Origin of the sequence: Nitrosospira sp. Nsp14 (assembly GCF_900113575.1) — a bacterium.
GTDB lineage: Bacteria > Pseudomonadota > Gammaproteobacteria > Burkholderiales > Nitrosomonadaceae > Nitrosospira.
Genome location: NZ_FOPV01000008.1, coordinates 1 through 57,671, shown reverse-complemented (window position 1 = coordinate 57,671; position 57,671 = coordinate 1). Strand labels below are relative to the sequence as shown.

The window sequence follows — 57,671 nt, the reverse complement described above, 5'->3', positions numbered from 1 at the left end:
GTTAAGACCCATAGGGGTTAGGGTTCAACGAGCGCTTCGATGGAGGATAGATCGTGGGTAGATAAGCGGAATTTCTATTTTCTTATCTTTAAAACAGAGACATAAAATAATATATTGGCGGAGAGAGAGGGATTCGAACCCTCGGTACGGTTTGAGCCGTACGCACGCTTTCCAGGCGTGTACCTTAAACCACTCGGCCATCTCTCCTGTCGGGAATTCCCCAAGGGTACCAGCAGGGGCGCAAAGAATAAACCAGAACGCCGTTTCCGGCAACTTTTCCGGTAGTATAGCGGAAAAGCCCAGCTCATCCGCAGCCCCGCGGCATCGCCGCCGCTAAGTAAGGTTACCGCATTTGAAACATAACCTGGACTGTCATGCAAATTAAATCACGCATTCGCACCGTCGCGCACTATCCTCATGAAGGCATCATGTTTCGCGACATCACGACGTTGCTGAAAGACCCGGTGGGGTTGCGGGCAACGATTCAGGAGATTGCCAAGCGTCATAAGGAAATAAAGATTGATAAAGTCGCGGGGATCGAGTCGCGCGGTTTCATTATCGGTGCGCCGGTTGCTTACGAACTAGGCGTGGGCTTCGTTCCGATACGGAAAAAGGGAAAGCTGCCGGCCGAGACCCGCGGGCGTGACTATCAATTGGAATATGGCAGCGATCGCATCGAGGTTCACGTGGACGCGATTCAGAAGGGTGATCGCGTGCTTCTGGTGGACGACCTCATCGCGACCGGGGGAACGGCGGAGGCCGCCGCTGCGCTAATACAAGACATGGGCGGAGAAGTGGTGGAATGCTGCTTCGTCATCGACCTGCCGGATATCGGCGGCAGGTCGAGGCTGGAGCAACAGGGGCTTAAGGTGTTCTCGCTATGCAAATTCGAAGGTGATTAGAACCGGAAATTGTACTGCACATAAAACAGATCCGGGGAAACGCGCGGCGCTGTGGCTTTCAAAAAGTCACCGGCGAACAGCTTGGAGTAGCCAACAAGCACATTGTGGTGCCGGTCGACGTTTATATTGAAACGGAAGTCGATTTCATCGCCAACATAGCTTCCGGCCTGTCCGGTGGGGTCACGCAAGGTAGCAAGTCCTGCGGCGTTGTACAGAAAGTCTTGCTTGTTCGCCAGATAGAAGCGGTGGTATTGCGCGGTGAAATTTGCCCACGGGGCCGGGTGCAGGTTGAGTTGGGCGTTAAAGTCGTGGATATTCTGGCGGCCTACGCGATCGATCCAGCCCAGGTAGTAATTACCGAAGGGGAAGAGCTGGTTAAACGTGGTGCGGTCCCCGTCGGTCAAGTTATTGTCGCCGGAAGCGAAATCGTAGCGCAGCCAGAACTGGGGGTTCAGCGGAGCGCCCTTGAAGTGGTATCCGGCACCGGAGGCGACTGCAAAAGCCGAGAGATCCTGGTTGGAGTATTGCCCGAACTGGTACATGCCCTCCAGTTCATACAGAAACTGGTTGTAATCGCCAGCGATACGGCTGCCGATAGTATTCGTGATTGAATTACCGCTGATGTTGTTGCTGCCGATTGCTCTATTACGATTGTCGTCGAGACTCAGGAAATAGAAGTCGGCCAGCTGGCCCTTCATGGGGCGGTATGTTCCCCACAAGCCGAAGAATTCCTGTTTTTCGTCCCAATTGTCGAAGCTGTCTTTTTGGGTCACCATTGGCCGCACCCAGAAAGCATCCAGATCGAAGGTGGGCGTGCGCCAGAAACCCTTCACGCCCTGGAAGGTGCGGCGCGTATTCACCCAGTCCAGGGTTGAGATCAGCCGTTGCGACCCATATAAGAGTTCCTGGCGGCCGAAGCGAATATAAACTGGCGCATCCTTGACCGTGGCCACTTTTACATCGGCGAAAAGGTTCAGCATGTCAGTGTAATTGACGTCGGTCGGCTGGGGTGACAGCGCCTGCCCAAAAGTACGGGCATCGATGAATTCCGCGAACAACCGGACCTTGTCCTGATACCAGAAGTCGGCATGGAACCGGCTTCGTATCATGTGGTAGTTGTCGTTTGTGGTAGTGAGACGCGCATCCGACTCCCGCATGTAGCGGTACCAGAAGCTGCCGCCAAACGACAGGAGAAAATCATCACCTAAATGAATGCGTTTAATGGGATCGAAAAGATCGGGCTCATACCCCGGTTTTTCCATATAGCGGAAATCAAGATCGAAGGCGGGTGTCGTCATGAGCGCATACGGGGCAAATGGCGAAACCGGCGGAGCGTCGCGTTTTTTTCCGGTAACCTGATCCTTTAAGGTGTAATAGTTTGGTCCCGACGGCGGCATCGTGAACATGCCTGGCCGGGGCGGCGCTGTCACTGGCGGAACCTTGGACCAATCTACCTTCGCCCCTGGGGGTGGCGTCTCTGCGCCCGGAGGGGGCGCGGTGGTGGGAGCGACTGCCGTGCTTCCCGCCGGCGCCGGAGGCGGGTCGGCCGCAAAAACCTGGAAGGCGAGACTTAGCGCGCCTATGCCGGTACAAAGTTTCGATAATGACCAGAGGGAGGGAATTTCTGACGTGCTAGGGAAGGTTTTTGCGTGGGATCGATCAATGGCTGATGAGGCCGGACAACTGGGAAGGTTCATGGTAGGGTCCCTGAGATTTTATATGTTCTTGGCAAAAAAGTTGCCGGGAACTATAGCAGAATCAGGACGCTTTTTGAACAAGCCAGCCATTGATGGGCGTCAGTTTTCCGGCCATCTACAACCTTTTCCGCACTCTGCCCCTCGCTGGGTACAGGCATAAGATCGCTTGATGAGCTACCTGATGCTGGCTAGCGGTGGAATTTTCCCGCTCGTTCAGGTTGATAGATAATCTCAACTATCCGTACCTTGATTGTCCCACCACCCGGCCGTGGCCACTCGATTTCATCGCCGGTGGAGAGACCGAGGAGCGCGCTGCCGACCGGGGCCAGGATAGAAATCGTATTCCCGCTGCCATCCACATCTTTCGGATAGACCAAGGTCAGGCAGAAATCCTCTCCCGAAGAATCGATGCTGAAGCGCACGGTCGAATTCATGGTCACGACGGTCGGCGGTATTTGCTCGGGCTCGACAACATCCGCACGGTCAAGCTCGGCGCGAAGTTCGTTCTTGCCTGGAAAAGCATTGGCGGGGAGCGACTCAAGCAAAGCTTCAAGCCGTTCCAGGTCCTGGGATGTCAGGACAATGCGGGGTTTGCGATTCATTTCAACCTCGTTCAAGTTCCGTGCGATTGGGGCAATGCGAACAACGGCATTGCCTGAACGGCACGGATGACAGTCTAGCCTGGGGTTCGCTTCGGGCTTCATTGTAGCCCGGGAGTTGCCGTTCGCTGCACTCATAGACCCTTAAGGGGCGATAGTGAAGGCGAATGCAGCATAGCGAGAAGGAAGACCTGTATTCTACATGAAAGGGCCTACGTCGGCCATCCCCGGACCCACCGTGGCGCCCGATGGAAAAGCTGCGATACGGATGGCATATCCGATTTTTTCATCAATGGGTTGGGAGTGAATGTCTTTGGTCTCAGGAGGAGCGGGTGGAAGACTGGGTCGCGAAGGGTATCTACAACGCGACCGCAACCCATATATTTCGTGAGCTATACTGAAAACCGTTATCAACTTTGGCCGCGTTTGTCCTTCATGGCTATTGGCGCCGGGAAACAGTCGGCGCTTTGCCTATTTTCGTATTTTTCCCGAGGAGGAGCAGCTCATGACCAATATGCAATCTCCAACTATTTATAATCCAGCCGTATTAGTCCCGGTCAATCCGGCTATCGAGAAATATATGCGCAGTCTGGCAAACCGGACCGATCATCCAGTGCTGGCCGAAATGGAAGCTGTGGCCGAAAAAAACAATTTTCCCATCGTTGGACGATTAGTGGGTGTTTTTCTCCAAACACTGGCAAAGACAGTCAGTGCGGAAAACATTTTTGAGTTCGGCAGCGGCTATGGCTACTCCGCCTACTGGTTTGCAAAAGCAGTGCCGGGGAGCGGTAAGGTGATTTGCACGGACGGCGATCCGCTCAACAAGGGGAAGGCCGAACAATATCTCGGCGCTGCCGGTCTATTAGGCAAAGTTGATTTCCGGGTTGGCATCGCCCAGGAGATATTTCCGCAAACCGAAGGGTTGTTTGATATCTGTTATAACGACGCGGATAAGGGTGACTACCCCGAGATCTGGCGGATGGCGAAAGAGCGGATTCGCCCCGGCGGTCTTTATATCGCCGATAATGTGCTTTGGCATGGACGGGTGGCGGTTGAACGTTATGTTGATATTGTGCCCGGCTGGACAGAAGCCATACTCGAGCATAACCGTCTCATTTTCGACGATCCCGAATTTGACGCATTCATCAACCCCACTCGCGATGGGGTGGTCGTGGCGCGCAAAAAAATTCCGGAATGACCTGATCGGCAACATCTTGCCTTTCTGAGCAAGGCGTGCAAAAATAACTACCAGTAATACCTGACTGTACTTCAAGTTTGACGCTTCCACCAGGAAGTGCAGTTGATGTAAAGCGAAACTAGGGTTCCGGCCTGCTCATCAGCAGAGGAGGCGTCTGGTCCGAGAGTTTCCGGCTTCGTCGTGACGAGGCTCCACGGAGGGATAAAAGCCCGGGAGATGATGTAGCACATACATTGACTCTTGGGTTTGACCGCCGATTTACAAGGAGACCTTGTTCATGCACCTCTCTACTGCACCTTTTCTGCTCTTAAGCAGGCTGGGTTCCAGCTCTGTTCCATCTTTCTCCGGGGGGTTATCTTTACCCAACCGGATGGAACCGCCTTCTCGCTATCGCCTAAATTTGAGTGTGCCCGCGGTATTGCTTCGGATGGGCCCGCCATGTCGATAAAGCCTTCCTCGGATAATATTCCCACGGGCATTCCCGCCAAGACGCCTGGAGCCGCTGATAAGCTTCACCGCAGCATGAGCGTCTGGAACAGCTTCACGCTCGGTTTCGCGGTTGTTTCGCCCGTGGTCGGCCTTTACGCCATTATCAGCGTGCAAACCGTGGTCACGGGGGGCGGCTGGTTTGCGGCGCTGGCCACATGTCTGGTAATGCAATTACTGGTCGCGACCGTGTACGCCGAACTATCGTCACAGTTCCCAATCGCGGGAGGCGCATACAAGTGGACGCGTCAGCTGGCCGGTGTGACCGCAGGGCAATTCGCGGGCGTCATTTATGTCAGCTCGACTATTGCCATGCTCACCACAACCGCTTATACCGGGGGCGTCTGGTTATCAATGTTTTTCGGCTCGCCTGGTGAAACAGGCCATGCTTTAGTGATGTGGGGAGCGGTCTTTCTGCTGCTTTGCACGTTGATCAACGTGGTTAACGTCAATATTTTCAAGCTGGTCATCACGCTCGGCGTTTATGCCGAAGTGGTGGGTTCACTGGGCGTGGCGCTCCTGCTGTTTCTTTTCTTCAGGCAGCATTCTTTCACGGAATTGTTCCAGCATCTTGGCACCGGAACCGCTCCCGGCGAAACCGCGGCTTTCCTCGCAGCGCTTGCGATCGCAGGCTGGGCATTCATCGGTTTTGATGCCTGTTCGACCATTGCGGAAGAAACCAATGACCCCAAGCGCATGGTGCCGCGCGCGGTATTTTTATCCTTGTGTGTGGTGGGATCAGTCGTGCTTTTCAATTCCGCTGCCCTGACTCTGGCGTTTGACCGGGATACGCTTCGAACTGCAAGCAACACATCTGATCCGATCACCCCTGTTATCGTCAGCAGTTTTGGCGCTTGGGCGGAGAAGCCCTTTCTGGGGATTGTGATGGTTGCGTTCCTGGCATGCGGCGCGTCGGTAGTGAAATATACCTCGCGCATTGTTTATTCAATGGCGCGGGAAGGGAATATGCCTGCTGTGCTAAGCGAGCTGGCACCCGACAAAACGCCCCGCAAGGCGGTATTGTGTACCGTCTCGCTGGCTGGACTCGGATTGCTGTTCGGACTGAACGACGGCGCGGTGGCGACGGTAATAGCGTTTGGTACCGGAGGACTCTATGCCATGTTTTCGATGACCACCGGGGTGGGGTTGTATACCAGGCTAACCGGACGCTGGAATCCTGCACTGGGGGAGCTCAAGCTCGGGGTGTGGGGTTTGGCGATCAACACGGTTGCTTTCCTCTGGTCTGTATTCGAACTCATCAATATTGCCTGGCCGCGCCCTTATGCGGTGTCGCCCACCGCTCCATGGTGGCAGCTCTGGGCGGTTCCTCTGGTGCTGGGCAGCATTCTCATCGTGACGGCATTGTACGTTCTGGTTAATAGAATCAGAAAAAAACCCGCGGTACAAAGTACCGCGCCGCACTAGCTATATATATAAACAGGTGAACCCCGGATCGAGTTACCAGCGCCTATAGCAGCTTTGCAGGGTCCAGTTGGACCCGTCCCTGATGGGCAAAATTTTGTGAATCATAAGAAAGAAAGGAGATAAATATGAACCAGCCCCATGCACTTCTTTGGGACCAGTACATTCCTGGGGGATGTCACTGGTCAGGCACCTTGCGCCGAGGCTTGACGCTGCGTTTGACGGACGTAACCGGGGGCGCGAATGCCGCAATACTGTTTTTTAATTCCGAAGAAAAACTGGAACGGTACAACATGGCGGATACGCTCAAGTCGCAGCACACTTTCCGTCTGACGAAAGGGCACGCCTGCCATTCAGACATGGGGCGCATATTCTGCTGTATTACCGAGGATACCGCCGGATGGCACGATACGGCGTGTGGAGTGAGCGATACGGCATTGATACGTGAGAACTACGGGATGACGCGCTTTCAGGAGCAGCGGAACGAAATGTTCCGCAGCGGACTGGACGGCATGCTGATAGAGCTGGGCAAATGGGGTTTGGGCATGCGCGATCTGGTCACCAATATCAATTTCTTCAGCAAGGTGACGGCTGATGCATCGGGCGCGCTTACTTTTCACTCTGGCAACAGCAAGGCCGGGGATTATGTGGACTTAAGCTTCGAAATGGACACGCTGATGATTCTTTCGGCCGCACCGCACCCACTCGACCCGGCCAAGAGCTATCGTCCCGGCGCCGTAAGCCTGGCGGCATTTACCTCGCCACCCTCGGCAGTTTCGGCATGTGCGCGCATTATCGAGAATATGCGCGCCCTGCAAAATACTAAACGTCTATATGGCGGTGATGGAGGTGCGGCATGAGCGCAACGCAACTTATCGAAAGTCAACTTGATCCCGAGACCGCGGTGGTGGATGAAATATGCGCCGCGGGGGAGCCGTGGGTCAAGCTGGTGATGCAGGGACAGGTATTTCGGATCGTCGACCTGGGCGGAAACCAGGCGGTGGACACGCTGTTCTACAGCGCATCGAGGGCGACGGAGCGATATAGCGCAACCAACACCATTCGCCGCCAGCAGATGCTGTATCTCACCACAGGCAGCATGCTGTACTCCAACTGCGGCAATGTCATGCTTACCATCGTCTCCGATACATGCGGACGGCATGATACGCTGGGCGGGGCATGCGCCGCCGAAAGCAACACGGTGCGCTATGGGCTGGATAAATTCCCGATGCACAGTTGCCGGGACAACTTTCTGCATGCGCTGGCGCACGACCCGGCATGCGAGCATCTGGGCATGAGCAAGCGCGATCTACCCAGCAATATCAATTTCTTCATGAATGTGCCTGTTACAACCGAGGGCGGCCTGGAGTTCTTGGACGGGTTGTCCGCGCCGGGCAAGTATGTGGAGATGAAAGCCGAGATGGATGTGGTGGTGTTGATCTCGAACTGTCCGCAACTGAACAACCCCTGCAACGCTTACAACCCGACGCCAATCCGTCTGCTGGTCTGGGACGACCCCACCGTATGACGACCTCATCGCGCGGGGCGGTTCGCGGTGGGTGGAAAACTCAGGAATAATATATGTTCGAGAAAGTTTTGATTGCCAATCGTGGCGCTATTGCTTGCCGTATCATGCGCACGCTGCGGCGCATGGGAGTAAAGGGTGTGGCGGTGTATACAGATGCCGACGCGCTGTCGCGGCACGCGTTGGAAGCCGACGAAGCATATTGCATCGGTAGCGGAGTCGCTGCGGAAAGCTATCTGCGGACCGATAAGATACTCGAGATTGCCCAGCGCGCGCGGGTGCAAGCAATACATCCGGGTTACGGTTTCCTGAGCGAGAAGGCGGATTTTGCCGAACAGTGCGTTGCGCACGGTATCTGTTTTATTGGCCCTACCCCGAAACAGATGCGTGATTTCGGGCTGAAGCATACGGCGCGCGAGCTGGCTCTGCAGAATGGCTTGCCGCTACTGCCGGGCACCGGGCTGCTTGCGGATGTGGAGGAGGCGGTCCGACAGGCAGCGCATATTGGTTATCCAGTGATGCTGAAAAGCACCGCCGGCGGCGGCGGTATCGGCATGCGGCTGTGCTGGAACAGGGATGACTTGAATGGTGCTTACGAATCGGTGAAATATCTTGCCCGGAACAATTTCAGCGACGCGGGTTTGTTCCTGGAAAAATATATCGCCAATGCCCGTCATATCGAAGTACAGATTTTTGGTGACGGTAAGGGCGGGGTAATTGCGCTGGGGGAGCGCGACTGCTCCATGCAGCGGCGCAATCAGAAGGTCATCGAAGAAACGCCAGCGCCGAACTTGCCGTCGCGCGTGCGCCAGGCGCTGCTGGATGCCGCGACGCGTTTGGGTCAGTCGGTGAACTATCAATCCGCCGGCACGGTGGAATTCATTCTTGACGTATCCACGAGTGATTTCTACTTTCTGGAGGTGAATACGCGCCTGCAGGTCGAACACGGTGTTACCGAAGAAGTGACCGGGATCGATCTGGTGGAATGGATGGTCCTGCAAGCCGCAGGAGACTTGCCCTCCTTGGATTCATTCAAGGTCGAACCCCGGGGTGCCTCGATACAGGCGCGTGTTTATGCGGAAAACCCAGCCAGGGAATTTCAGCCTTCCTGTGGCGCACTTACGGGAGCTTCATTTCCAAGCCCAGCCGAAGCGCGTATCGAGACCTGGGTGGAACGAGGGGTCGAGGTTTCCCCTTTTTACGATCCAATGCTGGCGAAAATCATCGTACATGCGCCAGATCGGGAGGAAGCGATGGTCCGGCTGTATGCCGCGCTGGATGAAACCGTGCTTGATGGCGTCGAAACCAATCTGGATTATCTCAAGCAGATCCTTCGCAGCTCGGCATTCCGCGACGGACGCCACACTACGAGCTTCCTGAACGGCTTTCATTACCGCGCCAATACTATCGATGTGCTCAGCCCCGGCGTGCAAACCACCATACAGGATTACCCGGGGCGGACCGGCTACTGGAGCATAGGGGTGCCGCCATCCGGGCCCATGGATGGCTTCGCATTCCGTCTGGCGAATCGACTGGTCGATAATGACGAAGTCAAGGCTGGACTCGAGATCACCCTTGTCGGGCCGACCTTGCGCTTCAATTGCGACAGCATCATTGCGATATGCGGCGCGCCCTTCGATGCGCGTCTGGATGGCGAGCCCCTCGCGCAATGGCGAGCCCACGTCGTCAAGGCTGGCGCGGTGGTTCAGCTTGGAAAAATCGCAAATCACGGTTGTCGCTCTTACCTGGCGGTGCAAGGCGGTTTCAAAGTTCCAGATTATCTCGGCAGCAAGTCCACTTTCACCCTTGGTCAGTTTGGGGGGCATGGGGGGCGAGCGCTTCTGACTGGGGACGTGCTGCATATTGTCGAAGCGGAGTCGCTTCCCGTTGCGCATGCTCCGCTTGCGCTGCCGCATGAACTCATTCCCCATTACAGCGGCAGGTGGGAGATCGACGTGCTGTATGGTCCACATGGGGCCCCTGATTTTTTTACCCATGAAGATATACAAACTTTTTTCACTGTCGACTGGCAAGTGCATTACAACTCCAGCCGCAGCGGCGTGCGCCTGATCGGTCCGAAACCGCAGTGGTCACGGAGCGACGGCGGCGAGGCGGGGTTGCATCCGTCGAATATACATGACAATGCATATGCTATTGGCACTGTGGATTTCACCGGCGACATGCCGGTGATTCTCGGGCCGGATGGCCCCAGCCTCGGCGGTTTCGTTTGCCCGGTTACGATCATTCAAGCGGAGCTATGGAAGATGGGGCAGCTCAAGCCGGGCGATAGCGTTCGATTCCGCCCGGTATCGGTAGAGCAGGCGCTCGTCGAGGAGAAACGGCAGGAGAGGATGATCCGGGATCTTAAATCAGCGGATGCTGCAGCGCCTGCGCCCAAGTCAGCGTTAGCCGCCTCCGGCACGCCGGTCCTGCACTTTACTCCGCAAAGCAGGGGGCAGGTACAGGTGATATACCGGCAGGCGGGCGACAAGAATCTGCTGGTCGAGTATGGGCCGCTGGAGCTCGACCTGAATTTGCGCTTTCGCGCGCACGCGCTGATGCAATCGCTGCAACATTTGGTGAACACCGAAACACTCAGCGGTATCCTGGACCTGACGCCGGGCATCCGCTCGCTGCAAATCCACTTTGACTCAAGCCTGCTACCCCGCAACCAGCTGCTGGATATCTTATTGGCGGCGGAAAAGGAATTGCCGGATGTGGAACACATCGAAGTCCCGTCGCGTATCGTGCATCTCCCGTTGTCCTGGGATGATGGGGCGACCCGTTTGGCGATCGAGAAATATATGCAATCGGTACGCAACGATGCGCCGTGGTGCCCGAGCAATATCGAGTTCATCCGCCGGATAAACGGGTTGGGCAGTATCGAAGAGGTGCAGCACATCGTCTTCGAGGCAAGTTACCTGGTCCTGGGACTGGGCGACGTCTACCTTGGTGCGCCCGTGGCAACGCCGGTGGACCCGCGCCATCGCCTCGTGACCACCAAGTACAACCCGGCGCGGACATGGACGCCGGAGAACGCGGTGGGCATAGGCGGGGCTTATCTCTGCGTCTACGGCATGGAAGGCCCCGGCGGTTATCAATTCGTTGGACGTACCGTGCAGATGTGGAATAGGTATCGCCAGACCGCCGATTTCGTCGATGGGAAGCCCTGGTTACTGCGTTTCTTCGATCAGATCCGTTTCTATCCGGTGAGCGAGAGCGAACTGCTCAAGCTGCGCAGAGACTTTATTACTGGCAGCTTCAAGCTTCGCGTCGAAGATACCACCTTCAGTTTGAAACAATATAATGCGTTCCTCGAACAGAACGCGCCCTCTATCAGCGCCTTTAAATCGACTCAGCAAGCTGCGTTCGAAGCCGAACGCGAACGTTGGAAAGCCGAAGGGAAGGCGGAATACGTCAGCGAAATCACGGTGGAGGAAGCAGATACACAAAGCGAACTGGATCTCCCCCACGGCGCGCATGCCGTTACCGCGCATGTGACCGGCACAATATGGAAACTCCTGGTGCAGAAAGGGGACCGCGTGAAAGCCGGCGATACGATGCTGGTGGTCGAGTCCATGAAGATGGAATTCGCGGTGGACGCTCCCGTCGGCGGTACGGTAGATCAATTGTTCTGCAAGGAAGGCGCACACGTCTCGGCCGGACAGATGCTCCTTATCGTTGAGGAAGAATGAGCATGGATGAGCTTTTCCCGTTGGTTTGTCCGGGCGATATCGAGACCCTCTTGCGGCGCTATGCGAGCGGCGAACTGACACCCAGCCAGGTGGTGGAGAGGGTGCACACGCTCGTCAGCAACGATGACAGTAACGCCTGGATATACGTACGGCCACTGGAGGTGTTGCGCGAGTATGCGCGGGAGGTGGAGGCGAGGGTAGCCGACATGGCCGCGCTGCCGTTGTACGGCATTCCCTTCGCGATCAAGGATAATATTGATCTGGCAGGCGTCCCGACCACAGCTGCGTGCCCCGCTTACGCCTACACGCCTTGCAAGACCGCGGTGGTGGTACAGAGATTGATCGATGCCGGGGCAATTCCCATTGGAAAGACCAATCTCGATCAATTCGCCACTGGCCTGAATGGTACAAGGTCGCCGTACGGCGCTTGCCACAATGCGCTGAACCCGGATTATATTTCCGGCGGTTCGAGCTCCGGCTCGGCAGTGGCGCTGGCAAAAGGAACGGTATGCTTCAGTCTCGGAACCGATACCGCTGGTTCTGGCAGAGTCCCTGCGGCGTTCAATAATCTGGTCGGGTATAAGCCGACCAAGGGTTGGCTATCCACCAGAGGTGTGGTGCCGGCTTGCCGTTCGCTCGATTGTGTTTCCATCTTCGCCTTCACCGCCACCGATGCGAAGCGCATACTTGAAGTGGCGGCCGGGTATGATGAAGAGGATATTTATTCTCGGCGGAGAGAGGAGCATGTTGTCGATTTCAGCGTCAGTGGCGGCGATGGCCGCTTCCGCTTTGGGGTGCCTCGCCGACATCAGCTGCAATTCTTTGGCAATCAGGATACTGCACGGCTGTTCGACCGGGCGGTGGCAAGCATGGAGGCGTTGGGCGGCACGCCTGCCGAGATAGACTTCGCCCCGTTTCTCGAAACTGCGCGCCTGCTGTATGAAGGCCCGCGGGTAGCCGAACGGTACGCGGCAATCAAGGATTTTTTTGAGCTGCACAGCGACCAGGTGATCACACCTGTGCGTGAGATCATCGAAGGCGCCAGGGGTTATTCCGCCGCGGATGCCTACAAGGGTGCATACGAGCTGCGCAGGCTCAAGCGCGAAACTGACCGGGTATGGACGCAAGTCGATTGTCTGCTGACGCCCACTGCGGGAACGATTTATACCATCCAGGCCATGCAGCGGGATCCCGTGCGCCTCAATTCGAATCTGGGCTACTACACTAATTTTGTCAACCTTCTCGATTATGCTGCAGTGGCGGTGCCGGCTGGATTTCAAAACGATGGGCTGCCCTTTGGCACAACATTGGTGGCGCAAGCCCACCGCGACACGCTGCTGTTACATCTTGCAGAACGCTTGCAGCAAACTTATGCGCTTCCTCTTGGAGCCACCGCAATGCCCCTGATAACAGGCGTTTTGCCGGAACGGTATCTAACAGGCATTTCATCTTCGGCATCGGGGGAGAGCCGGCAACCGGGCTGGATAAAGGTAGTTGTTTGCGGGGCGCATATGTCCGGCCTGCCGTTGAATGGCGAATTGACGGGCCATGGTGGACGATGGGTAGCCACAACCACCACCTCTTCTGACTACAAACTCTACGCCCTACCTGGCGGGCCGCCCCATCGCCCCGGGTTGGTGCATGTGGAAACCAGTGAGCAAGGGACTGCAATCGATGTCGAAGTGTGGGAGATGCCGGAAAACGAGTTCGGGAGCCTCGTAGCCCGCATTCCGGTCCCGCTCGGTATCGGTACCATCACGCTGGGAAGCGGGGAAAATGTGCAGGGATTCCTGTGCGAGCATTACGCAATTGCCCAGGCGGAAGATATCAGCCGGTATGGTGGCTGGCGAGGTTATTTGCGCCGAGAGGCGCATTTGGAAATGGAAGCCCTTTCCGACGACTAAGCGTAAGAGGTGCCTGCCGGGGCGCTATAGCGTGAGGTGGTGATTCACCCTCACTACCATGCTCGATCCGAGCCGTTCGCTGATGCGCAATGGGTGGGTCTAACCCATGCGAGTCTCAGCAGTTCGACCAAAGGGCGCTCACATTGACATGCCATTCGGCTGGCAAAAGCAGCTTCTTTAAATCCTAACTCAATTCCCTTTGTCGTTTTTTAACGACAAAGGGCGACTCCCTCCCCCGCGACGCCACCCCCCCAGAATAGGCAACTAGTCATTCCTGGTGTCGCTCTGCGGCGACACTCAAGGTTTTATTTTAATTTCAACGGCTTGGTGCCAAACGGTCTCTTGCTCAACAGCTTTGTTGTCGTGCTTGCTGACGACGGCGATATCCAGCTGGGGCCATCGGGTAACGAATGCCTAAAAATAACCTTAAGTAAATATAACGACATAGGGCAATTGGCATGGTAACTGCTAACCCACTAACACGCAGCGTGCAAAGGAAAACGGAATGTTTCTAGGTTGATCGAGAGGGAGCAATCTAATTCCGAACAATAAATACTAGTGTGCCTGCGATTAGGTTCTAGCCGAACCTAATATTCGCTAACAGTTACTAACCACATCTTTATTTAAACTCACTCTCAGGAGAGATTCATATGACTATTACTTTAGATGCCGGAGCAGTGCTCGGTCGCAAGAACGACGATCATAAGGACGATCATAAGGACGAATACAAGAAAGACGACAAGAACGCCAAGAAGGAAGAACATAAAGACGATAAGAAGGACAACAAACACGACGACAAGGACAACAAGCACGACGACAAGAAGGACGACAAGCACGCCAAGAAGGACGATGACGACAAGAAGAAGGATGATCATCGGAAAGACGACGACGACAAGAAGCACGACGACAAGAAGGACGACAAGCACGCCAAGAAGGACGATGACGACAAGAAGAAGGATGATCATCGGAAAGACGACGACGACAAGAAGCACGACGACAAGAAGGACGACAAGCACGCCAAGAAGGACGATGACGACAAGAAGAAGGATGATCATCGGAAAGACGACGACGACAAGAAGCACGACGACAAGAAGGACGACAAGCACGCCAAGAAGGACGATGACCACAAGAAGGACGATGACCACAAGAAGGACGACGACGACAAGAAGCACGACAAGCACGCCAAGAAGGACGATGACCACAAGAAGGACGACGACCACAAGAAGGACGACGACGACAAGAAGGATCATTACAAGGACCAGAACGGGAAGGATTATGGCGAACGGGAAGACCATGACAGCTATGCCGATCACAACCAGAGTCACTATGGCAAGTACATAGTTGGCACCAAAGGCAACGACACGCTCATTGGTGGCAAGGGCAACGACTATCTCGACGGCCGCAAGGGTAACGACAAGCTCTTCGGCAACGATGGGGACGACACGCTTTATGGCGGCAAGGGCGACGATTTGCTGGTAGGCGGCCGTGGTAACGACAAGATCGACGGCGGCAAAGGCGAGGACGCTATCGTGTTCAGCGGTGTATCCAAATGGTCCAACGGCTTCGACAAGATCCTTGGCTTCGAATCGGGCGAGGACACGCTCGTATTCAGCCTCAGAGACGTCAACGAAGCCATCAAGGGTTACAAGAACGATCTAGAAAAGGGCGAGCTTGATGACGACAATTTTGCCAGCAACAAGTGGGGCAAAGCCGAGGACAAAGACGATTACTTCGTCTACAACGAAACAACAGGCGTGCTGTCGTTCGATGCCAACGGAAGCAAGGGCTACCACGATTCCACTCCCCTCGCGCAATTGGTAGGAGCTCCTGAGCTCGATGCGGGCGATATTTTCCTGGCCTAATACTCAGGCTTGGATGTCCATCTGAACCGTACTCATACTATTGGGTAGGGAGTATCAAAGGGTGATATAGCCACTAAAATGCCCCGCGGAGTAATCCGCGGGCATTTTTTTGCCACGATAACAGAGGGTCCCGATCCGTCCCTACATCGGCCAACGTCATGCTGCAGCTGGCATTCCGCTCATCTATCTGCCGAATCCGGAATCCACTTTTAGAACAACGTAAAAACAACTCCGAGGAAAACCAAAGATGCATAATAAGAATTTTGTCAAACCGGCGCTTGGGCTCGTTCTGTTTGCAGTGCTCGCAATGCCCGCATTTGCGGATAGTAATAGTAATCAGGGGAACTTGCGGAACATGCTCAAATCAGTCAATAGCCACGGAATAGACGCGAGCTTTAATACTGCAGGTGCAATCGATCTTGATAATGCATTTTTCAAAAGTCTGGGGAGCAACGGCCGTACTTGCAGTACGTGCCATGAGCCTTCCGAGGGATGGACGATTACGCCAAAAGGGGTACAAGCACGCTTTGAGAAGAGTCAGGGCCAGCACCCGCTCTTTCGCTTGAATGATGGCGCCAATTCTCCTAATGCAAGCGTATCCACCGTCGAGGAGCGGCGCACCGCCTACAGCATGTTGCTGCGCAAGGCGAACTTGCGCGTTGGGATAGGCGTACCCGCTGGTGCGGAATTTAAACTGATTGAAGTGGATGACCCCTACGGTCATGCAAGCGCAACCGAGTTGTCATTGTTTCGTCGTCCATTGCCTTCAACCAACCTGAAATTTCTAAGCAGCGTGATGTGGGACGGACGCGAGACAACACTCATGCCGGGTTCCGGTTATTGTATTTTCGGGACTTCGACTTGCTATGCTTCAGTGTCATTTGATCTGGCGACCCAGGCAAATAACGCAACCAGGGGTCATGCTGAAGCATTGGAAACGCTTACGGCGGAGCAGCGCAACGAGATCATGACATTTGAATCCGGCTTGTTTACGGCCCAGATTCACAGCACGGAGGCCGGTAACCTGATAACGCATGGGGGTCGTGGCGGTCCCATGCAGCTCAGTAAACAGGGCTATTACTTTGGTATCAATGATACCGTCGCCGGGGATTATCGTACTCGTGCGAGTTTTAATCCCAAGGTGATGTCGCTCTATGATGCGTGGAATCGTTTCAACTCCGCCGTGTCGAGCCAGGCGGATGAGTTGGAGAACTCAGCCGGGAGCGACAGCGCCCGGGGGGCAGTCGCGCGGGGTCAAGCTCTGTTCAATTCCAAGCCTATCCGGATCTCAAATGTGAAAGGCTTGAATGATGAACTGAACATGAGCACCATAGCGGGTACATGCACCACCTGTCATAACACCCCCAATTCCGGCAATCACTCAGTGCCCATGGCGTTGGATATTGGCATTTCCGATGAGGCACGTCGTACACCGGATATGCCTTTGTATACCCTTCAGAACAACATGACGGGCGAAACCATTAAAACCACTGATCCCGGCCGCGCCTTGATTACTGGTAAATGGAAAGATGTCGGGCGTTTCAAGGGGCCGGTTCTTCGCTCTGTCGCATCCAGACCACCTTATTTTCATGATGGCTCCGCCCCCGATCTTAATGCTGTGGTTGATTTCTATAACGATCGCTTTGGGATAGGGCTAACAGAGCTTGAGAAGGCGGACTTGGTCGCCTTTTTGGCGGCCTTGTAACGTCTAGAGCCCACAGCTGACGAGAGAACGCGCTCGTACCCGGGCTGGTCTGCCGATATTCCTCAGAAAGATTTCTTATCCCAAGGGGGGCGAACAGCGCGTGAATCGCGCTCATTTGGAGGCCGAAAATCTCTTCGGGTCTATGCCGCACGATATCGCAATCATGAACTCGGGGCCTGATTAGCGGTAGACAAAAGCCGCCGCGAACGGTTGCCCAGGGGTGGGGTGGGCTTCTTTAGGCTGGTTTGCTTGGGTTGCGCTTGCGATAAAGAGGGGACTTCCGCTTAATTCCGTCTGTTGCAAAATACAAGTCATCAAATTACATTATAATTCCTGGCAGGAGGCGTTTTTGCGTTTTTCCAGTAGGAGCCAAGCATGCTTAGCAAGCCCCAAACATCAGTCACGCAAGCCACCACGGGCGCTCAAACGTCGCGTGAAGAAAGGTTGGTGCGCTCTGTTTGTCCCATTAGTAATGGTCTGGATATTTTTGGTGACAAGTGGACGCTGCTGATCATCCGCGACTTGATGCTGGGCAAATGCCGTTACCAGGATTTGTTATCCTCGCCGGAACGTGTTGCTTCAAACATACTTGCGGATCGACTAAAGAAAATGGAAGGCGAGGGACTGGTGATCCGGCGGGCTTACCAACAGAAGCCTGTTCGCTACGAATATTTTCTTACGGAGAAGGGCAAGGACCTCGCGCCGGTACTGGACGCCGTTGTTCAATGGGGTAAAAGGCACTATCCCGGGACAATGATGTTTTCCAAGTTTGAGCGGCAGGAACAGGGGAGGCGTTCCTGAGTCAGAGCGCAAAAAGGCTTTTGGGTAGAGCGGAACGCGCTGCAATTCCATGTTCCCCCGCAGTTAAATCTTTCATCGAGATGGCAGCATTACGGCTACCCGAAGCAGGCGGTCGGGGTTAATGGGGCAAGTCTTCACAAGTGCGCGGTTTTCGCGTGCGCGCATTGAAGAGGTCAAGAGATATCGGCCCGGTTAAGCTGAATTCATTCCAGACTGGTATCGCGTATTCCCAGCGTCATCATTAATACGGCGATCCGAACACATGAACCTGTTAAAACTATCGTTACGCATGCTCCGCCGCGATTGGCGTGCAGGGGAATTGAGGGTGCTGGCATTTGCACTGGTCATTGCCGTCGGTGGCATGACCACGGTCGGTTTTTTTGCTGATCGAGTGCAGCTGGCCCTTTCTCGCCAAGGCAATCAGTTGCTGGGCGCAGACCTGATTATTTTCTCAGACCATCCGCTTCCGCCGCATTATGCCGCCGAGGCGAAACGGCGCGGGTTGAGCATTTCGACTGCGCTTAAGTTTCCAAGCATGGTCGCCAAGGGCGACAATAGTCTCCTGACCGAGATCAAGGCGGTGACTGACGGGTACCCGCTGCGGGGCGATCTTCATATTACTGAGCATTTTGGCGGCGCCTCGGTCCAAACCGCCGGGGCGGCGAACGCGATTCCGTCAACCGGTGCGGCATGGGTGGATGAGAAGCTCATGGTGCGCCTCGAGTTGAAACGGGGAGACAAGATTGAAGTGGGCGCGGCGAGCCTCACAGTTGCCGCGCTGATAACGCAGGAGCCCGATTATTCCATTGGCTTCATCAACCTTCGTCCAAGGCTCCTGATAAACGCCGCCGATCTGCCCGCGACCGGACTGGTGCAGCAGGGCAGCCGGATTGGCTATCGTCTGCTGGTTGCCGGCGACTCGGGTGTCGTGGAAAGATTCCGCAGCTGGGCACAATCCCGTCTGACGCTAGGAGAGCGCATTGAAGGCATACGCGACGCGCGCCCGGAAATCAAAGCGGCATTGGAGCGGGCGGAAAAATTTCTGAGTCTGGCTGCCCTTGCGAGCGTTGTATTGGCGGCAGCTGCGGCAGCGCTTGCTGTGCGCCGTTTCACGCAACGCCATCTGGACGGTTGTGCCGTTATGCGGTGTCTGGGCGCGAGTCAGTCGGCGATGTTGCGGCTGTACCTTTACCATTTCCTTACGCTGGGATTAATCGCGAGCGGGTTGGGCTGCCTGCTCGGCTTCGTCGCCCAGCAGGTGCTGGCATTCTGGCTTTCAGGATGGGTGGAAGCGGAACTGCCATGGCCCAGTGTTTGGCCAGCCATACACGGTCTGCTGAGCGGTATGGTGCTATTGCTTGGTTTTGCGCTTCCGCCCTTGCTCAATTTGCGCAGCGTGCCCGCGTTGCGGGTCCTGCGCCGGGATATTGGCTTGCCCAACGGCTATAGCGTAACGGGTTATGTGCTGGGACTGGCTGCATTATCTGCGCTCTTTCTGTGGAAAGCGGGTGATATGCGTTTAGGTGCGTCGGTCATCGGGGGCTTCATTGCAGCGATAGCAGTTTTTGGATTGATCGGGTTCCTATTCGTTAACGCGCTTACCCACATGCGCGGCCGCACCGGCGGACCGTGGCGCTATGGCCTGGCAAGCATCAGGCGCCGAGCCACGGCCAGCGTGGTACAGGCAGTTGCGTTGGGATTGGGGCTGATGGCGCTACTCGCGTTGACGCTCATTCGGGATGATCTTCTGCAAAACTGGCGCACCAGCATCCCGCCGGACGCACCCAACCATTTCCTGGTCAATATCCAACAGGACCAGCTCCAGCCACTGGCGGAATTTTTCGAGCGTCACAAAATGGCGCAGCCGCCCGTTTTCCCGATGGTGCGCGGGCGGCTGACGGCGATCAACGACAAATCCATCGCGTCTCAGGATTTCGTGGATATTCGTGCAAAACGGTTGGTGGAGCGCGAATTCAATTTGTCATGGGCGGATGAAATGCAGAGTGACAACCAGATCGTCAAAGGCCGGTGGTGGAAAGAAGGGGATAGGGGGAAACCGGTGCTGTCAATGGAGGAGGATATCGCAAAAACGGTTGGAATCAAGATAGGCGACGTCCTGACTTACGACGTTGCTGGCAGTACGTTCTCTGCCGAAGTCATCAGCTTGCGTAAGGTGAATTGGGACTCGTTTCGTGTCAACTTTTTCGTCGTAACGCCATCCGGCGTGTTGGAAAACTACCCCGCGAGCTACATTACCAGTTTCCATCTCCCGCCGGGACAGCTGGATCTGTCCAATCAGTTGATCAAAGCCTTTCCCAATCTTCTCGTCATCGACGTGGCGTCCATTATCAGCCAGGTCCAGAAGATGATCGAGCAGGTTACCCAAGCCGTGGAATTCGTATTTCTGTTCACTTTGCTTGCAGGGGTGGCCGTGCTGTATGCGGCGATTGTTTCCACTCAGGACGAGCGCATTCACGAAGCGGCGATATTTCGCACCTTGGGGGCCAAGCGCACGCAGCTCGCGCGCACCTGGGCAGCCGAGTTCGCCATACTGGGCGGCTTGGCGGGGCTTTTCGCCGCGGCGGGCGCCACAGCCCTCGGCTATGTTGTCGGCGAATATGCCTTGAACCTTCCTTACACCTTCAATCCCTGGATATGGGTGACTGGTTTTGCTGGCGGGGTGGCGGGTGTGACAATCGCGGGCCTGATGGGGACGCGGTCAGCGCTTTCAACCCCACCGTTGCTGACATTGCGCAACATTTGACCAGTATTTACAGACTCGTCCCGCTTTTCTGCCGCCATGGATTCGAAGTCGCCCCGGCGCGTTGCTCACCTCGATATGGACGCGTTTTACGCGTCGGTCGAGTTGCTTCGCTATCCCGAGTTACGCGGGCAGCCGGTCGTGGTTGGAGGGCGGAGCGACAAACAGCCGATGCCTCTGGAAGATGGTACGTCCGGTTTTTCGCGGCTGAGAAGTTACGCCGGGCGGGGAGTCGTGACGACGGCAACCTACGAAGCCCGCGTATTCGGAATTTCATCAGGCATGGGACTGATGAAGGCTGCGCGATTGGCTCCGGATGCAATTCTGCTTCCAGCCGATTTCGGCGCTTACCGTTATTATTCTCAACTGTTTAAAACGGCTGTCGCGCGTATTTCACCCCTGATCGAAGATCATGGCATCGATGAAATTTACATCGATCTGAGCAGTTTAACGGAGGATTCCAACACGCTTGCACAGCGTATCAAGCAGGCGGTAGGGGAGAGCACGGGACTTTCCTGTTCTATCGGCATCGCCCCTAACAAATTGCTCGCCAAAATCTGCTCGGATCTTAATAAGCCCAATGGCCTCACCGTCCTCGGCTTTTCGGATATTCCTGACCGAATCTGGGCTTTACCTGTCAGCAAAATTAACGGCATCGGCCCCAAGGCAAACCAGAAGCTCGCTACGCTGGGCATCACGACAATTTCCGAATTGGCGCTGGCCGACCCCGGTTTCCTTCAGGCTCAGTTCGGGCGCAGCTATGGCGGCTGGTTGCATGAGGTCGCACACGGGATCGACGAGCGGCCGGTAATTATCAATGCCGAGCCCAAGTCGATCAGTCGCGAGACAACATTCGAGCGCGACCTTCACGCGCGTTATGATCGCCACATCTTGTCGGAGGTTTTCACCTCACTTTGCGCTGGTGTTGCGCAAGACCTTCAAGGCAAAGGTTACGTCAGTCGAACCATCAGCATCAAGTTGCGCTATGAGGACTTCCAAACGGTAACCAGGGATATTACGTTGCCTTTACCTACAGCAGATGCGGCCGCCATTCGGCGCGCGGCTGCGAAGTGCCTGCGGCGCGTGCCGCTAAAGCGGAGGCTGCGACTCCTGGGTGTCCGCGCCAGCTCATTGTCTTCGGGCTGGGTTGCGGAAAGTAAGCGCATCCCGCAGCAGGAAGAGCTTCCGTTAGCTATACGGACCGTCGATTAGTTTTCGCGCCGTTTGCTTCTGGATGATTTAGCGAGGGTGCGAGCGTCCGGGCCCACCCAAGTGATGACGGGATCCGATCTTTCAACTGGCGATACTTGCCCGCGCAGGGCTAAGCCACAGGTGGCTGTTTATTTCTTCGCAGCCAACGGAAGAAGAAGACGTAAATAAAGGCTGGGATAAACGGAAGAATCCAGGGGAACATCTGTGAAAACCAGGCGGCATAAAAACTGTCCATGTAGCGGGCCTTGGCCGAAACGCATGCATCGGCACCGGGAATACGGCAGGTAAGCTCGATCTCCAGCGAAACTTGGGCATGGGCGCGCCATAGCCAGTATGACATCGAGGCCGCAAAAACAATCAGCAGCAGCGCAAACAGGGTTACGCGGCCTTCTTGCCGCGGTAGGGGTTGCGATAGGGGTTGCATCGTTTGGGTCGGCCCCGTAATTGTGGACAGGCAAATTCCGGTGGGCTGAAGCCAGGAAACCGCGTGTACTGAAATAATCGTTTTACTTTTTCCAGCCGCTGGCTTCGGGCGAATGATGTCCCCCGGTTGAAATGTTGTCAAGCGTAATGGGCCCACTGGGCGGGTTCAGGCGTTGCGGAAGCGGGTGTGTCTCAGGATCAGGATGGCTAGCAGCGGCAGCGCAAACCCGATTATGGTCACCAAAATCAGCAACAAGCCGAGCTCGCTGTAATCCGCGGGAACAGTGATCTGACCTGTTTCCGGGTCCTTCACTTCCCGGGTCACGATGAAGATTTGATTCATGTACTTGGTTGCAAGCTGCGACGCAGACAAAGCAAGGTTGGTGAAGGAGGCCATTACCGCGAAAAAAGTGGCTTTTAGACGGTCTGGTGCCGAGTTGGCGATCCAGGCCAGCATGGGAATCATCGCGATCTGCCCCAGAGGGGATTCCAGCGCGGTATCGATCACGGCAATAAATCTCGCATCCACCACGCCGCCGGTCAGTGCAGCGGTCCATTCATGCAGACCGAAATACATCCCAATGGTTGGTAGCGATAACAGTGTCCCCACCACGGTTAAAAAACCGACGATGTATGCAATCGAGCGTTCGGCCATAAAGCGACGGAAAACAAACATTCCGAAAAGCGTCAGAACCGCGCCAATCAGCGATAAGGCCGCAAGGAACTCCTGATCGAAACCGAGGCTGTCAATCATCCACCATGTTGAGCCGGCACCCGGTCCCGGTATGGCGCGGAACACGAAAATAAGAACGGCGGTGCCCACCAGCACGTTGCGCGCTTCGGGTTCCAGTTCCCCCGTCAATCGCCACATCAGGAATAATACGATGCTCATGGAAACAGCGAAGATAATTTCCTCTCCCCCGGCAACACGGCTGAGCCCGATGCTCAGTGATACCGCAGTGAAGGCCAGCCCCCCACCCAGAATCCACCAGTTTACCGGCGGCGGAACGATGTCTGCGCCGAGTAGTACCGCACTTTCTGCACGGCTGTGACCTTGCGCCATTAGCCTCCCAAGGTCACGCCGCCGTAACCAGGCAGCAAATATAACCCCGCATACCGAAACAAGCGGAATGATCAAGGCGAGTTCGTAGACATATAAATAGGCAGCCGCTTTCTCCAACTCGGGTAGTTCGCCGACGCCGCGCAAGACGAAAACGTTAACGATGGAAACCAGGATGCCGCCGGTGATGATGGCAACGCGGCCCAGGGTCTGCATGGTGACGTGCATGGACTTCCGGTATTCAAGCAACAGCGGATGGCCATGCTCATCCACGCGCGGCACCGCTTCCACCGTCATCGCATCGGCCACCACATCCTGAAGCACGTAGCCCACCGGGGCGAGCATGGAGGCGGTGACGTACCACGCTTCCACGGTCGCAACCGCCCGCATGGCCTCCAGATGCCCAAGAAGTCCGATCATGATCAGCAGGCTCAGCGTGATCAGACCCGCGCCCATATACACGAGCAGGCTCTTCCAGCGCCACATCAGGTCAACCAGATGGCCGAGCGGCATCTTCAGCGCCCATGGCAGCATCATCCAGAACCCGAGCGCGGCCAGAAACTCGGCGGAAAGGCCCAGCCGCTCCTTGACGTAAAACGTGCCGACGATGCTTGTGAGACCTGATATGCCAGCCGCGGCATAGACCATCAAAGGGGGCAGATACGACAAACGCATCTCCCGTCCAAGGGCGAGAATATTGGCGTCGAGCCAGCGGCCCACTGCCGAAACAAATCCGGTGGTGGGTGTTACGGTTGACATGAGGTCGGGTGTTGCATTGCCGTTTTACCGGTAGGGAGAGTGTCAGGCAGGTTTTGTGACATTGCCAGGAGTGACTTCTACTTCACTTAATCGCTTGTGTATGGCGTTTGCTCGCAATAATAGCGGATCCTGGATCCGGCTGCTGCTCAGCCAATCTGATCCCTGACATGGTTCCAGTAAGAGGTCGCGACAAACGCATTGGCACAGGTTAAAGTTGTTATCGCCATCACACGATATACGACGTTGCGGGGAACCTTGACATTGACCGCCGGATTCAATAAATCCTCGGCCATGGCGACGCGTTTCAAGGTCTCTCCGGCCAATATTATGGGCCAAATGCAAGCCAAGCGTTGGCGGATCTCTGAAACCGGGATCGACATGGTATACACCCAGCCTTCGTCGAGGTGTTCCGCGGCGCAAGTGATGAGCTGACCCAGAACCGGCCTGAATCTGGGCAGATTAGCCTCGATCAGTAAATCCGCTGGTTTCAACCCTGCTTCCGTTAGCAGCGATTCCGGCACATAACATCGCCCATTTCGCAGATCCCGGGCGATATCCTTGACGATATTGGTAAGTTGCAGTCCTTTGCCGAACCTGACGCCGATGGCGGACATCTCATCGACATCCCACCGCTCCATTCCCGGCCGGTGCGCGCAGACCATTCTGGTCCAGAATTCGCCAACACATCCCGCAACATAGTAAGTGTATTGGTCCAACTCATCCAGTGTGGAAAAAGCAGCGAGCTGTCCGCTCGATTCGGCGTGAAAGTGGGTCAAATCCATCTCCATGCCCTGCGGCAGCACTGCCATCAACCACTGAATGCGCTGGCGGTCGTCGCTGGAGAATCTTTCATACACTTTGAAACAATCTTCCAGCCGTTGCAGCAGAATGCTTTCCCCCGAATCCTTCTGATGAGGAACGAGAGCCGCTTGAATCTCTTGCACAGCCTGCCAGTCAATCGCGTCCGTTGTAAATTGATTCCGGAACTGGTCCAGGTATTTCAGGCGCTGGCCCCGGTCGATCAGGTCCGTGTCGGCAATGGTATCGGCCGCACGCGCAAATAGGTATGACAAGCCCATCTGATCGCGCACGCCATCCGGCAGCACATTGAGCGTGAGATAAAACGAACGGGAAACCTGCTTCAGTATGCCGTGCAGGAGTTCATGTGAGGCGGGGTGCGTACTCAAGGTTAGGAATTCCAAAGCGACCGGTTCATCAATGCAGTGGCGAACAATACAGGTTGCCGAAGCTGAAGGTCAAGAGCCGGCAGCGGCAATAGCGAGTACGGGATGGGCAACAGAGGCCGCGGGTAACGGGCGTGATTTTAGGGGCGCTTCGACGAGGCTATCGTTCCAATACGATGTGATGATCTAACGGATTGAAATATCCCCGAATTCTATGGCTTGTCCCCGGAGGGTATGGCCATGGGGTAGACAGGCAGCTGCGTCATCCTGATGCCGTCCAGGCTTAACGTGAGTATAGACGAGTATCTTGACACCCGCGCCGTGACGGGCAAACCTGGGCTGTCACGGCGGGGAACACTTTGCCCTCAGCGTAATGAGGCGGGAAGCTGTGGAAACTACAACTGCATTCCCTACGCCGCTGGATACCCTCGACGCCGCGCCCATACTGAGATCAGGGCCATGCCCGCCAGCATCATGGCCCAGGCCCCCGGTTCGGGTATGGCGGTGATCATTCCTACTTTTCCGCCATCGAAGCTCACCAGATAGATATTGCCGAATCCATCTTCGCCAAATGACGTAATCGAATTTGGCGATCCCGAAATACCGGTGGGGGACGTGAGTTCTGCAGTGCGATCGATAACTTCAGTGACGCCACCGCCATCGGTAAAACGGAACGAGGTGATCTTACCCGTGGCAAAGTCAGCAAAGAAATACGTGCCCTGCAGTTCGTCTATTGCTGCGCCACGATATACGTAGCCGCCGACGACGCTTGCTCTTTCGCCATTATGGTCATATTCAAAGATAGGCGGGGTGTGATTTGCGAGGGCAGGGTCATTCGGGAAATTTAGGTCTGTTCCCTCGAACTTGCGCCAACCATAGTTTGCACCGGCCGAGCCGATATTGATTTCCTCGCGCTGATTCTGTCCAACATCCGCGATATAAAAAGTGCCGGTCTCCCGGTCGAAGCTGTCACGATAGGGGTTACGTAACCCATATGCGTAGATTTCCGGGTTGCCGCCTGTAACGTTGCCGGTCGGGATACCATAGCCATAGCGAGTGGGGTCGGCAGGAAGATGATCAGCCGATACATCCACCCGTAAAATTTTGCCGAGATTGTCATTGAGATTTTGTGCGCGATTCTGAGGATCATTAGCAGACCCTCCGTCCCCGGTTCCGATATAAAGATTGGCATTTTCTCCCGGACGAAAACCGATCCATCCGGCCTTGTGATTGCCGAACTCAGGCTGCGCGACGGTCAAAACGGTCTGTGCGGTAGAAGGGTCGGCGATGTTGGGCTGCGATGCACTTGCCTGATAAGTGGCGACCACGGTATTGAGGGTGGTCTTGTCAATGTAATCTACATAAAAGCGCCGGTTGGTCGCGAAGCCGGGGTCGAACGCCAAGCCTAGGAGGCCGCGCTCACTTGTCGGGCTAGCTTCTACTGAGGCGGACAAATCAAGGAACGGTGTCGGCAGCACTGTTCCATTTTGCAGAACCTTGATCACTCCGCCTCTCTCTACTACAAATAAGCGCGGATCTCCGTTGGGCGCGGTCGCGAACACGGGCGCCTCAAAGCCGCTGGCGACGATCTGAGTCGTCAGCGGCGGAACCGCGGCGAATGCAAGATTGGCAGTACCGCCGACGAATAAGGCAAGCAGTGTTTTTTTCATGACAGACCCCTTGTTCGAATTTTGTGAGTAACGTCGTTTCTACGATATTAAGGGTAGCGCGCCCTTGTTGCCTGAATCGCGCTGTTAGGCTATTGGACAGGGACGGTACAGGTCAACGCCGCCCGCGCCCCCAAGGACTGACGGCTTGGTTATACTGCGAAAATAAACAGAGCTCTGTTCGGTGGCGCACATAGACGTAGTGGCTTACGGGCTAGTTGATAGCTCAATGCAGCAGTGCTCTTTATCCTCAGGTAAGAAGATGGCTATTCTATGGGTAAGGCAAGCGTTTACGGCCCAGGTTTCGTGAGATGGGCACAACAGCGCGCAACTGGCGTGATTCACCGAGTATCGAAGAGCCGGGAGGAGGCGTTACCAAGATCACTGCGCTTTTGCTATGGGCCTCAGATACAGTATCTGCTCAGGCGGGCCTGGGAGAAACGGGGTCTTTTCGCCATTAACCCAGCTTGCGTGGCCACTGCCGTAATAGGGGGAGAGGGGATGGCCGCTCTGACCGCCGGGCATTTCAAAATAGCCGTCCTCTTCACGGCCCGGTGACACCGCGAAGCGGTTGGAAGCGCCGAAGTCGGCCGATTGCACCCTTGGCATCTTGCTGTCCCCAGGCAACTCAACCTTTGGCATATCCAGCCAGTTAGCGATCGGCGGGGGTAGCGCTTGGCTGATGGGGTGGCGGATGTTTGCCGTATTGTGTTCTCCCCAATGCCGCGCAGCGATGCCACCCGGCTGCTGTTGCATACGCCGCGCCACATTTTTGGCGGATGCGCCGAGCAACGCTTCCCAGTCAGTATAGAGTGACGGTAACAGGTGGGGTGGACGGCGCTCGATCAACATCCAGACGGGATGTTCAGCTTGGTTCAAGATCGGCATCGCAAAGGAGGGATCGCGCTGCCGCACCGCTGCTTCAAAGCCCTCGAGCGCGCGCTGGATCACTTCCTGCCGGAAGGCGCGCACGAGCCGGTATGAAACAGAAGCCGTCGAGGCGCGTCCATCCCAGTCGCGCAGCCCGTGCTGCATCTTGGTGCGCCAAGGCGCTGCTTCAGCGCGGTTCAGGGTCTGGTCCAGAAGTTCTCGCCATCGGTTCAGGAATAGCGCGCGATCATCAAGCTGAATTTCCAGCATGGCAGCCGGTGTAAAACGCTCATGTTCGTACAAACTGTCGCGAATCTGCCTTGCTCGCGCCCCGAGATCATAACCGCCGTCGCCGAGGCGGTCGAGCATAAGGCCATCAACGGCGCGGGCGTTGGCGCTCCACAAGCGCTGCGTGGAAGAATCCAGGATGAGAGGGTATTGCGCTGGCATGAGCCAGCCCTGCCATCCTGTGTCGGGACGGCTCCAGTCAGCGGGCAGTGTTGCGTCGTATACGCCTGCCCGCGCGGGAATGCGGCCTGCAATGGTCCAGGCAATCTTGCCTTGGCGGTCGCCAACGATGAAATTTTGTGCCGGAATGCCGGCGCGCTGTGCGATCTCAACCGCCTCAGCCACGGTTTCGGCGAGCTCCAGGTTAGTAAGCTCCATGTTCACCGCGCCTGCCCGGTGCGCTGTCCAGGCTTGCGCAAGGGGCGTTCCGTCGTGGTCGGTCGATAGAATCGGTCCCCACTCGGTCTCGTAAACATCGAGCGTTTCATCCGGTGCGCCGTGGACATGCAAAACCTCGTTGTAAACAGTGACCGTTTTCCATCCAGTTGGGCTGCGGTAGCGCAAGGGGTCCTCCGGATGAAGCAGGACGCGAACCCAATCGATGGAATCACCGTAAGCGTTGGTAAAGCTCCAGGTAATCTTGCGGTTGGAGCCCACAGTGATCGCGGGTGTGCCAGGAAGGCTGACACCGGTGATGTCATTCATCAGTCCCGGCCCGCGCGCATCCGGGTACATCACGCGGGTGCGAAACCAGATGTTGGGTACCCTCAACTTGAGATGCATGTCATTTGCAATGAGCGCAGCACCGTCGGTGAGTTGGCCCGCTACGGCAAAACTATTACTACCCGGAAGCTGATCAACGGACTCATCAAGGGGTGGGCCGTTTTTTGGTGACATGACTCCGGGATCGAGTTTGCGAAGGTCGAGTTGGCTCGCAGGCGGGGGCTGGGGCCAATCAAGCGCCTCTCCGATGAGCGGTGCATCCCATTCGCCGCCGCTGGCGGTCAGGAAACGGTAGGCGCTTTCAGGCAGTGCTGCGCGCATGGTAGAGAAGGCGATTTCGCGCGAGTCGTTGACGTCGTTCAAGGTAAAGTACATCGACTTGACGACCAGAATGCTGTCTTCGCTGCGCCATGCGGCGGGTCGGGTGCGCGTCAGGAGATACGGAAAGGGGCGCGTGGCGAGCGCATCCAGACCATGATTCACGCCGTCGCGATAGATGTCCACCAGTTTTCGCTGTTCAGCCGGCAACTGTTCCAATGCCGCAACCGCCCGCGAGCGCATGCGATGTTTCCGCGTTTCCCGGTCCGCCGGCAGGGCAACTGACCCGAACAGCTCGGCGAGTTCGCCAGCTGCCCGGCGTCGCATCAGATCCATCTCGAAGAACCGCTCCTGTGCATGGACATAGCCCAGCGCCCAGATCATTTCGTGGCGATCTTGGGCTCGTATGGTTACGCTGCCCAGACTGTCTCGTTCGACAATTACCGGCTTCGCCAGGCTGTTCACACTCACGGTACCACTGTATTTTGGCAGGCTGCCATGCAATAGCAGCCAGACAGAGCCGGCCGCCAATAGCGCCAATATAAAAAATGCAAGCAGTAGCCGGGATATCAGGCGGAGCACAACAGTCATATCGGATGAGCGGAGATCGAGGCGGAATCACCTCGCCGGTCTATACGGGACCACGATAGTGGAATACAAATGTCATCCCACGGCGAGGCTTTCACGGAGGAGTCGGTCAGGGGTTTAGCAGTTCTTGCCGAATGAATTCAATACGTTTGCGGTTTACGCCGAGATCCGAACTTCCCAAGCGGGAGGCAGAACGCATGTGAATGACCCCTGCAACCGGATCAAACCAGAACTCGGCATCATCAACGTATTTCATTAAGCGGGTGGTAAACTGCACATACAGGTAACCGGGTTCCCTCGCTACTATTTTTGCGCCTTCCATGCCGTCCACAATGCTGGCTATCCGATTCAACGTAGCGTCGGGGCCGCCGCTAACGGGGAATGGGGCGATGTCGGCGTAATCGCGCTGTGGGTGATCAGGATAGAGTGATGCCTGGCTGGACACGCTGTTAGGTGTTTTCGACGGGGGTTTGAGCTTTCCGTCATGCACACCCAGATCAGTAGGCGGAGTGCCTTTTAGCAATCCAAGCTGGCCGGCTAGCAATCCGGCAATAATCACGAGGGCGATGATAATCACCGCCCACTTGACTATCACCACGCCGGGATATGCCGCACGGATACGTGATGGAGAATGAGGCCGGCTCGCATCTTGGTTGAGGTGGTCATACTGATTGATCCGTCAGTCGCTAACGAAGGCAGGGACGTGGACGGTGTGCACGACCGCAGCCGCTTAGCACATTTCGTTCCGGCCACCGTTATTTATGTTGAACTACTTGGTTTTGCTATTCGCCAGTATGAATTCCGCGAGACGTTGTGCTGGTTCACCCTTTATGTTCGGAAAGGCGGGCATTCCCATGCTGCCTTTTTGAATTTTTCCGATGATCGCATCCTTATTAGCCATTGCAGTATTCAACGTCATCACGCTGCCGGCGGCTTCAGGTTTGTGGCATTTGGTGCAGTTTGCATAAAATATGTCTTCTCCGCTTGCGCTCTCCGCGGGCGTATAGTTATCCGTCTTCGAGCAGCCGACTAATCCCGCGGATGCTGCAGCGATTAACAATAAGGTGATTTGCTTCATTTTATGCTCTGCTCCAATTTTTTTACAAAATAAACCAAGTTTCCCAGGGCAGCATTATATCGTCCTAACCGATGGTTGAGATACTTGTATATTGAGTAACTTTCGACTGGACGGCGAAGCAGTTTTTCTCGCTCAGCTTTTTGCCGGCAGGTATCCAAAAAGTCAAAGCGCAAGCAGAACCGTGATGGGAAGATAGATGAATACGCCCGTGGTTCCCAGAAGACCTTCTCCTATACAGAAGGTTATCGAGAGATTGAAGATCAATACTCCATAATAAAGCCCGCAGCCGAGAAGCACCCGCCGAGTTATGTGTGGAATCGCAGCTTCGGTTTGACCAAGCCTGCGATCCAAGGGAAGGTAAGCGGAGAGCGAAATCAGGCCAACGATATCAGGCCAACGATAGCCCACCCGATGTAATTTGCTATGGGAACGCCAAAAAGGGTGCCCGGTTCCGGGTAGTAATATATGCGGCCCAGGAACCACCGTTCTCCCTGGAGCGCGACCGGGTCAATGATGATGTCGATGAATGTAAAAAAAAGTATTGTAAGCAGCATCACCGGCCAGCCCGTTCTTGTGACGAGAGGAAAATCCATCTTGATCATTTGGACGCCAAAATCGGATTTCCGACATACAAGGCGGGCCCAGGATAAAAGCCAGCGCCATGCAATAGCTAGCATAGAGAGGAAAGGAAACGAGAGCGAATCCATGAAGGACACGTCGGCAATATACAATTCCTGCCCCTCCGTTGAACCGGTATAGTAATACCAGCCGAAGGGGATATCGGTGCGAATGGAGGAGAACTCGCACAAATGCCACGGCAAAGGTAATCGCCAGGAAGAAGACTGCGCCGCGGCCAGTCGATCAGCTTCCGTCATTCCGGTGGATCAAAAATTCTGCATAAACAATAAACCCGCCTAGAAAACAGCAGATCGGTGTCGTCGTTTACGTATTGTTACCGAGTTGCATTTCATGCATTAGCTTGAAAAACGTCGGCAAATTACCGTAAATCACGGGAGAGGGCATTTTCTGTCTCGCGCGTCAAGTCGGAGAAGGGACAATTTAGAAACGTTGTTAAACATTGCCCTTACGATATGTTTATCTACAATAATGAGCATTTGAACCGATCATAATAATGATGATCTCAATTTCACCGTGAGGCGTGTACTCAAGCTTTTCGCTTTTGCGGTTCTAATCCTGCTTCTGGTTGCATTTTCTATTGCAGCGTTCCTTCTCTACCGTGAAGTGGAAACTTCGGCGTATCAGGCACGCCGTCTAACCGAGCTGCTCCAGGACGTGCGCTGGGAAATGAAACCCGGGCAAAGCAAGGAGCTGCGTCTGTCCCAGGCCGGGCCGTACGATATCCGTTTGGGGTATAACCGCTTGACGCAACTGCTCGAAAATTTGACCAAGCATGGCTTCCAAATACAGGCTCAAGCGCGAGTCTCGCCGCGTATGAAAGAATTGGTTGAACAAGGCCTGTTTATCCCTTACGTGGAAAAATCCCAAGCAGGGCTGGAAATTAGCGCCGGCAACGGGGAGCGACTGTATCGGTCCATCTTCCCGTCACGCGTCTACGAACATTTTGAATCGATCCCGTCTGTGGTGACTGACAGTCTCCTTTTTATCGAAAACCGGGATCTGCTTGATTTGGCTCATCCAAAAAAAAACCCGGCTGTCGACTGGATTCGGTTGGGGAAGGCGGTGCTGGACAAATCGATCCAATTCTTTCAAGCAGAACATGACGTACCCGGCGGAAGCACGCTAGCTACACAAATTGAAAAATACCGTCATTCTCCCAGCGGGATGACGATGAACGCAACGGATAAGCTTCAGCAGATGGCGTCCGCCTCGGTGCGTGCCTACTTGGGTGGGGAGAATACGCTACCGGTTCGCAAGCGAATCGTGGTCGATTATCTGAACACAGTCCCGCTTGCGGCCGCGCCCGGTTTCGGAGAAACGAACGGGCTTGGAGATGCGCTTTGGGCGTGGTATGGCCTGGACTTCGATGAAACCAACCACATCCTTAATTCTCGTTTCGTGCAAGGCGACGCGCTTGTCGAGACGGCGTTTCGTTATAAACATGTGCTGAGTCTGATGATTGCGCAGCGCAGGCCTTCCTATTATCTGCTTACCGGCCGGGAGGAGCTCGCTGAGCTTACCAATAGTTATCTTCGGGTACTGGCTCAGGCTGGTGTGATAGAGCCCGGCCTCACTAATGTTGCGCTCAAGCTACCTTTGCGTTTTCGTGATACAGCAATGCTGGACGAAGCGAGGAGTTTCTCGGCGCAAAAGGCAGTGAACGCCGTTCGCGTACGTATAGCGTCCCAGCTGGGGTTACGGCGGCTCTATGATCTGGACCGGATGGACCTTTCGGTTCAAAGCACACTCGACGCGGATCTCCAAAAGAAGACTACCGATCTCCTGCGCAATCTCAACGACAGCGAGTATGCGCGGGCTGCGGGACTCTATGGCCACCGCATGCTGACGACAGAAGATCCTGGAAAAATAATTTATAGCTTCACTCTGTCGGAACTAACGCCGCAAGGGGCGAAGTTCCGCATCATGGCGGACAATTTCGAGCAGCCGTTGGATATCAACCAGGGTACAAAGCTCGATCTGGGTTCAACGGCCAAGTTGCGGACACTGGTGACCTACCTTGAAATAATCGAAACGCTGCATGGCAAATATGCCAGCCTGGAGCCGAAAATGCTCCGCAAACAGGAACCTGATCCAAGCGATACCCTTAGCCGCTGGGCGGTCGGCTACCTGCTGCAAGCAACCGACAAGAGTTTGGCTGCAATGCTCGACGCCGCACTGGACCGCAAGTATTCAGCCAACCCCGAGGAACGTTTTTTCACCGGCGGTGGGTTGCACGTTTTTCATAATTTCAAGCGTCAGGATGACCACCAGGTTTGGAGCGTACGTGAGGCGACGCTTGATTCGGTCAATCTGGTCTACATCCGGTTGATGCGGGACATTGTGCGTCATTACATGTTCCAAGTGACGGGTTCTTCGGCCAAAATCCTCCGCGACGTCCGTGACGGTGCCCGGGCGGAATACCTGAGGCGGTTCGCGGATAAGGAGGGCAGGGAATTCATCCATCGGTTTTATCAAAAATACAGGGGGAAAACAGCAAGCGCCGGTGGCGTCAGCGCGGTATTCTTTTCCAGCTTTCGGCATACGCCGCGGCGGTTGGCAGCCGCGTACCGATACGTTTACCCTGAGGCTACGTTCTCGCAGTTCCAGGCGTTCATGGTTCCATATCTGCCAGCTTTAAAGGGCATGACACCGACGAAGCTGCAGGACCTGTACGAAGGATATGCGCCCGGCAAATACTCGCTCGCCGATCAGGGTTACATCGTAACAGTCCATCCGCTGGAATTATGGCTGGTTCGCTACCTGATATCGAAGCCGCAGGCTCAGTACAAGGATGTGATCGAAGCCAGCGGAGACGAACGAGTGGCGGTTTACCAATGGCTATTCAAGACGATACACAAGAATTCCCAGGACATCCGAATCCGCGGCCTGTTGGAGCTTGAAGCCTTTTTGGAGATTCATCGCAGTTGGAAACGGCTGGGCTACCCGTTTGACTCGCTTGTACCCTCACTAGCGACAGCCATAGGTAGTTCGGCTGATCATCCCGCCGCGCTGGCGGAACTGATGGGCATCATCCTCAACAATGGGGTTCGAGTCCCTAACGTGCTAATCGAACGCATGCGGTTCGCGGCGGACACACCATTTGAAACCATCGTGGAAAGGGGACCCGTTCAAGGTGAGCGAATGTTTTCCCCTGAGCTGGCCGCCGCCTTGCGAGGCGTGCTGGCGGACGTTGTGGAGACGGGTACAGCTTCCAGGCTGGCACGGGCAATTGTAGAAGAGGATGGGGCTGAAGTGCTGATCGGTGGAAAAACAGGGACCGGAGATCATCGCCACATTACCTTTTCATCGCCTGGCGTCATTAGGGAATCCCGGGCTGTCAACCGCTCGGCCACTTTTGTTTTCTTCCTTGGCGATCGCTTCTTTGGAACGATGACCGCATTTGTCCCAGGTGCGGACGCCGCCAACTACACGTTTACTTCGGCGTTGTCTACGCAGGTCATGAAGCATCTTTTGCCGACCTTGAAACCTCTGATAGATACGGCTGAGCCTCTGCCGGAACAAGGCTCGCTCGTGCGTGCATCCAGAAAGAGCGTACCAAAAGAAAACAGGGAAAAAAGAGAGGTGAATTCGAGCTGACGGGATGGCGTTAGAATAGGTAAGTATCGACCTGTCTTCAAGACAGCAGAAGTTACCTCTTCAAGATCGCAATTCGGCTGACGAATGGAGACAATATCGACGCGGAGTCGCGGCGTTCAGGCTGTGCCGATCGGGGCCATCCGAACGTGACGTTTCGCGCGCAATCCTTAGTCATCGCTATTGATCCATTGAAAAAAAATGATAATGCCCAGGATCAGCCCGAGACCCAAAACAGCCTTAACGAATTCTTTGGCAAACCAGAACACCATCGATTCATATAGATCCACGTTTCATCCTCTTTAGCCAAGTAGCTCCATAAGTCCTGCAAGTCCCCAGGCTCTTGAAAATATGTACAGGGGCCGTGAAGCCCAAGGAAAAATCAAGCCCGGCGGTTCGGGCTGTTTGATGCGGCGCGGGACCTCGCTGGGCGTCAGCGTGACGCACGTATTTGCACTATTCCTGGCGCAGTTTCGATTTTAACAGGTCATTTGCCAATCGACCTGCTGCCATTCAAAACTGGGCTCCCCCAGGTCTTGTTCGGTTCCCCCGCATTAATTTACTTGCGGAACCACCACCATAGCAGTAACGATAGGACCAGGGATACCAACAGACTGGTGGTCAACGGAAAATAGAAGCTGAAATTTTCCCGCTCCACGCTTATATCGCCGGGAAGCCGGCCAAAGGGCAATTTTGATAGCCAGGGCCACGCCAGGCCTGCCACCAACAGCAGTATGCCGAGCAGGATAAGTATACGTTGCATAAAAATTTCCTGATGCCCAGTTCTGGTGGGAACAACCGGAAAACCCGGAGATTAGCGTAGGCGGTTTTTTTCCAAAGATCAATCGCACCCTGATATTCTACTTTCACAACCGGTATTTCTGTCAGAGCTGGCTCCTCCCGTATTTTTCCGTTCGCAGCTTTTTCTTCGTCTAACCGCGCCTAAGACCGAGTGGATTCCCACATCTTTCATCAGTGCAGGACCTTCCTACGTGGGGTAGCACACGGAGACGCAACGGAAAGTCTTATAGGGTTGATTTTCAACTCGTCAATGACCCGCTACCTTTACACGTGCATGCCGACTGCCCGAAGTCATAACGATGGGGTCATGTGAAAGTAGAGGGCTTCAGGCGAGCCTGCGATTAGATCGATTTATGTCGGATAAACAAGAAAGACCGCGAAAGTCCCCCAGAGTAGAGATTGGCTTCACTCAGTCACAGCGGATGGACGTATCCCGGCAGAGCCGGGCAAGCGACGAGCGGGCCCAAAATAGATGGTTGGTTAAAAAAACGTTTAAAACAAATTTTCTTTATGGAGGCTGGCAATGAACTTTCTCATCAAATACTTTCGCAATCTCCTCGTTCCAATTTTGGTAGCGTTTGGAATTTTTACCTCGGCTGGCGTACAGGCGCAAGAGCCGTCGGACAGGCCGGTAATGAACAAGCCACCGGAATCAGGTGAGACGACCAAACCGCAGCGTGGCACGAAGGACAGGCCTCTAACCGTTGAAGTCCCGGTTTTGATTATGGTCCCAGTTCAAATCACAACCGATCTCGAAAAGAAAGGCTGTTGGGTAAGGTTTTATGACAAGAAAAATTATGAAGGCGACAGCTTGCTGCTAACCGGGCCTATCAACATGCCGAGGATGGTTGGCCCGTTTGGTTTCGACTGGGAAAACAAAGTACGCAGCCTTAAGGTTGGCCCTAATGCCAACCTTACCATTTATGACAACCGCGATTTTCGCGACCAGGACAAATTCATCGACGCAAAAACGAACGTACCCGACATGTCCAAACAGATGGGATATTTTGACGACTTCAGATCAATGATGCTGAGCTGTATCTAAGCCCCGAAGCGTGGCCCGAGGGCCCTCGCGGAGCGGGGATCGGGCAGTGCAGGGGCTTGCTCCGACCACACAGTTTTGTTTTTAGCCTACTGAGGTAGGGGTCGACGTCTGAGTTTTTTCCCAGCCTTTGCGGTCGCCCCGGAGCGTCGCCCGAGGGCCCTCGCGGAACGGGGATCGGGCAGTGCACGAGCTTGCGGCGACCGCAGAGTTTGGTTTTTTATCCACTGAAATAACGGATCGACGTCTGGTTCCACCCTTTGTGGTCGCTCGCGGAGCGTGGCGGAGGGACCCGCAGGGGGAATCGGGCAGTGCAGGGGCCAGCTGAACAAGCGGTTTGATGTATGACCCTGAGGGGGTTTGGCTTTTTATCCTGCTGAGATAACGGATCTGCGCATGAGTTTTTTTCCAACCTTCGGTGTAGCTCCCCCCAACGTTGCTCATGCGGATGCGAATTCACCACTTTTCGCTGTCGCTTGCATCGGGCTCCAGGATGCGCTTTTCACGGCCGACAAGCATCAATCACGACGTGTTTGAGAATGTGCAATCGGCGATGAAAGAAGTGTTCCGCCCCGGGTATCACAACGATAGGTAATTCCTGAGGAGCGGCCCACTCCAGCACAGACGTAAGTGCGACCACGTCATCCCGATCACCGTGAATGATCAGGACGCGTGGGGCCACGCCCTGGCGATGTTTAACGTCCGGCTGGATGATAGGGGGTGCCTTCAGACGTTGAACCGCCGGGGCCACCATGACGACTGTTTGCGGTTTGAGTCGTTGCGCGGCATAAGCCTGAACCGCACCACCAAAGGAGAATCCCGCCAGCAGTAACGGGACGGGCTTGTCGAAACGTTCAGCAAACCTGATCTTCGCGGTTTCCGCCACTGCGAGCACGTCGTCCACCTCACCTGCGCTGGTGTTATCACCCGAGTTAAGCTCGCCCTCGCTTTGTTCCACGCCGCGAAAATTGAACTTGATGGCAATGAATCCCAGTTCGAGAAATGATTTAAACAGGGTGTGCACCACCTTGTTGTTCATGGTTCCGCCATAAAGCGGATGCGGATGCGCGACCACGGCGATACCTCGGGCATGACCAGAGGTTGGCTCAGCAAGAATCGTTTCCAGCTTGCCGGCCGGGCCATCGATGAATGTTTTCTGGATAATATGCTCGTTCAACAATGCGTTCTGCAAGTAACTGGGTAATCTGATCGATCCACCGGGGTGAGCCGGCTGCCGCGGAAGCGGAGCATAAGGTCGGCGCGCGATTCGGCGGTCTGTTGGTTTGCTGGTGGAAGCTTGGCGGGGCGCGTGACTCATCGCCCGCAATCGTCAGGGCTGTCAGCGCTTTTGGAGAATTAATCCGCGCTCGGATCGAACGCTTCCGGGCCGTCGAGACTTCGTCAGATTCTCAACCGCTCCACGATACGGCCATGTTTCAGGTGCTCCTCGATAATCTCGTCGATATCCTCCTTATCCACGTACGTATACCAAACGTCTTCGGGATAAACCACGATTACCGGTCCTTCATTACAGCGATCAAGGCAGCCAGCATTGTTAATGCGTATCCTCTTGCTTTTGCTATCGAGCTTCAGCGCCTTGACGCGTTGCTTGGCGTAGTCGCGCATGGCCTGTGCGCCAAAATTGTTGCAACATAATGCACCTGCCTCGCGCTGGTTCACGCAGAAAAATACGTGCCGTTGATAATAACTCATGGGATTGATAGTGATCAGTTGTGCGTTCTGAATGATCACGATTATACGGATCGCCAATAGCTATCTCAACTTGATTTCGGTCCATAAGCGGCTCAGCAGTCGCCGCTGCTTGCGGTCAAGATCGCGCAACATTTCCAGGCGGGCGAGCGATTCCCGGCTGGGGAATATCGCCTTGTTAGCCGCAATCTCGGGTTGAACGTACTGCATCGCCTCAGTGTTGGGATTACCCGAGCCCAGGAGATTAGTGAGGTCGGCGGAATTTTTCCCTTCCAGCATGAAGTTGACGAATTGATGGGCCAGATCCGGACTCTTTCCACTTCTATGCAATACCATGCTGTCGAGCGCCAGTACCGCCCCTTCATTGGGGGTGGAGTATCCGATCGTGAAGCTCCGGCCGGTTTTTTTTGCGTCAAGCGCTGCCTGAAACATGTCATTGGAATAACCGTGCGCCACCCATAGATTCCCGGTGGCGAGTTCCTTGATATAACTGGTATTGCTGAAAGCCGCCCAGTAGGGCTTGGCGCGAACGATCAAATCTGCCGCTTCCTTCCAATGCTTCTCATCGGCATCATTTATTGAATAGCCCAGGTATTTAAGCGCCGCGGCCATCAATTCACGCTGGCTGTCGAGAACGGTCACGCGACCTTTGATCTTTTCGAGGTATCTGGGTTCGAAAATTATTGCCCAGGTGTCCGTTGGGAGGCCGAGTTCCTTTATTTTTTCCTGGTTGAATCCAAGCAGACTGATCGTATAGGCGTACGGTACCGAATACTTGTTGCCCGGGTCGAACGGCGTATCGAGGTACGAAGGGTCGATGTTTTTCAGGTTCGGCAATAACGACTTATCCAGCGGCTTGAGGGCGCCCTGCCGGATCAGAGTATCCATCGCGTTGCTCGTGGGGACGATGAGATCGTAACCGCTCGCGCCTGCCGCGAGTTTTGCCAGCATTTCCTCGTTGTCCGAATAATAATCCTGGGACAGCCTGCAATCGCAGGACTTCTCGAAGCGCCTGATCGTTTCGGTGGAGATATAGTTATTCCAATTGAACAGGTGCAGGACATTCCTGTCTTTATTGGGTATCGCCGCGCGCTCATCCGATCGGGTGCAACCCGCCATGAACAGCATCAGCCAGCTCAACATGAAAATGAGTGATGCCAGAGACCTTCTGAAACATCCGGGATACATAACTTCTAGCTGGACGTTTTTGCGTCGCGCGACGAGGCGTGCGCGTCGAGCTTTGCCGCGATGATGATCATGACCAGGGTGAGCAACATCAATAAGGTGGAAATCGCATTCACCTCGGGCGTCACCGCGACCTTTATCATGGTATAGATCTGGATGGGCAAGATGGGTTCGCCGACACCCTTGGTAAAGAAGGTAATGACGAAGTCATCTATCGAGAGCGTGAACGACATCAGTGCTCCCGCAACGACCGCCGGCATGATAAGCGGCAGCGTGACCAGACGGAATGTTTGCCACGGGGATGCGCCAAGATCGCGCGCCGCTTCAAACAGGCTCTCATCCATGTCCTGAAGCCGTGCCCGTACGATTATTGCCACGAAGCCGATACAGAATGTGGTATGCGCGATAATGATTGAGACCATGCCCAGCGTTAAATTCAGGACTTGTAAAAAGAATAACAACAGCGACACGCCGAGAAGGATTTCAGGCATGGCCACCGGCGTGAAAACCAACACCGGCAAAACCTTTAAGTTGTACCGATGAATCGCCAGACCCGCCATGGTGCCAAGCACCGTAGCACTGAAACTCGCGCTGAGTGCAATGATCAGTGAATTACCTGCGGCTGTAAGCATCTCCGCGTTGTTGAATAGCGCTTTATACCAGGACAAGGTAAATCCCACCCACTCTGCATTGAGCCGCGAATCGTTAAAGGAATAAACCACCACAATGGCGAGGGGAATGTACAGGAAGGCGTAGACCAGCGCCGCGGCCGACCACAGCCAGGTATTGTTGCGCTTCATGCTATCCCTGCTGTCCGGTAGCGGGTCGTGCGAGCCATGTCGCCAGTGCGGCGACGGATAGCACGGCCAGCGTCAGCATGATTGAAAGCGCTGAGCCAAAGGGCCAATCCCGGGTACCGAGGAATTGATCCTTTATCAGATTGCCGATAAGAATATCACCTGTGCCTCCCAATATATCGGGAACGGCGAACATGCCGAGTACAGGAATGAATACTAACGCCGAGCCTGAAAACACGCCTGGCAGGGATAAGGGCCAGGTAATTTGCCAAAACCGCTGCCAACCATTCGCGCCAAGATCCTGTGCCGCATTCAGGAGCGCCGGGTCGTGCTTCTCCAGATTGGTGTAGAGCGGCAGCACCATGAATGGCAGGTGCACGTATACCATTCCAACCAATACGGCAAATGGCGAAAACAACAGTGTCACCGGCCCGATGCCGAATACGCCGAGAATCGCATTGATAAACTGGCTGAGGGCAGACTCGGGGCCCAGAATGATCATCCACGCATAAATGCGAATGAGGAAATTGCTTGCGAACGGCAGGACCACCAGCAGGACCAGCAGGTTGCGAAAGCGTTTTTCGCTGCGTGCAATCAGCACCGCCAAGGGATAGGCCAAGATAAGACATATAAAAGTGGTGGCTGCGGCCATGGCGAAGGACTTGAAGAAAATTTCCCCATAGAGCAGGTCGCTAAAAAAAAACTGGTAGGCCTCTGGTGTGAAACCATGCTCGCTCTCAGCGCTTGCCGCAGGCGCTGCAATCGGCGCCAGGCCCCCGAACTCCCCCGGGAAACGGAACGAAGTCAGGATCATGATGAGACTAGGGCCGACAAAGAAAATCAGCAGGAAGATAAACGGAGGGCCGCCGACGAGTAATCTGGCCACCCGGCCTTCTCTGAGATCTCCCTTACTCATGCAGAAAAATCCCGGCATCGTGTCGCCATGAAACCGCTACGGCGTCGCCAACGTCATAAAACTTGGCTCGTCCCGGTGCTGAATTGGGCAACAAGGCCTCGATATAGGCCCCGTTGGAGAGCTCCACTATATAGGTCGTAACATCCCCGACATACAGAAAATCGTGCACCTTGCCAAGGAAATGGTTTTTCAGTTGAGGCTCGTCCGAAGCGTGCGAAATCCGAACCTGTTCCGGTCGAATCGCAACCAGGCCATTATCGCCTGCTTTCACGCCCTCTTTCCCTACAGTGACTACTTCTCCCAATCCGGAGACCTCAAGTTTTAAGTGCGATGGGGTCGATTCCAGCACCCGCGCGGACATCATGCTGATCTTTCCAACAAAATCGGCCACAAACCGGTTTTCTGGAAAGCCGTAAATTTTTGAAGGCTCGTCAATTTGCTCGACACTACCGCGGTTCATCACTGCTATCCGATGCGATAGCGCCAGCGCTTCATTCTGCGCATGAGTAACAAAAACGAAGGTTATTCCTACTTCCTTTTGGAGATTAATAAGCTCGATCTGCATTTCTTCGCGCAGCTTTGCATCGAGGGCACCCAGAGGCTCATCCAGCAGTAACAGCCGTGGCCGGTTGACCAGGCCGCGTGCCAATGCGACACGCTGTTTCTGTCCTCCCGACAACTCATGTGGGAAGCGGCCTCTAAAGTCAGATAGGCGGACACCATCAAGGGCCTCGCTTACCCGAGCCTTAATTTCCGGTAAAGCCTTACCGGCCATCTTGAGTGGAAAGGCAATATTGTCGGCTACCGTCATATGCGGGAAAAGGGCATAGGTCTGGAACACGGTGTGGACAGGCCGCTTTTCCGGCGGCGTGCCGACCACATCTTTTCCGTCGAGGAGAATTTGTCCGGAATCGGGAAGATCGAAGCCAGCTATCATCCGTAAAAGCGTCGTTTTACCGCATCCGGATGGACCTAGAAGGGTGAAGAATTCCCCAGCTTCAATGGTAACGGTGACATTGTCGACAGCGGTATAGCTGCCAAAGCGCCGAGTAACATTACGGATTTCCAGTAGTGCCATCGCCGTGCAAACAAAAAAACGGAGATTTTACCAAAATTCACCCACGCTTCAGTGTTTGAGATAGCGTATGGTGGGCGGCTGAAGCTGTGGGAATGCGAGTCGAGCCTGCCCCCCGCCGGTATGCGGGCCGGGGAGTTGCGCAAATTTCGATCCGCTAGTTTGATAAGTGGAGAAGGGAACCCCGTTATCCTACTACCATAACTGCCATAACTGCCATAACAACAGCACTGCCAGCAGCAGCGTGACCACAATCAGCAAGCGGCTCTGGCGCCGCTGCTCAATCAGTATCTCCGTGATTTTTTCATCCATCGCCTGCGTGCGGTTTTCACTCAAAGCGTGGTGCAGCAAACGCGGAAACTGCGGGAACATCACGGCCCAGCTCGAAGCCTCCTTGCTCAGGCGGCGGCTGAATCCACGTACGCCAAGCTGATCAGACATCCAGTTTTCAAGATACGGTTTTGCGGTCGTCCACAGGTCAAGATCCGGGTCGAGGTCGCGCCCCAGTCCTTCGATATTCAATAGCGTCTTCTGCAGCATGACCAGCTGAGGCTGAATCTCCACATTGAACTGGCGCGAGGTTTGAAATAGCCGTAGCAACACGCGGCCGAAGGAAATTTCCTTCAGCGGTTTATCGAAGATTGGCTCGCATACGGCGCGGATTGCGGTTTCGAAATCATTGACGCGGGTATTTTTCGGCGCCCATCCTGCCTCGACATGGGCTTCTGCAACCCTTTTATAATCGCGCCGGAAGAATGCAAGAAAATTTTGTGCGAGATAATTCTTGTCTTCGTCCGTAAGGGTACCCATGATGCCGAAGTCCACTGCGATATAGCGGCCATCGCTACCCACAAAAATATTACCGGGATGCATATCGGCATGAAAATAACCATCCCGGAATACCTGAGTAAAAAAGATTTCCACTCCGACCCTGGCAAGCCTCGGGATATCGATACCCTGTTCGCGCAGCTTGGCCACTTGGCTGATGGGCGTTCCCTTCACGCGCTGCATCACCATTACGCTCGAGTAGCAGTAATCCCAGTAAACCTCTGGTACCAATAGCAGTGGAGAGTCGAGAAAATTGCGTCGCAGCTGGCTGCAGTTGGACGCCTCGCGCATCAGATCCAGCTCATCGTCCAGATGCCGTGCAAATTCCGTCACGACTTCACGTGGTTTCAATCGCTTGCCGTCGGGCCAGAGTGATTCAACCAGCAGCGCTCCGGTTTCCATTAACGCGACGTCATGTGCGATCACGGGCGCAATGCCCGGGCGCAGCACTTTCACCGCCACTTCTGTGCCGTCGTGAAGTACCGCGAGATGAACCTGGGCGATGGATGCGCTTGCTACCGGCTCGGCATCGAATACCAGAAAGACTTCGTTAACGCTTTTTCCATAAACCTCCTCCAGCGATTTGATCGCAAGATTGGAGGGAAACGGCGGAACCTGATCTTGCAGTTTAGCCAGTTCGTCAGCAATGTCCTGCGGCAGGAGATCCCGCCGGGTGGAAAGCATCTGGCCAAACTTGACAAAAATGGGGCCGAGTGCCTCCAGCGCGAGACGGAGGCGTTCGCCACGAGCCTTCTCCAGCCGGCGCCAGAATGTAGCAACTTTGACGACTGGCCGCACCAGGCGTAATCGCTCATGCCCGAGAAAAAATTCATCCAGGCCGAAACGGAACGCTACAGCCAGAATTTTGAGAAGACGAAGAAAACGCATTTATTCCAATGACAGCAGTTCGTCTATAGTCAAGCACCCCTGATCCAATATACCGAACGGCGTACCTTAAATCGCAAGTGCCCGTTCCAATGAAACCAGCCAGGTGGGGATAGTCTTCTCAGTTGAGTCACATTGCTAAAGGGGTCTTTTCATAAGCGCGCTCACACGTTTTTCCAAATTTAAGGCGGCCTCGTGCAGCGCGCTTACTTCGTGGACAAACTCATACATGTAAACCGGTTTGGCGAGCAGAGGCCGCTCTTCGGTTAAATACTCCGTCGACATCTGCAACACGTTCCGAATAGTTTCGGCATGCCAACGCGTAAGACTTTTGCCGGCGAGAACCACGCGATGTGCGAGGATATCACCCAATATCCTGCTCAGGTCTTCCTCGAGATCCCAGCGCAGATGTTTGCCGACATGGAGAAGCTCGTCTGCGAATGCGCTGTCGCCTGAGATGCGGATGTTACGGAACGCATCTTCATCGCGCGCAAGCAAACGCGGCAACAATACCGGATCAATAGTGAGAATGACATCATCGCGAGCATTGCTCGCGGCAGTGGATACGTCGCCGCTGGCCTTTACGGTCAGGGCGACGTCAATGAAAGGAGAAAGACGGAAGCGCGCCGTCTTCCCGGAGCAGGATTGCAGCCGCTTGCGCGCCCAGCTTTCCCCATGCAACAAGTGGTTGAGCGGGGCTATCGCGAGGGATGCCAGCATTGCAGCTCAGGTCAGGAAACTTGCTGAATGCCCGCCAACAGCCAGACCGCTTCCGAATCTTTAAGGTCTTTCTGTACGTGCCAGATCTCATCAAAGGCTTCTGGTGCGGAATTGGGCGCTTCCCGCAGCTGCCCGTTGAACCGGACACTGGCAATGGCTGTGTCATTTTCCGTTACTACTTCGAGCAATTCCGCATCGATCGACATGACCTCTGTCCTCTGAGGTTCATCGCCGCGCTCATTGATCTGCATACTGATCTCGGCGAACATTTGCGGCGTAGTATATTCGCGGATATCGCTCAGGTCGCGCGCGTCGTTGGCAGCCTGCAACCTGATAAAAGAGGTTTTGGCATTACGCAGAAACGGCTCGACCTGAAAGTCTGCGGGAATATTACCTGTACTCTTGGTAACAGGCGCCGCCTGGGTCGGTGCTTCCGTCCCGGATGCAGGCATTTGCTCTGCCGGGGCGGAGCCGGTCGGTGCCGGGCTGCTGCTCCCGGTTGTTCCGAGGCCTGAATATTGCATGGGACGCGCCATATTTTCCTGTCGCGGTCTGCGCATCATGCGCACCACGAAGAAAACAGCGGCCATCAGCGCGGCCAGCATCAGCACATCCATCATGTTAATGCCCTCGAATGCGCCGCCCATGAATAGCGCCGCCAGTAATCCTCCAGCGGCCAGACCAGCCAGTGGTCCCATCCATTTGCTTCCACCAGCGGCTGCCGGTGCCGGCGCAGCGGCCGGAGCTTGCCCCGACTTGGGCGCTGCTTGCGGGCTGATGGCCTCACGTTGCTTGCCAACGCTCTTACCGCCACCAAAGCGTTTCGCTTCAGCGTCAAACGCGACCAATCCGAAGCTAAAAACAGCCAAGGTCAGCAGGGTGAATAATTTCTTCATGACGGTCTCCTTGCAAACATTCAAGAAAGCAGTATAACACTATCGAATCTATCGATATCTCATAAATTGAATCGGAAAACTTATTTGTGCGGAAGTTCCCAAACGGGTGCCGGTGATCACGCCGCGGGTCTGGTAATGCGCTGTTGTTACGAGAGTTTCTTGCGATAGCGACGTCCGCTTGATGTTTGGCCATCGTCTAGACAAGGCTACGCTACCTGCCTGATGATCTGATTCGCGAAATATTCATTAAGCCGAGCTCGTTCCATCTTTCTTATTACTGCCTACTGCCGCTAGTCTACCCCTGGCTATTGGGATTGTGCTTCGCGATTAAACACATTGTCTCGCAGTGACGCTGGGCGGCGGCGAGATCTCCATGGACTTCCCGCGGCTCCCCCTTTGGAAAGGGCCGCCAAAAACGCTTGCCGTTATCTTCTGGCGAAAGCGTCCCACGAAAAAATAAACTTCGGTAACCGGCAAGGCACAGCAAATAATTCCCTTTGACCTCATCCTTGAGCCACTCAAACTTCATAGCAAACCCTTTCTTGATCGTTGAAGAGGAATGTGCCCGCAGCATATTTTAGTTGACCCTCATAATTTTTGGGTTAAATTGGTGAACATTTTTTCTATTCTCCTGTTTTACGGTTCCATTCCATCGTGGGAGGGGGGCGGGGACGTCCGCGTGGGAGGGGCCGGGCCGTCCCCGCATGGTTGGGCTGGCTCTAGCCTCGCTATCGCCACTGAGACGCGAACATGCTTCACCGCTGGGTTTACCCGCGGGGCAGTACGAGGGAGTGCCACCCGGTAAACTTTTAAATTGAGCGTCCCATGGGGTGAATGCTGGACGATCAGCGAAGACCCGTACTAGCATAAGAAGATTCGCCCTGTACCGAGGTGCGAGGCGATTATCATATGATAATCGCCGCACAGATAATCCTATCCGGTATGTGCTTATACTGCTCCCGCGTTCAGTTTTTCAGGTGCCGGTGAAGCATGACGGGGAAATTGGTTACGAATAACCGCGCGCACGCATTAAGGGAAAGAGGAAAGCGGTTTTTGAAAACAATTACTTCAGTACCTGAATAAGCGATTCAAATAAATCGAGCAGGGAGCAGTATGCCGGAACAGGTGTCGCGTGAGGAAAATTGAACACATTGCCGCCACCATGGATTTTCCACCGATTCAACCTCGTGCTCAGTAGGCCAAGAGCACGACGCAAAAGTTTTATTTGATGCACGTCGTTGCAATCTTTTCATCCGAAGGACCCACGCAACCTTGTGACGGTTAGCCCGTTGAAGACGAAATACCGGCTCTGCAATGACGACAGGGCAACACTATATATTCATGATTATCCTGACTGTTAATACTGGTAGTTCCTCCGTCCGTCTCGCGGCATTCTCCGGTGATAGCGGAGCGCTGACACAGTTGGCGAGTGCACGGTACGAGTTATCAGACAGCGAACCCGAGATCATGCTTAAGGCATTCCTGGACGCGCATGGGCTCACGGAAATAAAAGTGGCGGTGCATCGCGTGGTGCACGGAGGGATGAATCTTACTGCCTCGTGCCTCATCGATCAGGAAGTGGAGCTGGAGATTGGCCGGGTCGCACCGCTCGCCCCATTGCACAACCCGAAGGCGTTGCGGTGGGTACGGGCAGCCGGCGAGGTGCTGGGGACGGGTGTCTCCCAGGTAGCCGTGTTCGACACGGCGTTTTTTACTGACTTGCCCGAGGTCGCGCGTACGTATGCCCTTCCGCACATGCTGGCGGAAAAGCATGGGCTGCGCCGCTACGGGTTTCATGGGCTGGCGCATCACGGCATGTGGCAAAGCTGGCAAGGAATACAACCTGGTGCGGGGCGCCAAGGGCGCATAATCTCATTGCAGCTCGGCGCCGGCTGTTCAATTACGGCGACTGACAACGGGTCGCCGCGTGACACGTCCATGGGGTTTTCGCCACTTGAGGGGCTGGTGATGGCCACTCGCTCAGGGAATGTCGATCCCGGCCTGCTTACATTTTTGCTCCGCCATGAGAATTTGACGCCTGAGCAGCTGGATCAGCTATTGAACGATCGAGCCGGTCTTTTGGGTTTGTCCGGCATCAGCGCGGATGTACGGGACTTGCTGGCGTCGACCGACAAACTCGCGCAACTGGCGCTGAATGTATACTGTTACCAGGCGCGCAAATACATCGGGGCCTACTTTTCAGTGCTCGGCGGCGCCGAGGCTGTTGTTTTCGGCGGGGGTGTCGGGGAGAACGTGCCCGACGTGCGAGAAAAAATCCTGGCAGGCATGGAGTGGTGCGGAATCGACATCGATTTACGCGCCAACCGTGACGCCCGGGGATTATCGTGTATCAGTAGCGGAGCAAGCCGGGTTGAGGTTTGGGTTGTTCCGGTAGACGAGGCGGCAGGCCTGGCGCGCGAAGGGGCCGCGCTGATGGGCAAGCCAATGCAGGGAAATCTGAGGGGTTATGAATCAGGCTGAACGGAGGACACGATCTGAGGATAAACCCTCTCCGAGATGAATTGCGCATACTCAATGTGTCAATGTGTATTGGCGGGTTACGAATTATCTTTCGGTCGGGCAATATGTCATCTCGACAATCCACTGCTCAGGCAACCGCTTACGCTCGTGCATGTGGAGCCCCCACTGCTTGGACGTTGGGGGTGGTCAATGTGGTAGACTTGATGACCCCTGCAGCAGCAAACCGAGCACCTGCATGGAGCAATACATCGCCCAGTACAGTGACGACAAGCCAGAAATCCGCGACTGCCCTGGCCTTCCAGCTCCGGGGCGAGCTAATGGATCAGCGCTGCGCCCGAAAGGGTGGTGCAGCAGAATGATGGAACGAGAACGTCGCCCATCCGGGAATGAAATGAGAAGGCGTCTTGGAGTAGCGGCTTCAGCCTCTTCAGCTGGCGCCAAGATGCTTTTCGGCATAACGAAGGGCTCAGGCCCTTGCTGATTCGAAAGTGAGGCAGGATGGTATTCATCCTCAATGTCATCGCGCTCTATTTCGCATTTACATCGAAGCACGTGGACGGCGTATATTGGGGTGCGGTACTGCCTGCCCTGTACGCCATCGTTGTGGCTCCCCATGCATTGATCGGCAGAACCGACATACCCCAGCCACGGATAGCGAAGTTGCTGGCGGAAAAATGGGACAACGCGGATGATCTGACCGCGTATATCGCCAAATACTGGATGGCGCTTGCCTATCCCACCACTTCGTGGAAAAAGCAGAGAAACAGCGTCATTCTTTACCTAACGTCGTTTTTCCTCAGTATCGTCTATTTCACGAAAGAAATGTTTGCCGCCGGCATTTTCATGTTTGTAGTGGGATACGTTCTCTATCAAATGAGTCTTCGGGTGGATCGGCCGAGATCGGTCTATACAAGCCCTGAATTCAGAGATGGCAGCGACAATGAATTTGCCAGAAAAGAATGGGAGCTCGCGGCCATGTCGATCATGGCATTTGCTGACCTGTACCCGGATGACCGGGCTCTCAGCGATTCAGCAAAAGAAATCTCCGAAGATTCCGATGTAAAGCTATTGCTGGCAAAATATCGCCGGGAGGCTTTGGGATGGGCAGGTTAGCGATTCGTGCAATGTGCTGCCATATGGGAGCACCTTTGCCTTTGATCCAGAGATTACAGGAATACATGGAAATCCACGCTCATGGCTTGCCCTTCGCTGTTGACCAGCCGGAAAAGAGCTGGCGGATTTCGGAAGAACGCTATCGCGCATAGCCTGAGAGCTCCTTAAGGGATCGCCCTTATTCCTTTGCCTTATGCCCGCAGCGCGCGCTACCCGTGCTGGCTAATACTTCGCGGGACATTCCGTCACCATATTCCAGCGCATACCGCATTGCCTCGATGCTTTGATAGTGGTCCATAGTGCATCTAAACGGTGAGAAAGTCCAACGGAGGGAGAAGAGGGGAGGCCCAAGCTCCCCTTCTATCGGGGCAAAAAATATGCCGAAGCAGTCCAGATGCAGCGCAATCGTAGAGTCAACAACGCGTCGAACTTCCGGACTCATAATGTTACTGAACAGAAGCGGTCGTAGGGCATCCCTTCTGGGCCGAGGCATTGATCTGCTCCATCAAGGCCGCGGCCTTCCGGCTGTATCCAGATAGGGCAGCGTGATTTCGTCAAAAGGCACATCTTCGAACTGCCTGAGGAGGCTGTGGCCCAGCATTTCGACGGCAATGCCGGCTCAATCGGACAGAAAGAAGGCTGCGCGGTCGTGTTACGTCAACTGATATTTGGCTTAGCTCACCGATAATGGTACAACCGGTGATGGTACAACCCGTGAATGGCGCCGAAGCGTAGCGGAGCCTGTCCGGGTAGGCGCAGCGTTGGCGCAGGGTTTCTCAAGAGGATCAGAGGATATACGGGCCGATGGGCATATGCCCCAGCATGCACACGCCTCAGCGCTCTGCCCGGTCCGGCTTTCAGCCATCCTCCGCGTAAGCCCTTGAGCATTGGCCTGCTGATTGCCAGCTAGAGTGGCAGACAGGAAGGCCATTCTATTGCTTCTCTTTCCGCTCTTTCCAAATAGGGCAAAAAGATTCGGTATTTACGCTACACCGTGTGCTTAGGTTTAGCGAAAAAGACGAGGCAGCTCTAGCCGCCACACCCGGACTTGGGGGTTTACGGCATGTTTCCGAACAAAGCGTCCAGCAACGATTTTATTTAAAAGTTTCTATAATAAAAACGTGGAGTGGCGCAGCACGACCGTACCCTCGAACAGGAGCAGAAGATGAGTGATTCGCAATACGTGGTATGGTTTGACGACCTGCGCATGACAGACGTGAGTCGCGTCGGGGGAAAGAACGCATCGCTGGGAGAGATGATCAGCCAGTTGACAAAGGCAGGTGTGTGCATTCCCAACGGCTTTGCAACGACTGCCGATGCATACCGTGAGTTTCTCGCTCAGGGCGGCCTGGCACAGCGCATCAACCAGATGCTCGACCGGTTGGACACGCACGATGTCACAGCACTGGCTGCTGCGGGGACCGAGATCCGGGCCTGGATCGTGGAGACGCCACTGCCGCCGCGCTTGAAGCAAGAAATTGCTGGCGCCTACGAGAAAATGCTGCGGGAAGCGGGGTCCGGAGATATTTCGGTAGCGGTGCGTTCGTCCGCAACCGCGGAAGATTTAGCCAATGCCTCGTTTGCCGGACAGCAGGAAACATATCTTAACATTCACGGGCTGGACAATTTGCTCAAGGCGATCCAGGCGGTGTTCGCCTCGCTCTACAATGACCGTGCTATTTCATACCGTGTCGACAAAGGCTTTATACATTCCGAGGTTGCTTTATCCGCTGGGGTGCAGCGCATGGTTCGCAGCGATATGGGCGCTTCAGGCGTAATCTTCACGCTGGATACAGAGACCGGATTTGATAAGGTGGTCTTTATTACTTCCTCGTACGGTCTTGGTGAAACCGTGGTGAAAGGTGCTGTCAACCCCGATGAGTTCTATGTTTACAAGCCTGCGCTGGAGCAGGGAAGGCCTGCCATTCTTCGGCGCGGCCTGGGCTCCAAGCTCATCAAGATGCAATATGCCACCAGCGGGGGCCCCGGCCGCACGGTCGAGACACTGGATGTGGATGAGGCAGCGCGCCGACGCTTCTCGATTACGGACCAGGATGTGGAGGAGCTTGCCCGCCAGGCGGTTATAATCGAGCGGCACTATGGCCGACCCATGGATATCGAATGGGGCAAGGACGGCCAGGATGGCAGACTCTACATCCTGCAAGCGCGACCCGAGACAGTGCAATCCACTGCGAGTGCGAACACGCTGCGGCGTTATCGCTTGAAAAGCAAATCAGAGATCCTGGTATCGGGGCGCGCCATCGGCCAAAAAATTGGTAGCGGTCCGGTGCGCCTGGTACTGGATGCCAGCGAAATGTCGCGCGTGCGTGATGGAGACGTACTGGTGACAGACATGACGGATCCCGATTGGGAGCCAGTCATGAAACGTGCCTCGGCCATTGTCACCAATCGCGGCGGCCGGACCTGCCACGCCGCAATTGTCGCGCGCGAGCTGGGCATTCCGGCAGTAGTGGGCTGCGGAAACGCGACTGGCATGCTGACCGAAGACGAGATGGTGACCGTCTCCTGTACCGAAGGGGATACCGGCAATATTTACCAGGGGGTGCTGGAAGTGGACGTGGTCGATCTGGTGCTTGAGCAAATGCCGAAGCCGCCGGTCAAAATCACCATGAATGTGGGAAACCCGGATCTGGCGTTCGGTTTCCAGCGCATACCCAACGATGGCGTTGGCCTGGCGCGACTGGAGTTCATTATTGCGCGCATGATCGGCATACACCCCAACGCGGTACTGCAGTATCCCGATCTACCTGCTGACCTGAAGCAGCAAGTGGATAATCAAAGCGCCGGTTATCCGGATCCTGTCAGCTTTTACGTGGAGAAACTTGCCGAGGGTATTGCCACGCTCGGTGCCGCATTCTTCCCCAAGCCGGTTATCGTCCGACTGTCCGACTTTAAATCCAACGAATACTCAAGCCTCATTGGCGGACAGCAATATGAGCCCAGGGAAGAAAATCCGATGCTGGGATTTCGGGGCGCGTCGCGCTATGTGGCAAAGGCGTTTCGCGACTGTTTTAAGCTTGAATGCCGGGCGATGAAAAAGGCGCGCGCCGATATGGGGCTTAGCAATCTGGAGATCATGATTCCGTTTGTTCGCACCGTGACCGAAGCCCGGGGTGTCGTAAGCCTGTTGGAGGAGAACGGCCTGAAGCGGGGCGAGAACGGCCTGAGGCTGATCATGATGTGTGAAATTCCGTCCAATGCTTTGCTTGCGGATCAATTCCTGGAGTACTTCGACGGTTTTTCCATCGGGTCCAATGATCTGACCCAACTCACGCTCGGCTTGGATCGGGATTCCAGCCTTGTCGCGGAATCCTTCGATGAGCGCGATCCAGCGGTAAAGGCGCTCTTGCGGCTGGCCATTCAGGCATGCCGCAGGGCGGGAAAATACATTGGCATTTGTGGACAGGGACCATCCGACCATCCTGATCTGGCGCGGTGGCTTATGGAAGAGGGCATCGAGAGCCTCTCCCTGAATCCGGATACTGTAGTGGATACCTGGCTTTACCTGGTTGAGGGAGCGAAAAAAAAGTAAACGCTTGAGCGGGCGCCGCGTAAAACTCGATTGCTTCATATAAGGACTACTAAATGGCAAAGAACAGGAATCCGCAGCATATCGGCTTCATTCCGGACGGTAACCGCCGATGGGCATTAAATCGGGGTTTGCCGAAAGAGGATGGATATATCCATGGGATCGGCCCAGGATTATCCTTATACGAAATATGCAAAGAGCGGGGTATCGCGGAAGCCTCCATTTATTGTTTCACCCAGGATAACACCAAGCGGCCCGGCCGCCAGAAGTTGGCGTTTACCGATGCGTCCGTGGAATTTGCTTTTGAGATCGCACGCCGGGGGGCGGCTCTGCTTGTGGTTGGCGACGAATGTTCGGCGCAATTTCCCAAGGTGCTTGAAAAATTCAGAACGCGCCAGGGCAGCGGGATGAAGGTGAACCTGCTCGTCAACTATGGCTGGGAATGGGACCTGGGCGGTCTCAAGAGCGGCAGTCTCCGATCAAACGACGTGTCGCGTCTGGACCTGATCGTGCGTTGGGGAGGAGGGCGCCGGTTAAGCGGATTTCTTCCAGTGCAGTCCGTTTACGCTGACTTTTATGTCCGGGATGAGTATTGGCCGGACTTCGAGCCTCAGCATTTCGAGCATGCCTTATCCTGGTTCCGCCGGCAGGACCGGACATTTGGCGGTTGACAGTTGGCATAAAAAGGCTGCTGTCCAAACCGGATCAAAACGAAAGTTAAGGTTGATTCGGCGTGGTGCCAGGTGGTGCGCATATACCTGCGGGTGTGGTGTCCCTCGCGCCAAACAGGAGCACCTGGCCGTCCAGGCACCTTGAGATACTTTTTGTGCGTTGTCGTACAGTCTAGTTTTTAATCGCGGGATAGGATATTGAGACAGCAATCCGCTGATCGACAAAAGGAGTTATCCATGAACTACCTATCCATCATGAATAATAAAACAGTGCGACCACTGCTTGGGGCGGTCCTTTTAACTATGACGGGTTGGGTTCACGCACAAATCAACACGCCCGGCCAGGGTCCTGGCATGCAAAGGCCCTCCGATTCCATGCAGCCACCGGTAATACCAGGGAAGCCGTTCGAGAAAGGCACGACCAGAGGGGAAGAAGCCGAAAGGAAGAACCGTTTCGACAGAAACCAGCAAGAATCATTAAGCGAAGAAGAGTATAGAGAGCACCGCAAGGAAGGTGTCTACGACTATGGTACCGAAAAAACCCCGGGGGCCGGAACAGGCGGCTCTGGGACGGGCTATTGACGAGCGGCGCATCGCGTCTTCTCTCAGACTTTGCATCATCTCCTACCTGCCGGCGTCTTCAGCTTGTGAATCCGCTCTGGCGCCGGCGTGGGTAGTATGTTGCCTAATCTCCAATCCCCTGATCCTTTCCTTTTATCCCTTATCCCTTTTTTCCTTTCAACGCCTATTGTCCGATAGCCCGGACCGGGCGCGGGGGCAGCACGTATATCACGGGCTTAATATCGAGTTAGCATTAAGTTAGCAGCAGGTGTGCATCCCGTCACCGCCACATGCATGACGTTGTGGGCTGGCGCTCCCAGCAATCGCATAGGGGGAGACGCTAAGGGGAGACCTCTAGTTCCACTTTTGCCAGCTTTCTTCCCTCAAAGCAAATCCCGCATAGCGGATGAGTCCGGGCAACTTATTCGCGTAGCGGGCCCCGGCACGTCCGTGACCGACCTACAGTCCTGGGGTCCCTGAATTCCACCATTCCTTCGGATTGCTCGGCCCACGTGATGTGCAGCCGATGGGCCTGACCTTTCCGCGCTGTCAGCCAAATTTTCAGCCTGTGGGTTTTCACAAATACCTCACAAGGATATGACATCTTGCTCACATTTTTCACACAATCATCACATTGTTGCAACAACTTCTTCACACCGGCTATGGCAGTCTTCCTACCATGAGATCAAGAAAAGTGCAAGAGCTGACAGCAATAGCGTTAAGTTGAAAAAAATATAACGTATTCATGGTACTACACAAAAAAAGGGTGAAATTAACTTTCGGGGTAGGGGTGGCCATGGCAAGTTTGAAGCAACCACGGCCGTATGCATTCTAGATATAAAGGAGGTAGTGCTATGAAGCAAGTCTTTTTTCATAGTCTGGTTGTCTGCTTCTTCCTCCCGTTGCTGGGGGTGTTCGCGTTTTCCCTTAACAGTTTCGGCTTTCCGCTGATGGAGCAATACTCCGACAAGTCGATCAAATTCTTTATAGCGTTTCCCTACTTCCTTCTTATCATTGCGGCGTTATTTGCGTCCGTCTTGGCGGCAGACCGCCTATCCCGACGGCTGGCGGCGAAATTCGGGGTCCCGGTTGAAGAAAAAGCCGATACCGATAGCTGGGATAAATTGCTTGATCCGCAACGTATAGAGCACAAGCGGGCGGTTGTAATGAAGACGGCAGACAGCTGGCTAAAGGATAACATGCTGGCGAGAGTGATAATCGGCCTCATCATCGGCGCTGTGATCGTCATCTAAATAAATGGGTGGCGACTGGCTCACACGCCGCGAAATGTTTTTCGGAATTGAGATAGATAGGCTGAGTGAAGCGGAGCACTTGAAAGCGTTTACTTTCAGTGTTTCGTTTTGAAAAAGGCCCGGATAAGTTTCCGGGCCTTTTTCATTGCTCATGGGCTATTGCCGGTCATGTCTACGTTGTGATGCACGAGCTGCGCCGCCTCTTCATTCACATAGGGGAGGAAGCCGCCAAAAAGCGCCGCATCGGAGTGAATGTATACCGCGACAAGAAATTGATCGATAGTTTTGTGACGGACATGAAGGTGTGGAAACGCACCACTTCACAAAAATAAGTGCAATAAGTTACAGCATTCCAGTGGCACCGAGTTGCTCGGCGCGCGTGGAGCGCTAACCCTGGCCGTACTCAGCAGCCAAGCCATAGCGTACGACCGAGTACAACAATTCGAGCGCTTCCAATAGCAATTACCGGTCTTCGCTCATATCAAAAGTGGCCGATTTCCCAGGGGGAGTCAAAGAGCGGTAATATACCGTTAGCTCATCCATAGGAAAATCCCATGCAATCCCCAGGGCCGCCTCGCACGTTATACCACTATTGCTCAACGGAAGCCTTCTATGAGATTGTGAAAACGAAGTCCATATGGCTTTCCTCTTTATCTCTATCAAACGATACGTTAGAGGGTGAAAAGATCATTGCAAGGATTATAGACCGTCTTGCCGCACAGGGGGTTTTCAAAGAGCAAGTGATGTGGCGCTTCAAATACACATTTATGCAGTATGAAAGACAATGGGAAGGTTTGGGTTTTTGTCTATCCGAGAGAGGCGATTTGCTTAGCCAATGGCGAGGGTATGCGAAAGATGCCACTGGTGTGGCAATTGGATTTGCCTATGATTCGTTGCTGAAATTGGCAATGCAAAGTGGGAAACCCCCTCTGTCTCTTGAAAAAATTGAATACGATTCAGCCGTTCATTGGTCGTTAACGAAGCCCATCTACCAAAGAATACTTGATTACGTAAATAACAACCCTTTGATGCCATTTGATAAAACGATGGCTAATGTACCCCCGCTAAATTACGAGGGTCCACATAGTTCGGATGAAATAATGATGTCTAAATTCGCATTAGGATCGAAGGATATTCACGACCTATTGTTTAGGTTGAAACTGCCTGCGTTTAAAGAAGAGGAAGAGTGGCGTCTGCTTAACCTCTCAATGAGAGGAGCTTCCAATTATTTTTATCGTCCAAGAGGAAATTCTCTTGTTCCGTATCTAAAATACGATTTTAGTGGGTTTGCGCCTTTTATTACCGACGTAATTTTAGGCCCCAAACACGAAACCCCCGCGCACATAATCGACAAGTTTCTAAATCAAAACGGATATGGAGTGAGAGCGAAACTTTCCGAAGCAAGTTATCGGTAGAGATATATTCAGAGGTAATTTATGGCCTGCCTGGGGACGCCGATTTAACCCGGCCTTGCCGCACTCCAAATTCTCTCGTAATACTCGCGCTTAAGTGACGCAGTGCCAGGATCCAATGGTACAAAGTACGTAGGAGAATCTTTCGCTGCGTCTTTGATGGATTGGCCGATCACCCAAACCTTCTCGGAATCAATAATCAAAATCCGGTCATGGAGGTCCCCGCTTTGTCGTATTTCAATGGAAGCCCCGTAAGATTTATTGAAATCTCCAACCGCGCCCTTCAGACCGTTCAAATACTGATTCGCACCACCATCACGTTTTGTTCCCACGACGAGGTAAACGGCTACGGATGGCGCAACCTCGTGACAGTATTTGTCAAATGCGTCCGCATCCATATAAGGATCGACGATTAGGATGGACTGTTTAGCGGATAAAATTTGCACCCGTAAAGCCCGGAAAAAATCATAAACTTCGCCGGGCGCAAAGACCTCACCACCGCCCGGCTGTACGCTAAGTTCAAGATCGCCGATCGCTCTATATATTCGAGTAAAAATACCGGTGAGCCCATTACCGCTCACTGCGAAGAGCGGGTTTATCGAGTTTATCTGGATTTGTAGCAAGTCGGCTTCGTGACGGTTCCACTTGCTTACAAGTGCAACCGCTTTTCCAAGCCATTCCAGTTCAACAGGCGAATCAATCCTAGAAAACTTAAAATCATGATGTTCCCCCAATTCTGATGGGATTCAAAACTAGAATCTAGCCGCTTCGAGCAGTCTGACCTGGTTGGATTTAACGTATTCGCTTGGGGTCAG

At 54.6% G+C, this 57,671-nt stretch carries 43 protein-coding genes, 1 tRNA gene and 1 riboswitch; of the genes, 22 read left to right on the top strand and 22 right to left on the bottom strand.

Going from position 1 to position 57,671, the window contains the following annotated elements:
• Window positions 1-115: 115 nt before the first annotated feature.
• Window positions 116-207: transfer RNA gene (locus tag BM022_RS06805), tRNA-Ser, on the bottom strand.
• Between the two features lie 167 nt (window positions 208-374).
• Here BM022_RS06805 and BM022_RS06800 point away from each other — a divergent pair.
• A complete protein-coding gene (locus BM022_RS06800) occupies window positions 375-902 on the top strand; it encodes an adenine phosphoribosyltransferase (protein ID WP_091137959.1) in 528 nt (175 codons plus the stop codon).
• Here the strand turns inward: BM022_RS06800 and BM022_RS06795 are convergent.
• Both BM022_RS06795 and rnk read right to left on the bottom strand, forming a co-directional pair.
• Window positions 899-2,599, bottom strand: coding sequence for an alginate export family protein (locus tag BM022_RS06795; protein WP_091137958.1), 1,701 nt, complete (start codon window positions 2,597-2,599; stop codon window positions 899-901). The two genes, BM022_RS06800 and BM022_RS06795, sit on opposite strands and share 4 nt — an antisense overlap.
• A gap of 188 nt (window positions 2,600-2,787) precedes the next feature.
• Window positions 2,788-3,201, bottom strand: a complete 414-nt coding sequence (gene rnk, locus BM022_RS06790; RefSeq protein WP_091137956.1) for a nucleoside diphosphate kinase regulator — start codon at window positions 3,199-3,201, stop codon at window positions 2,788-2,790.
• A 502-nt stretch (window positions 3,202-3,703) separates the two neighbouring features.
• Here rnk and BM022_RS06785 point away from each other — a divergent pair.
• The 11 genes from BM022_RS06785 (at window position 3,704) to dinB (ending at window position 21,769) form a co-directional block, all read left to right on the top strand.
• The gene (locus tag BM022_RS06785; RefSeq protein ID WP_091137954.1) at window positions 3,704-4,396 is read left to right on the top strand and encodes an O-methyltransferase; all 693 of its coding nucleotides are present in this window, start codon (window positions 3,704-3,706) and stop codon (window positions 4,394-4,396) included.
• 107 nt (window positions 4,397-4,503) lie between these two features.
• A riboswitch (guanidine-I (ykkC/yxkD leader) is annotated at window positions 4,504-4,614 on the top strand.
• A gap of 220 nt (window positions 4,615-4,834) precedes the next feature.
• Window positions 4,835-6,307 (top strand): APC family permease, encoded by a 1,473-nt coding sequence (locus BM022_RS06780; protein ID WP_091137952.1) that lies wholly within the window; start codon window positions 4,835-4,837, stop codon window positions 6,305-6,307.
• Window positions 6,308-6,432: 125 nt separating this feature from the next.
• Window positions 6,433-7,164 (top strand): urea amidolyase associated protein UAAP1, encoded by a 732-nt coding sequence (locus tag BM022_RS06775; protein ID WP_091137950.1) that lies wholly within the window; start codon window positions 6,433-6,435, stop codon window positions 7,162-7,164.
• Window positions 7,161-7,832 carry an urea amidolyase associated protein UAAP2 gene (locus tag BM022_RS06770; RefSeq protein ID WP_091137948.1) on the top strand — a complete coding sequence of 224 codons (672 nt, stop codon included), beginning with the start codon at window positions 7,161-7,163 and terminating at the stop codon, window positions 7,830-7,832. Before BM022_RS06775 ends, BM022_RS06770 begins: the two co-directional genes overlap by 4 nt.
• A 53-nt stretch (window positions 7,833-7,885) precedes the next feature.
• Window positions 7,886-11,524: an urea carboxylase gene (uca, locus tag BM022_RS06765; RefSeq protein ID WP_091137947.1), complete on the top strand. Its 3,639-nt coding sequence runs from the start codon at window positions 7,886-7,888 to the stop codon at window positions 11,522-11,524.
• A gap of 2 nt (window positions 11,525-11,526) precedes the next feature.
• Window positions 11,527-13,428: an allophanate hydrolase gene (atzF, locus tag BM022_RS06760; RefSeq protein ID WP_091137945.1), complete on the top strand. Its 1,902-nt coding sequence runs from the start codon at window positions 11,527-11,529 to the stop codon at window positions 13,426-13,428.
• Between the two features lie 650 nt (window positions 13,429-14,078).
• Complete coding sequence (locus BM022_RS16265) at window positions 14,079-15,290, top strand: calcium-binding protein (RefSeq protein ID WP_091137944.1); 1,212 nt, start codon at window positions 14,079-14,081, stop codon at window positions 15,288-15,290.
• A 247-nt stretch (window positions 15,291-15,537) separates the two neighbouring features.
• On the top strand, window positions 15,538-16,995 hold the full coding sequence (locus tag BM022_RS06750) for a hypothetical protein (protein ID WP_091137942.1): 1,458 nt from the start codon (window positions 15,538-15,540) through the stop codon (window positions 16,993-16,995).
• Window positions 16,996-17,370: 375 nt separating this feature from the next.
• Complete coding sequence (locus tag BM022_RS06745; RefSeq protein WP_091137941.1) at window positions 17,371-17,796, top strand: winged helix-turn-helix transcriptional regulator; 426 nt, start codon at window positions 17,371-17,373, stop codon at window positions 17,794-17,796.
• 262 nt (window positions 17,797-18,058) lie between these two features.
• Complete coding sequence (locus BM022_RS06740; RefSeq protein WP_091137939.1) at window positions 18,059-20,560, top strand: ABC transporter permease; 2,502 nt, start codon at window positions 18,059-18,061, stop codon at window positions 20,558-20,560.
• 36 nt (window positions 20,561-20,596) lie between these two features.
• A complete protein-coding gene (dinB, locus tag BM022_RS06735; RefSeq protein ID WP_091137938.1) occupies window positions 20,597-21,769 on the top strand; it encodes a DNA polymerase IV in 1,173 nt (390 codons plus the stop codon).
• Between the two features lie 109 nt (window positions 21,770-21,878).
• Here dinB and BM022_RS06730 read toward each other — a convergent pair whose 3' ends face one another.
• From BM022_RS06730 to BM022_RS06695, 8 genes are all read right to left on the bottom strand, one after another.
• Window positions 21,879-22,193, bottom strand: coding sequence for a hypothetical protein (locus tag BM022_RS06730; RefSeq protein WP_091137936.1), 315 nt, complete (start codon window positions 22,191-22,193; stop codon window positions 21,879-21,881).
• 165 nt (window positions 22,194-22,358) lie between these two features.
• On the bottom strand, window positions 22,359-24,011 hold the full coding sequence (locus BM022_RS06725; RefSeq protein ID WP_091137935.1) for an MFS transporter: 1,653 nt from the start codon (window positions 24,009-24,011) through the stop codon (window positions 22,359-22,361).
• A gap of 146 nt (window positions 24,012-24,157) precedes the next feature.
• Window positions 24,158-25,198 carry a phytoene/squalene synthase family protein gene (locus BM022_RS06720; protein WP_091137934.1) on the bottom strand — a complete coding sequence of 347 codons (1,041 nt, stop codon included), beginning with the start codon at window positions 25,196-25,198 and terminating at the stop codon, window positions 24,158-24,160.
• Between the two features lie 407 nt (window positions 25,199-25,605).
• The gene (locus tag BM022_RS06715; protein ID WP_091137933.1) at window positions 25,606-26,865 is read right to left on the bottom strand and encodes a PQQ-dependent sugar dehydrogenase; all 1,260 of its coding nucleotides are present in this window, start codon (window positions 26,863-26,865) and stop codon (window positions 25,606-25,608) included.
• A gap of 378 nt (window positions 26,866-27,243) precedes the next feature.
• A complete protein-coding gene (locus BM022_RS06710; RefSeq protein WP_091137931.1) occupies window positions 27,244-29,652 on the bottom strand; it encodes a penicillin acylase family protein in 2,409 nt (802 codons plus the stop codon).
• Between the two features lie 106 nt (window positions 29,653-29,758).
• Window positions 29,759-30,247 carry a DUF1499 domain-containing protein gene (locus BM022_RS06705; RefSeq protein ID WP_091137930.1) on the bottom strand — a complete coding sequence of 163 codons (489 nt, stop codon included), beginning with the start codon at window positions 30,245-30,247 and terminating at the stop codon, window positions 29,759-29,761.
• A 171-nt stretch (window positions 30,248-30,418) separates the two neighbouring features.
• Complete coding sequence (locus tag BM022_RS06700) at window positions 30,419-30,727, bottom strand: c-type cytochrome (RefSeq protein WP_091137929.1); 309 nt, start codon at window positions 30,725-30,727, stop codon at window positions 30,419-30,421.
• A gap of 374 nt (window positions 30,728-31,101) precedes the next feature.
• The gene (locus BM022_RS06695; RefSeq protein WP_091137928.1) at window positions 31,102-31,602 is read right to left on the bottom strand and encodes a carotenoid biosynthesis protein; all 501 of its coding nucleotides are present in this window, start codon (window positions 31,600-31,602) and stop codon (window positions 31,102-31,104) included.
• A gap of 277 nt (window positions 31,603-31,879) precedes the next feature.
• Between BM022_RS06695 and BM022_RS06690 the strand changes: the two genes are divergently transcribed.
• On the top strand, window positions 31,880-34,963 hold the full coding sequence (locus tag BM022_RS06690; protein ID WP_091137926.1) for a transglycosylase domain-containing protein: 3,084 nt from the start codon (window positions 31,880-31,882) through the stop codon (window positions 34,961-34,963).
• Window positions 34,964-35,519: 556 nt separating this feature from the next.
• Here BM022_RS06690 and BM022_RS06685 read toward each other — a convergent pair.
• Window positions 35,520-35,723 (bottom strand): DUF2905 domain-containing protein, encoded by a 204-nt coding sequence (locus BM022_RS06685; protein ID WP_091137924.1) that lies wholly within the window; start codon window positions 35,721-35,723, stop codon window positions 35,520-35,522.
• 561 nt (window positions 35,724-36,284) lie between these two features.
• Between BM022_RS06685 and BM022_RS06680 the strand changes: the two genes are divergently transcribed.
• Complete coding sequence (locus tag BM022_RS06680; RefSeq protein ID WP_091137923.1) at window positions 36,285-36,806, top strand: beta/gamma crystallin domain-containing protein; 522 nt, start codon at window positions 36,285-36,287, stop codon at window positions 36,804-36,806.
• A 499-nt stretch (window positions 36,807-37,305) separates the two neighbouring features.
• Here the strand turns inward: BM022_RS06680 and BM022_RS06675 are convergent, their stop codons facing one another.
• The 9 genes from BM022_RS06675 to BM022_RS06635 form a co-directional block, all read right to left on the bottom strand.
• Window positions 37,306-38,121, bottom strand: a complete 816-nt coding sequence (locus tag BM022_RS06675) for an alpha/beta hydrolase (RefSeq protein WP_256209007.1) — start codon at window positions 38,119-38,121, stop codon at window positions 37,306-37,308.
• Window positions 38,122-38,204: 83 nt separating this feature from the next.
• Window positions 38,205-38,516, bottom strand: coding sequence for a (2Fe-2S) ferredoxin domain-containing protein (locus BM022_RS06670; RefSeq protein ID WP_091138083.1), 312 nt, complete (start codon window positions 38,514-38,516; stop codon window positions 38,205-38,207).
• Between the two features lie 60 nt (window positions 38,517-38,576).
• Window positions 38,577-39,656 carry an ABC transporter substrate-binding protein gene (locus tag BM022_RS06665; protein ID WP_256209006.1) on the bottom strand — a complete coding sequence of 360 codons (1,080 nt, stop codon included), beginning with the start codon at window positions 39,654-39,656 and terminating at the stop codon, window positions 38,577-38,579.
• Window positions 39,657-39,706: 50 nt separating this feature from the next.
• Window positions 39,707-40,498, bottom strand: a complete 792-nt coding sequence (locus BM022_RS06660) for an ABC transporter permease (protein ID WP_091137919.1) — start codon at window positions 40,496-40,498, stop codon at window positions 39,707-39,709.
• A gap of 1 nt (window position 40,499) precedes the next feature.
• Window positions 40,500-41,411 carry an ABC transporter permease gene (locus BM022_RS06655; protein WP_091137917.1) on the bottom strand — a complete coding sequence of 304 codons (912 nt, stop codon included), beginning with the start codon at window positions 41,409-41,411 and terminating at the stop codon, window positions 40,500-40,502.
• Entirely contained in the window at window positions 41,404-42,489 is a 1,086-nt protein-coding gene (locus BM022_RS06650) for an ABC transporter ATP-binding protein (RefSeq protein ID WP_091137916.1), read from the bottom strand. The genes BM022_RS06655 and BM022_RS06650 overlap by 8 nt, the downstream gene beginning before the upstream one ends.
• Before the next feature lie 192 nt (window positions 42,490-42,681).
• On the bottom strand, window positions 42,682-44,202 hold the full coding sequence (gene ubiB, locus BM022_RS06645; protein ID WP_091137914.1) for a ubiquinone biosynthesis regulatory protein kinase UbiB: 1,521 nt from the start codon (window positions 44,200-44,202) through the stop codon (window positions 42,682-42,684).
• 135 nt (window positions 44,203-44,337) lie between these two features.
• Window positions 44,338-44,919 (bottom strand): ubiquinone biosynthesis accessory factor UbiJ, encoded by a 582-nt coding sequence (locus tag BM022_RS06640; protein ID WP_091137912.1) that lies wholly within the window; start codon window positions 44,917-44,919, stop codon window positions 44,338-44,340.
• An 11-nt stretch (window positions 44,920-44,930) separates the two neighbouring features.
• Window positions 44,931-45,815, bottom strand: coding sequence for a Tim44 domain-containing protein (locus BM022_RS06635; RefSeq protein WP_091137910.1), 885 nt, complete (start codon window positions 45,813-45,815; stop codon window positions 44,931-44,933).
• A 1,314-nt stretch (window positions 45,816-47,129) separates the two neighbouring features.
• Between BM022_RS06635 and BM022_RS06625 the strand changes: the two genes are divergently transcribed.
• The 8 genes from BM022_RS06625 (at window position 47,130) to BM022_RS06585 (ending at window position 56,859) form a co-directional block, all read left to right on the top strand.
• On the top strand, window positions 47,130-48,296 hold the full coding sequence (locus tag BM022_RS06625; RefSeq protein ID WP_091137907.1) for an acetate/propionate family kinase: 1,167 nt from the start codon (window positions 47,130-47,132) through the stop codon (window positions 48,294-48,296).
• A 498-nt stretch (window positions 48,297-48,794) separates the two neighbouring features.
• Window positions 48,795-49,409: a hypothetical protein gene (locus tag BM022_RS06620; protein ID WP_091137905.1), complete on the top strand. Its 615-nt coding sequence runs from the start codon at window positions 48,795-48,797 to the stop codon at window positions 49,407-49,409.
• A 1,165-nt stretch (window positions 49,410-50,574) separates the two neighbouring features.
• Entirely contained in the window at window positions 50,575-52,962 is a 2,388-nt protein-coding gene (gene ppsA / locus BM022_RS06610) for a phosphoenolpyruvate synthase (protein ID WP_091137901.1), read from the top strand.
• Window positions 52,963-53,015: 53 nt separating this feature from the next.
• A complete protein-coding gene (locus BM022_RS06605) occupies window positions 53,016-53,630 on the top strand; it encodes an undecaprenyl diphosphate synthase family protein (RefSeq protein WP_091137900.1) in 615 nt (204 codons plus the stop codon).
• 237 nt (window positions 53,631-53,867) lie between these two features.
• Complete coding sequence (locus tag BM022_RS06600; RefSeq protein ID WP_091137898.1) at window positions 53,868-54,212, top strand: hypothetical protein; 345 nt, start codon at window positions 53,868-53,870, stop codon at window positions 54,210-54,212.
• 833 nt (window positions 54,213-55,045) lie between these two features.
• Window positions 55,046-55,444, top strand: coding sequence for a hypothetical protein (locus BM022_RS06595; protein ID WP_091137896.1), 399 nt, complete (start codon window positions 55,046-55,048; stop codon window positions 55,442-55,444).
• A gap of 98 nt (window positions 55,445-55,542) precedes the next feature.
• Window positions 55,543-55,776, top strand: coding sequence for a hypothetical protein (locus BM022_RS06590; RefSeq protein ID WP_091137894.1), 234 nt, complete (start codon window positions 55,543-55,545; stop codon window positions 55,774-55,776).
• A gap of 222 nt (window positions 55,777-55,998) precedes the next feature.
• Complete coding sequence (locus BM022_RS06585; RefSeq protein WP_091137893.1) at window positions 55,999-56,859, top strand: DUF2971 domain-containing protein; 861 nt, start codon at window positions 55,999-56,001, stop codon at window positions 56,857-56,859.
• A gap of 44 nt (window positions 56,860-56,903) precedes the next feature.
• Here BM022_RS06585 and BM022_RS06580 read toward each other — a convergent pair whose 3' ends face one another.
• Complete coding sequence (locus BM022_RS06580; protein ID WP_091137891.1) at window positions 56,904-57,590, bottom strand: phospholipase D-like domain-containing protein; 687 nt, start codon at window positions 57,588-57,590, stop codon at window positions 56,904-56,906.
• Between the last annotated feature and the right edge of the window lie 81 nt (window positions 57,591-57,671).

Excerpts from the sequence above, each read along its gene's own strand:
- atzF (WP_091137945.1), top strand. The coding sequence starts at position 11,527 with ATGGATGAGCTTTTCCCGTTGGTTTGTCCGGGCGATATCGAGACCCTC.
- BM022_RS06680 (WP_091137923.1), top strand. The coding sequence starts at position 36,285 with ATGAACTTTCTCATCAAATACTTTCGCAATCTCCTCGTTCCAATTTTG.
- BM022_RS06665 (WP_256209006.1), bottom strand. The coding sequence starts at position 39,656 with ATGTTGAGCTGGCTGATGCTGTTCATGGCGGGTTGCACCCGATCGGAT.
- BM022_RS06770 (WP_091137948.1), top strand. The coding sequence starts at position 7,161 with ATGAGCGCAACGCAACTTATCGAAAGTCAACTTGATCCCGAGACCGCG.
- BM022_RS06745 (WP_091137941.1), top strand. The coding sequence starts at position 17,371 with ATGCTTAGCAAGCCCCAAACATCAGTCACGCAAGCCACCACGGGCGCT.
- BM022_RS06650 (WP_091137916.1), bottom strand. The coding sequence starts at position 42,489 with ATGGCACTACTGGAAATCCGTAATGTTACTCGGCGCTTTGGCAGCTAT.
- BM022_RS06675 (WP_256209007.1), bottom strand. The coding sequence starts at position 38,121 with ATGAGTCACGCGCCCCGCCAAGCTTCCACCAGCAAACCAACAGACCGC.
- BM022_RS06595 (WP_091137896.1), top strand. The coding sequence starts at position 55,046 with ATGAAGCAAGTCTTTTTTCATAGTCTGGTTGTCTGCTTCTTCCTCCCG.
- BM022_RS06730 (WP_091137936.1), bottom strand. The coding sequence starts at position 22,193 with ATGCAACCCCTATCGCAACCCCTACCGCGGCAAGAAGGCCGCGTAACC.
- BM022_RS06600 (WP_091137898.1), top strand. The coding sequence starts at position 53,868 with ATGAACTACCTATCCATCATGAATAATAAAACAGTGCGACCACTGCTT.
- rnk (WP_091137956.1), bottom strand. The coding sequence starts at position 3,201 with ATGAATCGCAAACCCCGCATTGTCCTGACATCCCAGGACCTGGAACGG.
- BM022_RS06740 (WP_091137939.1), top strand. The coding sequence starts at position 18,059 with ATGAACCTGTTAAAACTATCGTTACGCATGCTCCGCCGCGATTGGCGT.
- BM022_RS06695 (WP_091137928.1), bottom strand. The coding sequence starts at position 31,602 with ATGACGGAAGCTGATCGACTGGCCGCGGCGCAGTCTTCTTCCTGGCGA.
- BM022_RS06710 (WP_091137931.1), bottom strand. The coding sequence starts at position 29,652 with ATGACTGTTGTGCTCCGCCTGATATCCCGGCTACTGCTTGCATTTTTT.
- BM022_RS16265 (WP_091137944.1), top strand. The coding sequence starts at position 14,079 with ATGACTATTACTTTAGATGCCGGAGCAGTGCTCGGTCGCAAGAACGAC.
- BM022_RS06725 (WP_091137935.1), bottom strand. The coding sequence starts at position 24,011 with ATGTCAACCGTAACACCCACCACCGGATTTGTTTCGGCAGTGGGCCGC.
- BM022_RS06715 (WP_091137933.1), bottom strand. The coding sequence starts at position 26,865 with ATGAAAAAAACACTGCTTGCCTTATTCGTCGGCGGTACTGCCAATCTT.
- BM022_RS06660 (WP_091137919.1), bottom strand. The coding sequence starts at position 40,498 with ATGAAGCGCAACAATACCTGGCTGTGGTCGGCCGCGGCGCTGGTCTAC.
- ppsA (WP_091137901.1), top strand. The coding sequence starts at position 50,575 with ATGAGTGATTCGCAATACGTGGTATGGTTTGACGACCTGCGCATGACA.
- BM022_RS06625 (WP_091137907.1), top strand. The coding sequence starts at position 47,130 with ATGACGACAGGGCAACACTATATATTCATGATTATCCTGACTGTTAAT.
- BM022_RS06775 (WP_091137950.1), top strand. The coding sequence starts at position 6,433 with ATGAACCAGCCCCATGCACTTCTTTGGGACCAGTACATTCCTGGGGGA.
- BM022_RS06795 (WP_091137958.1), bottom strand. The coding sequence starts at position 2,599 with ATGAACCTTCCCAGTTGTCCGGCCTCATCAGCCATTGATCGATCCCAC.
- BM022_RS06685 (WP_091137924.1), bottom strand. The coding sequence starts at position 35,723 with ATGCAACGTATACTTATCCTGCTCGGCATACTGCTGTTGGTGGCAGGC.
- BM022_RS06605 (WP_091137900.1), top strand. The coding sequence starts at position 53,016 with ATGGCAAAGAACAGGAATCCGCAGCATATCGGCTTCATTCCGGACGGT.
- BM022_RS06635 (WP_091137910.1), bottom strand. The coding sequence starts at position 45,815 with ATGAAGAAATTATTCACCCTGCTGACCTTGGCTGTTTTTAGCTTCGGA.
- BM022_RS06655 (WP_091137917.1), bottom strand. The coding sequence starts at position 41,411 with ATGAGTAAGGGAGATCTCAGAGAAGGCCGGGTGGCCAGATTACTCGTC.
- BM022_RS06780 (WP_091137952.1), top strand. The coding sequence starts at position 4,835 with ATGTCGATAAAGCCTTCCTCGGATAATATTCCCACGGGCATTCCCGCC.
- BM022_RS06585 (WP_091137893.1), top strand. The coding sequence starts at position 55,999 with ATGCAATCCCCAGGGCCGCCTCGCACGTTATACCACTATTGCTCAACG.
- BM022_RS06670 (WP_091138083.1), bottom strand. The coding sequence starts at position 38,516 with ATGAGTTATTATCAACGGCACGTATTTTTCTGCGTGAACCAGCGCGAG.
- BM022_RS06800 (WP_091137959.1), top strand. The coding sequence starts at position 375 with ATGCAAATTAAATCACGCATTCGCACCGTCGCGCACTATCCTCATGAA.
- BM022_RS06640 (WP_091137912.1), bottom strand. The coding sequence starts at position 44,919 with ATGCTGGCATCCCTCGCGATAGCCCCGCTCAACCACTTGTTGCATGGG.
- BM022_RS06785 (WP_091137954.1), top strand. The coding sequence starts at position 3,704 with ATGACCAATATGCAATCTCCAACTATTTATAATCCAGCCGTATTAGTC.
- BM022_RS06620 (WP_091137905.1), top strand. The coding sequence starts at position 48,795 with ATGGTATTCATCCTCAATGTCATCGCGCTCTATTTCGCATTTACATCG.
- BM022_RS06750 (WP_091137942.1), top strand. The coding sequence starts at position 15,538 with ATGCATAATAAGAATTTTGTCAAACCGGCGCTTGGGCTCGTTCTGTTT.
- ubiB (WP_091137914.1), bottom strand. The coding sequence starts at position 44,202 with ATGCGTTTTCTTCGTCTTCTCAAAATTCTGGCTGTAGCGTTCCGTTTC.
- uca (WP_091137947.1), top strand. The coding sequence starts at position 7,886 with ATGTTCGAGAAAGTTTTGATTGCCAATCGTGGCGCTATTGCTTGCCGT.
- BM022_RS06700 (WP_091137929.1), bottom strand. The coding sequence starts at position 30,727 with ATGAAGCAAATCACCTTATTGTTAATCGCTGCAGCATCCGCGGGATTA.
- dinB (WP_091137938.1), top strand. The coding sequence starts at position 20,597 with ATGGATTCGAAGTCGCCCCGGCGCGTTGCTCACCTCGATATGGACGCG.